The 57,671-nt window shown below is 66.0% G+C and carries 44 protein-coding genes, 1 tRNA gene and 1 pseudogene (1 of these 46 running past the window's edge); 21 read left to right on the top strand and 25 right to left on the bottom strand.

What is annotated here, in order from left to right; genetic code table 11:
• The 3 genes and pseudogenes from ACZY1I_RS14450 to ACZY1I_RS14460 all read left to right on the top strand — a co-directional run.
• Positions 1-4,137: pseudogene (locus ACZY1I_RS14450) on the top strand (PE family protein); the annotation flags it as partial.
• Between the two features lie 18 nt (positions 4,138-4,155).
• The gene (locus tag ACZY1I_RS14455) at positions 4,156-4,695 is read left to right on the top strand and encodes an FAS1-like dehydratase domain-containing protein (protein WP_463755142.1); all 540 of its coding nucleotides are present in this window, start codon (positions 4,156-4,158) and stop codon (positions 4,693-4,695) included.
• A complete protein-coding gene (locus ACZY1I_RS14460) occupies positions 4,685-5,131 on the top strand; it encodes a MaoC/PaaZ C-terminal domain-containing protein (RefSeq protein ID WP_463755143.1) in 447 nt (148 codons plus the stop codon). Before ACZY1I_RS14455 ends, ACZY1I_RS14460 begins: the two co-directional genes overlap by 11 nt.
• Here ACZY1I_RS14460 and ACZY1I_RS14465 read toward each other — a convergent pair.
• On the bottom strand, positions 5,128-6,594 hold the full coding sequence (locus ACZY1I_RS14465) for an aldehyde dehydrogenase (protein ID WP_463755144.1): 1,467 nt from the start codon (positions 6,592-6,594) through the stop codon (positions 5,128-5,130). The genes ACZY1I_RS14460 and ACZY1I_RS14465 overlap by 4 nt on opposite strands.
• Before the next feature lie 117 nt (positions 6,595-6,711).
• On the opposite strand from ACZY1I_RS14465, the gene ACZY1I_RS14470 reads away from it, so the two are divergent.
• Positions 6,712-8,094, top strand: a complete 1,383-nt coding sequence (locus ACZY1I_RS14470; protein WP_463755145.1) for a lipocalin-like domain-containing protein — start codon at positions 6,712-6,714, stop codon at positions 8,092-8,094.
• 6 nt (positions 8,095-8,100) lie between these two features.
• Here the strand turns inward: ACZY1I_RS14470 and ACZY1I_RS14475 are convergent, their stop codons facing one another.
• Positions 8,101-9,252: an aromatic ring-hydroxylating oxygenase subunit alpha gene (locus tag ACZY1I_RS14475; protein WP_463755146.1), complete on the bottom strand. Its 1,152-nt coding sequence runs from the start codon at positions 9,250-9,252 to the stop codon at positions 8,101-8,103.
• 80 nt (positions 9,253-9,332) lie between these two features.
• Between ACZY1I_RS14475 and ACZY1I_RS14480 the strand changes: the two genes are divergently transcribed.
• From ACZY1I_RS14480 to acpS, 4 genes are all read left to right on the top strand, one after another.
• Positions 9,333-10,214 (top strand): MerR family transcriptional regulator, encoded by an 882-nt coding sequence (locus ACZY1I_RS14480; protein ID WP_463755147.1) that lies wholly within the window; start codon positions 9,333-9,335, stop codon positions 10,212-10,214.
• Between the two features lie 60 nt (positions 10,215-10,274).
• On the top strand, positions 10,275-10,991 hold the full coding sequence (locus tag ACZY1I_RS14485; RefSeq protein WP_463755148.1) for a DUF1906 domain-containing protein: 717 nt from the start codon (positions 10,275-10,277) through the stop codon (positions 10,989-10,991).
• A 547-nt stretch (positions 10,992-11,538) separates the two neighbouring features.
• Positions 11,539-20,748, top strand: coding sequence for a fatty acid synthase subunit beta domain-containing protein (locus ACZY1I_RS14490; protein WP_463755149.1), 9,210 nt, complete (start codon positions 11,539-11,541; stop codon positions 20,746-20,748).
• 98 nt (positions 20,749-20,846) lie between these two features.
• Entirely contained in the window at positions 20,847-21,239 is a 393-nt protein-coding gene (acpS, locus tag ACZY1I_RS14495) for a holo-ACP synthase AcpS (RefSeq protein WP_463755150.1), read from the top strand.
• A 62-nt stretch (positions 21,240-21,301) separates the two neighbouring features.
• Here the strand turns inward: acpS and qcrB are convergent, their stop codons facing one another.
• The 5 genes from qcrB to ACZY1I_RS14520 form a co-directional block, all read right to left on the bottom strand.
• Positions 21,302-22,897: a cytochrome bc1 complex cytochrome b subunit gene (gene qcrB, locus ACZY1I_RS14500; RefSeq protein ID WP_463755151.1), complete on the bottom strand. Its 1,596-nt coding sequence runs from the start codon at positions 22,895-22,897 to the stop codon at positions 21,302-21,304.
• Positions 22,898-23,045: 148 nt separating this feature from the next.
• Positions 23,046-24,983, bottom strand: coding sequence for a DUF2339 domain-containing protein (locus tag ACZY1I_RS14505; protein WP_463755152.1), 1,938 nt, complete (start codon positions 24,981-24,983; stop codon positions 23,046-23,048).
• A 59-nt stretch (positions 24,984-25,042) separates the two neighbouring features.
• Positions 25,043-25,699, bottom strand: coding sequence for a response regulator (locus tag ACZY1I_RS14510; protein ID WP_463755153.1), 657 nt, complete (start codon positions 25,697-25,699; stop codon positions 25,043-25,045).
• The gene (gene macS / locus ACZY1I_RS14515; protein ID WP_463755154.1) at positions 25,692-26,846 is read right to left on the bottom strand and encodes a MacS family sensor histidine kinase; all 1,155 of its coding nucleotides are present in this window, start codon (positions 26,844-26,846) and stop codon (positions 25,692-25,694) included. Before macS ends, ACZY1I_RS14510 begins: the two co-directional genes overlap by 8 nt.
• Before the next feature lie 256 nt (positions 26,847-27,102).
• On the bottom strand, positions 27,103-27,237 hold the full coding sequence (locus ACZY1I_RS14520) for a hypothetical protein (protein ID WP_463755155.1): 135 nt from the start codon (positions 27,235-27,237) through the stop codon (positions 27,103-27,105).
• Positions 27,238-27,285: 48 nt separating this feature from the next.
• On the opposite strand from ACZY1I_RS14520, the gene ACZY1I_RS14525 reads away from it, so the two are divergent.
• Both ACZY1I_RS14525 and ACZY1I_RS14530 read left to right on the top strand, forming a co-directional pair.
• Complete coding sequence (locus ACZY1I_RS14525; RefSeq protein ID WP_463755156.1) at positions 27,286-27,936, top strand: hypothetical protein; 651 nt, start codon at positions 27,286-27,288, stop codon at positions 27,934-27,936.
• A gap of 81 nt (positions 27,937-28,017) precedes the next feature.
• On the top strand, positions 28,018-29,364 hold the full coding sequence (locus tag ACZY1I_RS14530) for a M20/M25/M40 family metallo-hydrolase (RefSeq protein WP_463755157.1): 1,347 nt from the start codon (positions 28,018-28,020) through the stop codon (positions 29,362-29,364).
• 7 nt (positions 29,365-29,371) lie between these two features.
• Here ACZY1I_RS14530 and ACZY1I_RS14535 read toward each other — a convergent pair whose 3' ends face one another.
• From ACZY1I_RS14535 to bcp, 3 genes are all read right to left on the bottom strand, one after another.
• Entirely contained in the window at positions 29,372-30,325 is a 954-nt protein-coding gene (locus ACZY1I_RS14535; RefSeq protein ID WP_463755158.1) for a PE family protein, read from the bottom strand.
• Positions 30,326-30,457: 132 nt separating this feature from the next.
• Positions 30,458-30,829: a nuclear transport factor 2 family protein gene (locus ACZY1I_RS14540; RefSeq protein ID WP_463755159.1), complete on the bottom strand. Its 372-nt coding sequence runs from the start codon at positions 30,827-30,829 to the stop codon at positions 30,458-30,460.
• Between the two features lie 64 nt (positions 30,830-30,893).
• Positions 30,894-31,367 (bottom strand): thioredoxin-dependent thiol peroxidase, encoded by a 474-nt coding sequence (gene bcp / locus ACZY1I_RS14545; protein ID WP_463755160.1) that lies wholly within the window; start codon positions 31,365-31,367, stop codon positions 30,894-30,896.
• Positions 31,368-31,464: 97 nt separating this feature from the next.
• On the opposite strand from bcp, the gene ACZY1I_RS14550 reads away from it, so the two are divergent.
• Positions 31,465-31,692, top strand: a complete 228-nt coding sequence (locus tag ACZY1I_RS14550) for a DUF3618 domain-containing protein (protein WP_463755161.1) — start codon at positions 31,465-31,467, stop codon at positions 31,690-31,692.
• 31 nt (positions 31,693-31,723) lie between these two features.
• Here ACZY1I_RS14550 and ACZY1I_RS14555 read toward each other — a convergent pair whose 3' ends face one another.
• A complete protein-coding gene (locus ACZY1I_RS14555; protein WP_463755162.1) occupies positions 31,724-32,512 on the bottom strand; it encodes an SDR family NAD(P)-dependent oxidoreductase in 789 nt (262 codons plus the stop codon).
• Complete coding sequence (locus ACZY1I_RS14560; RefSeq protein WP_463755163.1) at positions 32,509-34,248, bottom strand: DUF3556 domain-containing protein; 1,740 nt, start codon at positions 34,246-34,248, stop codon at positions 32,509-32,511. Before ACZY1I_RS14560 ends, ACZY1I_RS14555 begins: the two co-directional genes overlap by 4 nt.
• 460 nt (positions 34,249-34,708) lie before the next feature.
• Here ACZY1I_RS14560 and ACZY1I_RS14565 point away from each other — a divergent pair, with 460 nt between their 5' ends.
• From ACZY1I_RS14565 to ACZY1I_RS14590, 6 genes are all read left to right on the top strand, one after another.
• Positions 34,709-35,428, top strand: a complete 720-nt coding sequence (locus ACZY1I_RS14565) for an ABC transporter ATP-binding protein (protein WP_463755164.1) — start codon at positions 34,709-34,711, stop codon at positions 35,426-35,428.
• Entirely contained in the window at positions 35,425-36,591 is a 1,167-nt protein-coding gene (locus ACZY1I_RS14570) for an ABC transporter substrate-binding protein (protein ID WP_463755165.1), read from the top strand. Before ACZY1I_RS14565 ends, ACZY1I_RS14570 begins: the two co-directional genes overlap by 4 nt.
• Positions 36,588-37,430 carry an ABC transporter permease gene (locus ACZY1I_RS14575; protein WP_463755166.1) on the top strand — a complete coding sequence of 281 codons (843 nt, stop codon included), beginning with the start codon at positions 36,588-36,590 and terminating at the stop codon, positions 37,428-37,430. Before ACZY1I_RS14570 ends, ACZY1I_RS14575 begins: the two co-directional genes overlap by 4 nt.
• A 106-nt stretch (positions 37,431-37,536) precedes the next feature.
• A complete protein-coding gene (locus tag ACZY1I_RS14580) occupies positions 37,537-37,827 on the top strand; it encodes a hypothetical protein (protein ID WP_463755168.1) in 291 nt (96 codons plus the stop codon).
• 202 nt (positions 37,828-38,029) lie between these two features.
• Positions 38,030-40,654 carry a helix-turn-helix transcriptional regulator gene (locus tag ACZY1I_RS14585; RefSeq protein WP_463755169.1) on the top strand — a complete coding sequence of 875 codons (2,625 nt, stop codon included), beginning with the start codon at positions 38,030-38,032 and terminating at the stop codon, positions 40,652-40,654.
• A gap of 109 nt (positions 40,655-40,763) precedes the next feature.
• A complete protein-coding gene (locus ACZY1I_RS14590; protein WP_463755170.1) occupies positions 40,764-41,999 on the top strand; it encodes a cytochrome P450 in 1,236 nt (411 codons plus the stop codon).
• 13 nt (positions 42,000-42,012) lie between these two features.
• Here ACZY1I_RS14590 and ACZY1I_RS14595 read toward each other — a convergent pair whose 3' ends face one another.
• Positions 42,013-42,903, bottom strand: a complete 891-nt coding sequence (locus ACZY1I_RS14595; protein ID WP_463755171.1) for a lysophospholipid acyltransferase family protein — start codon at positions 42,901-42,903, stop codon at positions 42,013-42,015.
• 47 nt (positions 42,904-42,950) lie between these two features.
• Between ACZY1I_RS14595 and ACZY1I_RS14600 the strand changes: the two genes are divergently transcribed.
• Entirely contained in the window at positions 42,951-43,526 is a 576-nt protein-coding gene (locus tag ACZY1I_RS14600; protein WP_463755172.1) for a TetR/AcrR family transcriptional regulator, read from the top strand.
• A gap of 40 nt (positions 43,527-43,566) precedes the next feature.
• Here the strand turns inward: ACZY1I_RS14600 and ACZY1I_RS14605 are convergent.
• Positions 43,567-43,639: transfer RNA gene (locus ACZY1I_RS14605), tRNA-Lys, on the bottom strand.
• A gap of 220 nt (positions 43,640-43,859) precedes the next feature.
• Here ACZY1I_RS14605 and ACZY1I_RS14610 point away from each other — a divergent pair.
• Positions 43,860-45,065, top strand: a complete 1,206-nt coding sequence (locus tag ACZY1I_RS14610; RefSeq protein ID WP_463755174.1) for a L,D-transpeptidase — start codon at positions 43,860-43,862, stop codon at positions 45,063-45,065.
• 220 nt (positions 45,066-45,285) lie between these two features.
• On the opposite strand, the gene ACZY1I_RS14615 is transcribed toward ACZY1I_RS14610, so the two are convergent.
• The 10 genes from ACZY1I_RS14615 to ACZY1I_RS14660 are packed head-to-tail and all read right to left on the bottom strand — an operon-like array spanning position 45,286 to position 55,856.
• Entirely contained in the window at positions 45,286-46,065 is a 780-nt protein-coding gene (locus ACZY1I_RS14615) for a mannan-binding family protein (protein ID WP_463755175.1), read from the bottom strand.
• Between the two features lie 17 nt (positions 46,066-46,082).
• Positions 46,083-46,817, bottom strand: a complete 735-nt coding sequence (locus ACZY1I_RS14620; protein ID WP_463755176.1) for a DUF3329 domain-containing protein — start codon at positions 46,815-46,817, stop codon at positions 46,083-46,085.
• Between the two features lie 30 nt (positions 46,818-46,847).
• A complete protein-coding gene (locus ACZY1I_RS14625) occupies positions 46,848-48,098 on the bottom strand; it encodes an MlaD family protein (protein ID WP_463755177.1) in 1,251 nt (416 codons plus the stop codon).
• Entirely contained in the window at positions 48,095-49,339 is a 1,245-nt protein-coding gene (locus ACZY1I_RS14630) for an MlaD family protein (protein ID WP_463755178.1), read from the bottom strand. Before ACZY1I_RS14630 ends, ACZY1I_RS14625 begins: the two co-directional genes overlap by 4 nt.
• A complete protein-coding gene (locus ACZY1I_RS14635) occupies positions 49,336-50,439 on the bottom strand; it encodes an MCE family protein (RefSeq protein ID WP_463755179.1) in 1,104 nt (367 codons plus the stop codon). Before ACZY1I_RS14635 ends, ACZY1I_RS14630 begins: the two co-directional genes overlap by 4 nt.
• Entirely contained in the window at positions 50,436-51,491 is a 1,056-nt protein-coding gene (locus ACZY1I_RS14640) for an MCE family protein (protein ID WP_463755180.1), read from the bottom strand. Before ACZY1I_RS14640 ends, ACZY1I_RS14635 begins: the two co-directional genes overlap by 4 nt.
• Before the next feature lie 5 nt (positions 51,492-51,496).
• A complete protein-coding gene (locus tag ACZY1I_RS14645; RefSeq protein WP_463755182.1) occupies positions 51,497-52,552 on the bottom strand; it encodes an MCE family protein in 1,056 nt (351 codons plus the stop codon).
• Positions 52,549-54,120, bottom strand: a complete 1,572-nt coding sequence (locus ACZY1I_RS14650; protein WP_463755183.1) for an MlaD family protein — start codon at positions 54,118-54,120, stop codon at positions 52,549-52,551. The genes ACZY1I_RS14645 and ACZY1I_RS14650 overlap by 4 nt, the downstream gene beginning before the upstream one ends.
• Position 54,121: 1 nt before the next feature.
• Entirely contained in the window at positions 54,122-54,985 is an 864-nt protein-coding gene (locus ACZY1I_RS14655; protein WP_463755184.1) for an ABC transporter permease, read from the bottom strand.
• 1 nt (position 54,986) lies between these two features.
• Positions 54,987-55,856 carry an MlaE family ABC transporter permease gene (locus ACZY1I_RS14660; protein WP_463755185.1) on the bottom strand — a complete coding sequence of 290 codons (870 nt, stop codon included), beginning with the start codon at positions 55,854-55,856 and terminating at the stop codon, positions 54,987-54,989.
• Positions 55,857-56,161: 305 nt separating this feature from the next.
• Here ACZY1I_RS14660 and ACZY1I_RS14665 point away from each other — a divergent pair, with 305 nt between their 5' ends.
• A complete protein-coding gene (locus tag ACZY1I_RS14665; protein WP_463755186.1) occupies positions 56,162-56,764 on the top strand; it encodes a TetR/AcrR family transcriptional regulator in 603 nt (200 codons plus the stop codon).
• 35 nt (positions 56,765-56,799) lie between these two features.
• On the opposite strand, the gene ACZY1I_RS14670 is transcribed toward ACZY1I_RS14665, so the two are convergent.
• Positions 56,800-57,144, bottom strand: coding sequence for a hypothetical protein (locus ACZY1I_RS14670; protein ID WP_463755187.1), 345 nt, complete (start codon positions 57,142-57,144; stop codon positions 56,800-56,802).
• Positions 57,145-57,252: 108 nt separating this feature from the next.
• On the opposite strand from ACZY1I_RS14670, the gene ACZY1I_RS14675 reads away from it, so the two are divergent.
• Positions 57,253-57,671 carry the 5' portion of a C39 family peptidase gene (locus ACZY1I_RS14675; RefSeq protein WP_463755188.1) on the top strand. 304 nt of this gene lie beyond the right edge of the window, so only the first 419 of its 723 coding nucleotides appear in the window; it begins with the start codon at positions 57,253-57,255; the stop codon falls past the right edge of the window.

A 57,671-nucleotide genomic window follows, 5' to 3' on the forward strand; every position in this document is an offset into this window, starting at 1 on the left:
GGTGGTGATGGCGGCAATGCGGGTGCGGTCGGGTTCGGTGGTGCCGGTGGCGATAGCGGCGACGGGACCAGCGGTGCGACCGGTGCCAAGGGTCAGCTTCCGGCCGGGACGTCCGGTAACGGGGGTGTCGGCGGTAAGGGCGGCAATGCGACCGCTGCGGCGCCGGGGGATCTGCCCGGCACGGGCGGGGCTGGTGGTGTCGGCGGTGACGGCGGCAACCTGGGCAAGGGCGGTACCGGTGGCGCCGGCGGCAATGGCGCGACGGGTGCGGCCGGTGCTGACGGGGTCAACCCGGGTGACCCGGGCGGCAGCGGTGAGACTGGCGGTGCTGGTGGTGCCGGTGGTGCTGGCGGCCTCGGCGGGTCGGTGCGTGGTGACGGCGGTACCGGTGGGCTCGGTGGTACCGGCGGTGGCGGTGGGACCGGCGGCGCCGGTGTCAACGGAGCGGACGCGCAAACTGCCGGCGAAGCAGGGCAGAACGGTGGTACCGGCGGCGATGGCGGCACCGGCGGCCAGGGTGGCGCCGGCGGCAACGCCGGGGGCGTCGCTAAGGGTGGTTCGGGCAGCGCAGGGGTCAATGGCACCGGCGGCACCGGCGGCACTGGCGGCACAACCGGCAAAGCCGGGGACGGCAGTGCCGGCGCAGCCGGCGTGACCGGCAACCCCGACGGCGGCCGCGGCGGCGACGGCGGTAGCGACGGCACCGTCGGTGCCGGCGGCAAAGGCGGCGCAGTCGGTACCGGCGGGACCGGCGGCAGCGACGGCGCTACCGGCAAAGCCGGTGCCATAGCCACCAGCGGCGGCAACGGCGGCAAGGGCGGCCAAGGCGCTGCCGGTGTCCAGGGCGTCCTCGGCGGACAAGGCGGCAAGGGTGGCGCGGGCGGCAACGGCGGATCAGTCGGCAACGGCGGGCAGGGCGGGGCCGGCGGCAACGGCGTCGCCGGTGTTACTGGCGGACCCGGTTCCGGTGGCGACGAGAGCGCCGGCGGCGCCGGCGGCGCCGGGACCGCTGGCGGCAGCGGCGGTGACGGCGGGGCCGGTGGCTTGGGTGGTGCGATCTCGGGTAACGGCGGGGCCGGCGGAGTGGGCGGGACCGGCGGTAGCGGTGGCAATGGCGGCACGGGCGGCGACGGCAGCGACGCCGTCCTCATAGGACAGTCCGGTTTCACCGGCGGGGCCGGCGGAGCTGGCGCCGCCGCCGGTAACGGCGGCGCTGGGGGCGCTGGCGGCGTGGCTCTGGGGTCAGGTAACGGCGGTGCCGGTGGTGCCGGTGGTGCCGCCGGTCGGGGCGGGTTCGGCGGCGACGGTGGTTTGGGCGGCGACGGCGACACCTTCGCCTTCGGTGGCTCCGGCGGGACCGGTGGTGCCGGTGGTAACGGCGGTAACAGCGGCTACGGCGGTGCCGGCGGTGCCGGCGGTGCCGCCAACGGCTCCGGTGTCGGCGGGTCCGGCGGTGCCGGCGGTGCTTCGGCGGACGCTGGGTTCGGTGGCTATGGGGGCGGCGGCGGGAACGACACAAGCGGCACAGGTGACGGCGGCGCCGGTGGCGCCGGCGGCAATGGCGGCATCGGAAGAGACGGCGGCAGTGGTGGCAGCGGCGGCGACTCCGCGGCTGGCGCCGCCGGTAACGGTGGTAGCGGTGGCCACGCAGGGTCCAGCGGAGCGCGCGGCGAAGGTGGGTTCGGCGGCGCGGGTGGTGCGATCTCGGGTAATGACGGCCCCGAAGGGGCCGCGGGTAAGGCCGCTGCCGGTGGTACCGGAGGGGCCGGCGGCGCCGGCGGCAACGGTAAGGCAGTGGCCGTTCCATCCGGCAACGGCGGTAACGGCGGCGGCGGTGGCAATGGCTTCGGTGGTGGTGACGGCGGTGCCGGCGGTAACGCCGGGACGGTCGGTAACGGCGGTCACGGCGGAAACGCCGGCGCCGGCAACCTCGGAGGCGACGGCGGCACCGGCGGCAATGGCGGCTCGGGCGGTGCGATCTCCGGTAACGGCGGCGGTGGCGGCAACGGCGGTGCCGCCGGTGGCGGCAATGGCCTCGGTAACGGCGGCGATGGTGGTGCTGGTGGAAACGTAGGGTCGGTCGGCAACGGCGGTTCAGGCGGGGCCGGTGGCAACACTTCGGGTGGCGTTGGCGGCGGCGGCGGCAATGGCGGCTCGGGCGGCTCAACCTCTGGTAACGGCGGCGATGGCGGTGCCGGCGGTGATGGCATCGTCGGAGGTGGCCATGGCGGGCTTGGCGGTGACGCGGCCGGGGCGGTCGGCAACGGCGGCAACGGGGGCGACGGAGGCTCCGGGACGACCGGCGCCACCGGTATCCACGGCACCGACGGTGCTGGCCAAGCCGGCGGATCCGGTACCGCGGGTGGCTACGGCGGTAACGGCGGCGCCGGCGGCACGGGCGGAGCGATCTCTGGCACCAGCGGCAACGGCGGCAACGGCGGCGCCGGTGGCGCCGGCGGCGTCGGTGGCGGCGGCGGCAGCGGCGAAAATAACTCCACCGATACCGGTGGCACCGGCGGTGGCGGCGGGACCGGCGGTAAAGGTGGAGTTGGCGGTATCGGCGGTGCTGGCGGCGCGGCCCAGGGGTCACGCGACGGCGGGGCTGGCGGTCTCGGCGGGTCTGCTGGCGCAGGCGGGGTCGGTGGGCTCGGCGGCAGCGGCGGGACCTCCGTTTTCGGCCCCGGCGGTACCGCGGGCACCGGTGGCATCGGCGGAGGGGGCGGTACCGGCGGCCTCGGCGGAGCCGGCGGCGCGGCCCTCGGGTCAGGCACCGGCGGTGCTGGCGGCAACGCCGGCTCCGCGGGAGCAGCCGGTGTAGGCGGCAAGGGCGGTGCCGGTGGGCATTCCGACCTTTCAGCCAACGGTGCCGGCGGTGTCGGCGGTGCTGGTGGTGCCGGAGGTCTCGGCGGTCAGGGCGGGAACGGCGGCAACTCCGCCTCCGGCCTCGCCGGTAATGGCGGTACCGGCGCCGACGGCACCGCAGGTGCAATTGGCGGCGTCGGCGGCGTGGGTGGCGAAACCAACAATCCCGTTCAAGCGGCCTCTGGTGCCGATGGTGCCGGGGGTGGCGGCGGTGCCGGCGGCAACGGCGGCGACGGTGCCGCGGCGGCCGGCCCGTCCGGTAACGGCGGCAACGGTGGTGCTGGTAGTGACGGTGCCGGCGGCGGCGCGGGCGCCGGCGGGGCCGGCGGTAATGGCGGGGTGGTCGGCAACGGCGGCGATGGCGGTGCTGGCGGTAACGGCAAGGCCGGTAGGTCCGGCTCAATCGGCACCAACGGGGTTGACGGAGACCCCGGCGGCGCCGGTGGAGGCGGCTCCAGTGGCTTTGCCGGCGGCAATGGCGGGGCTGGCGGTGCCGGCGGTTCGATTTCGGGTGATGGCGGCGTTGGCGGTGCCGGCGGCACCGGAGGCGGCGGCGGCAACGGCGGGAACGGCGGCACCAGCTTCGGCCTTACCATTGGCGCCGGCCCGCACACCGGCGTCGGCGGCGACGGCGGTGCCGGCGGCAAGGGTGGTGCCGGCGGCATTGGCGGCGCCGGCGGCCAGGCACTGGGGTCAGGCGACGGAGGTGCCGGCGGGCTTGGCGGTAACGCCGGCGACGCAGGCAATGGTGGCACCGGCGGCCACGGTGGCAGCACTCCCCAGCAGTACGCCGAAGACGGTGCGCGCGGTGGCAATGGTGGCGTCGGCGGAGTTGGCGGCACCGGTGGTCTCGGCGGTTCCGGCGGCGCGGCCAACGGGCCGGGCAGTGGCGGCGTCGGTGCGTCGGGCGGCGCCGCCGGCCAAGGTGGCGTCGGAGGCAACGCCGGTGATGGTGGCAACGGTGTTCAAGGCGATGACCGTAGCCATGGCGCTGACGGCGGCACCGGTGGTAACGGCGGCACCGGCGGACGCGGGGGTGGTGGCGGCGACGGCGGCAATAGCCTTTCCGGCCCCGGCGGCAGCGGCGGTAAGGGCGCCGACGGTGCCGACGGTGCACAGTTCGGTGCAGGCGGCAAGGGCGGCACCGGCTGGACCGACGGGAACAACGGGGCGCCCGGTCAGTACGGCGCCGGTGGCGCCGGTGGCTCCGGTTCCGTCGGTGGCTCCGGCGTCCCCGCCGGTGCTCCCGGCGCCCCCGGCAACGACGGCACGTAAAAGTTATTCTGACGGTCGATGGCTGACGACATCAGTTACAAGTACGCGTTCGGGACCTACGAGGACGCGCTGAAAATGGTGGGCTTTCGCACCGAGGCCAGGGTGGCGGGAACTGTGGTCAGCGGAGCGCGGATTCAGCATTTCGCCGCCCTCGTGCGCGACGGCAACCCGGCGTATTGGGACTCCGATTTCGCGACCCGGACGTGGGGCGGGCTGGTCGGTCCGCCCGGAATGTTGATGGGCTGGCTGATTCCGCAGCCGTGGTCCGCCAACGGTGAGCGGCCGGCGGCGGGACTGGTGATCCGGGTTCCCTTGCCGGGCAAAACCTTTGTCAACGCGTCCAATGAAGCCGAGTTCCTGATTCCGGTGGTGGAGGGCGATCGGCTCTCGATCGTCGAGGAAGTCGCATCTGTGTCGCCGGAGAAAACCACCAAACTCGGTGTTGGACACTTTGTTCAGACACTCGACACCTTCTATCGCGACGACGGAGCGGCAGTGGCGTTGAACCGCAATACCCTGTTCCGCTTCAATCCGCGGGCGGCTGCGGATGGCAGATGAGCGCCGGTTCGACTGGCACGGTTTGACCGTCCCCGCCGAGTTGCCTGAGGTTGTCGACGAGATCAGCTACGAACGGGTGGTGATGAACGCCAGCGCCACCTGGGACTTCTTCCCCGGGCATTTCGACCCGGAATATGCCAAGCGCCAAGGTCATCCGACGATCTTCGTCAACACCATGCACCTCGCCGGTTTCGTCGACCGGGTAGCGACGGACTGGGCCGGTCCCTATAGCCGAGTCCTGCGGCGCAAGATCGCGCTGGCGGGTTCGATCTACGCGGGTGACACCATGATCGGTCGGGCGAAGGCTATCGCCAAGCGATGCAACACTTCTGGGCCAAAGCCGCAATACCTCGTCGAGCTTGAGGTCGGGGTCTACAACCAGCGCGACGAACTCTGCTGTCCCGCCGAGGTCACCCTTGAAGTGCTGGAGCCCTAGCTGTCCAGCGGCGGCAGCTTTCCGTTGCACGCCACCGACTGCAACTCGACGTATTCGTCGATCCCTTCGGGCCCGAATTCGCGTCCGATACCTGACTGCTTGAAGCCACCGAACGGGTTGCTGATGTCGAGCATGTACATGTTGATGCCGTAGGTACCGGTGCGCACCCGGGAGGCGATCTCCAGGCCGCGGGCGGTGTCGGCGGTCCATACCGAACCGGCCAGACCGTAATTGCTGTCGTTGGCGATGCGGATCGCGTCGTCTTCGTCGGCATAGGTGAGGACGGTCAGGACCGGACCGAAAATCTCCTCGCGGGCAATGCGCATGTCGTTGGTCGCGTCGGTGAACAGCGTGGGTTGCACGTACCACCCGCGCGCCGCGGGACTGCTGTCGCCGCCGACCACGACCCGGGCGCCTTCTTGCTGACCGGAGCGGATGTAATCCTGCACCCGCTGCTGTTGCCGTTGCGCGACAAGGGGACCGACGTCTGTCTTCTCGTCGGTGGGATCGCCCACAGTCAGCGCCGCCATCATGTCGGCCAGTGCCTCGACGACCTCATCGTGACGGCGCTGACTGACCAGGATGCGGGTCTGGGCGACGCAGGCTTGTCCGTTGTTCATCAGGCCGGCCATCTTCAGTCCGGCGACGGTCTTGGGGATATCGGCATCGTCGAGAACGATCGCCGCCGATTTGCCGCCGAGTTCCAGACTCACCCGCTTCAGTTGCTCGCCGCACAGGGTGGCGATGCGGCGACCGATGGCACTGGAACCGGTGAAGGAGATCTTGTCCACCCCTGGATGCCTGACCAAGGCTTCACCGACATCGGGGCCACCGGTGACCACGGAGACCACGCCCTCGGGCAGTTCGATCTGCTCGATCATCTCGGCCAACCACAATGCGTCCAAAGGGGTTTCGGGCGCAGGCTTGATGACGACCGTGCAGCCGGCCAGCAGAGCGGGGATCAGCTTGGGCATGATCAGGCATTGCGGCACGTTCCACGGCACGATCGCCCCGACCACGCCAACGGGAGCCCGGCGTAGGTGCGCCTCGCCCAGTACGCCTCGACGGCGCTCCACCCAAGGGAATTCGCGGGCAGCGGCCACCGTCAGGTGGATCATCGACGCGGCGCCGGCAGCCTGACCCAGACGGCTGAAACTGCGCGGCGAACCCATCTGGGCGGTGATCAGGTCGGACATATCTTCGATGTGACGCCCGTAGATGGCCGCCAGTTCTTCGATCTTGCGCATCCGCTCCTGGGGTGCCAGCCGTGGCCACGGGCCGTGGTCGAAGGCATGCCGGGCGGATGCCACCGCCGCATCGACATCCTCGGCGCAGGCCGACGGAACCTCGGCGATCGGCTCCTGGGAGTGCGGCGAAATGACTGTGAGCCGTTGTGGCGCAGCGGGTTTACGCCAGCCACCGCCGATGAACAGTTCGTCGTACGAACGGGGATTCGCCGTCATTGCAGCATCACCTCAAGGCAGGCGGCGGTAATTTCGCTATTGATGCTAACATAGCAAAAAAGCGCGATTTTGCGGTGGCCGGGTTGTGCACCCGAGGTTCCTCGAGACAGGCGTGACATGACCAGTGATTGGCGAAGCTACCCATTCCAGTTGGTGCCCGGCGATAGCGCGCTGGATTTCCCCGCCGCCGAAGGCGGTCACCCTGACCAGGAGTCCGACACCTGGTTCATCGCCGGCGAACTCGCCGCGGCCGAGACGGGTCGATCGTTCGCATTCCTGACCATCTTCAACAAGAACCGCCCGGGTGGTTCGATCGTCGCCGATTTCTACACACTCGCGTTGTTCGATCTCGACACCGGCGAATACGGCACCTACACCGAATACGACATGCCACCGGCCAGCATGGAACCGGGCGCAAAACCCAAACTGAACTGCGTCGTAGGCCACCTCGGCCTGACTTACGAGACCGAAGCGGGCGTCGCGCGATGGGCGACGACTCGCGACGCCGACGGGGAGTTGCTGCCCTACACCTACGACATCGGCCTGGTGGGCACCGACCAGGCGGGTCAGTCGATGCAACTTGACCTGACCGCGGCGCCGACGCGCCCGCCGACACCGTTGGGAGCATCGACCTACAACGGCGAGATCGCCTGCTTCGGCCAAGGCAACACGTACTCCTACTTCCAGACCGGCATGGTCATGAACGGGACCTTGCGCTGGGGTGATCGGGAAGAGCGGGTCAGCGGCACTGCGGGACACGTTGATCGCCAATGGTTTCCGAGGTATGCGGGCGGGGGGACCGGCGAGCCGCCACGCACCAGGTCGCACGAATGGCGCACGATCAATTTTGACAACGGTGTCGACATGAGCATCTGGCGTCAGTTCCTGCGTACCGAAGGCAATGCGCTGCAACCGTTTACCGGCATCACGACGAGCTATCCGGACGCGTCCCGGCCGCCCGAGTGCGTCGAGGACTTCGACGTCAGCATCGACAGTTATGTGCGATGGCCGGATGCGATGAGGCCCCTGATCCGCCCGCCGGTGAAGGCCAGGTACATGCCCGACCGTCATCGAATTACTTGTGCAGCACTGCAATTGGACATTGTCGGGGAACCGTTGGTGGCCGCACCGGCGCACGGTCTGCCGATCGAATACATGGAGGGGCCGTATCGATATCGCGGCACGCTGGCGGGTCGGCCGGTGACCGCATTCGCCTTCAATGAGCGTTCGCTGGCGATGTACCGGGACTGGGAGTTGGTGCAGGTGCTGTCGGCCACCGTCGCGAACGCCGAATCGGCCGATCCGGAATTGCAGGCGGCGGTGGATCAACTTGCACCGCTGCTGGCGTCCGGGAAACGTGACGAGGCACTGGCTTTGGCGACGCAACTGCGACCCGGTCGGGACGGTATGACAGCCGCCGTCCTTGACGATCTGGTCGCCGCTTTGTCAGCGGATATTGGTGGCGACCCGCTGCGCCCGGCCAAAGGACGGCCGCGCTAGCGATCGTCACGGGACTGACGGCGGACCTGCCAACGCACGTTCCCACTCGATGTGGCGGTGCTGAAGTCCGGGCTCGTTACGCCCGAACAGAAGTTGTTCGCGGACACCGGATTCGAGGTTAGCCTGCAACCCCGCCACCAGTCGGTAGTCCTCGTCGCGCACGGTCGCGTGCGCGTACTCGAAGACAGCTTGCGCCCCGGCGGCGATGGATTCGTCGGAGGTGTCCAGCGGCGTCGAGTTCTGATGGACCGTGATGGATCGGTCCGGGCGGTCGCCTGGGTAGACGCGGAACAACTCGCCGTTGGCCATCGTCACCGAGATCACGATGTTGGGGAACAGCGCGTAGATGACGACCAGGTTGTGGAACGGAACCCACTGGTCCTCGGGTTTGTCGTCGAGATACAGGATTGTGTTGAGCGGGAAGATCAACCGGTGGTGCGGGCCGTACGAATCGAAAACCGTGCAGTTGCTGCGCGCGATGGTCGCGAAGGTCCGCTCGTGCACGGTGGCGAAGTGGTAGTTCTCGGCGAAGGTGTCGATCGCCAGCTTCCAATTGATGGGAGAGTCGAGCACCTTCTCGCCCAGGGGTGACCACCGGCCGATGCCCCACGAGTCGAGTTCCTCGGCCAACGGCCCCAAATGCGCCGCGACGTCCAGAGTCGCGCCGGGATCGAGTGCGATCCAGAGGAATCCGGCGAATTCAGTGGCCGGCAGTTCGGTCAGCCCATCGGACTTCACCGTCGTCTCGGGGAAGCCCTCGCGGCCGGGCAACGCGACCAGTCGGCCGGTGTTGTCATACGTCCACGCGTGATAGGGGCAGGTGAACCGTTTCGCGACGCCGCATCCGGAGGCAACCTGCGACTGCCGGTGCAGGCAGACATTGTTGAAGGCTTTCACCGTGCCGTCGGACGTTCGGGTCAACAGGATGGAACGGCCCATCACCGTTTTGGTGCAGTACGCGCCAGGCCGTGGCAACTCCGACACGTACCCCACCAGTTGCGGGCTGGCCATCACCATTTCCCAGTCGCGGTTGTGCCGCTCGCGCGAGGTGTACTCCCGCGCATTGACCCGATGCGGGGCCGCAGCGAGGTCGGTGGTCTTGTCGCGCGCCAGTTTCAGGGCACGGCGGGTGAGGTCGATGAGCTGGTCGTGATCCATCGGAAGACTCCTGCGGTAGTCCAGTACAGCCGGTGTTCTTGCTTCCAGTAGAGACCTTACGACCGTTGTAAGGTCAAGAAGTGGCTGAGCGATTCCTGATCGGCGACGTCACGGCCCTGACCGGCATCGCATCGGGTCGCATCCGGCACTACGAGAAAATTGGGTTGCTGCGCGCCGAGCATCTGAGCAACGGATACCGGGTGTTCGATGTCGAGCAGGTACTCGACCTGCTGCGCATCGACCTGATGAGAAGCCTTGGCGTCGGCATCAACGACATCGCGCGTTTGCTCGATGACGGGCAGACGACACTGGCCTCGCTGCTCGACGAACACCGAACGGCGCTGGTGCTCCAGCGCGACCGGTTGGATCAGCTGATCACCGCGATAGATGCCGCCACCGAGGCCGGGGCCGGCGACGTCAACGAACGCATCCTGCACAGATTGGCGACCACGCACCGAGACAGCATCGGCGTCATGGGCCGACTTTCGGCGCCGCTGTCTGCACCCGTGGCCGCGATGTACGCCCAACTTTTCGACGAGTGGCAGCTACCGGTTCCGGCATTGTTCGGACAGATGCTGCTGCCGCCCGCGGCCAGCACCCTGATGACCGAACTCTCCGAAACCCCGGGCGGCCGGGTGCTATTTGATCGATTGCGCAAACTTGCCGACGATGTAGTCGGGTTGGGTGAAAACACAGCGGCTGCAGCCGACCTCGCACGTTCCTGGATCGACGAGCAGGTGGCCGACCCATGGCCCGACGATGTGGTTACGGCGCTGCGCGGGGTGCAACCGGTGCTGGAGAACGACCCGGTGATGGTGCAGGGATTTCGCGCGTGGGCACGCTCGATCAACGCGGCGGCGCCGCTGTTCATCGACGAAATCGGCCGCCAGACCGCGGTTCGCGGACTGGAGGCGATCGTGGTCATCGTGCTGCCGGCATCGGAGCCCGCCCAACAAATGTGATACAGCTGTGATTGCTGTGGCTAACGTGTCTGATGGGATTCTTGTCGTACCCTGTGCCGTATGTCCGTGTCTCGACGTGACGTGCTCAAACTCGCGGCGGCAACTCCCGGCCTGCTTGGCCTTGGTGCCGCGGCGTCCTGGGGCGCGTCACCGGCATCGGCTTCGCTCGGCACCCTGCTCGACTACGCGGCGGGCGTCATTCCCGCGAGTGAAATCAAGGCCGCTGGCGCGGTCGGATCGATCCGGTACGTGTCCGACCGGCGGCCCGACGGCGCCTGGATGCTCGGCAAGCCGATCCAACTCGCCGAGGCCCGTGACCTGCACGGGGGCGGGCTCAAGATCGTCTCCTGCTATCAATTCGGCAAGGGCAGCACCTCCGATTGGCTTGGCGGCGCCGCCGCCGGAATGCAGCACGCCAAGCGCGGTGCCGAACTGCACGCCGCAGCCGGGGGCCCGGCCGGCGCCCCTATCTACGCATCCATCGACGACGATCCGTCGCTGGATCAGTACAAAAACCAGATCGCGCCGTACCTGCGATCCTGGGAATCGGTGATCGGGCACCAGCGCACCGGCGTGTACGCCAACTCGAAAACGATCGACTGGGCCGTGCACGACGGCCTGGGTGCGTACTTTTGGCAGCACAACTGGGGCTCGCCTAAGGGCTACACCCATCCCGCCGCCAATCTGCACCAGGTGGAGATCGACAAGAGAAAAGTCGGCGGCGTCGGCGTCGATGTCAACGAGATCCTCAAGCCTCAGTTCGGTCAGTGGGCTTGAGCTAACTATTCCTAAGACTCCGAGACGGATTCCAGCAAACACTCGTTCGCTCACTTCGCGCAGTCGCGTACACCGCCGGATCCGCGCCGCCCCGACGCGCGTCAAATCGCGCGTGCGTCGTACTCCAAATTTTTGAGATAACGATTTGGTAACAATACTGCTTTGATCAGCGCAGTTATAGCTACTCGACCGTAACCACCTTCATGCAGGACGTTTGTCGGTGCGGCCCCCGCCGACGGTTTAGGCCGGTGTTACCCGTGACACTGTTACCCGTGCGTAGTACTCGCCAGTAACCAATCGGCGTAAAGGGGATGCGTAATTCCTTATGACACCCTTATTAGGACCGACGCCGCGCTCGGAACCGCTCCATCCAGGAGCCGGACCACCTGACAACGCACCGCTCAGACGACTATTGGCTTGCGATTCGATGCTGAATCGCCTGGGTTGAATGGCCCCGGGGGACAGGGCCCGCCCCTCGGAGCCGGCCGAACGAACCGATACGTAACCGATGTAGACGCGAACAAAGACGCATATAGGGAGATATAAGGTGACGATCCACGAGCACGACAGGCTGTCCGCAGACCGCGACGGCAGTGGACCGCACAGCGCCCATGCTCTGGTGGATCGCCTGACTGCCGGCGAGCCGTACGCGGTGGCGTTCGGCGGCCAGGGCAGTGCCTGGCTGGAGACCCTCGAAGAGCTGGTGTCCGGCGCCGGGATCGAATCGGAGTTGACCGCGCTGGTCGGGGAGGTTGAGCTGCTGCTCGAGCCGGTCGCCAGGGAATTGGTGGTGGTGCGTCCGATCGGCTTCGAGCCCCTGCATTGGGTACGGGCGCTGGCAGCCGAGGATCCAGTCCCGTCAGACAAGCACCTGACGTCGGCCGCAGTGTCGCTACCAGGCGTGCTGCTGACCCAGATCGCCGCCATTCGTGCGCTGGCGCGCCAGGGCATGGACCTGATCGAAACCCCGCCGGTAGCTGTGGCGGGACACTCGCAGGGCGTGCTGGCGGTCGAGGCGCTCAAGGCGGGCGGCGCTCGCGACGTCGAGTTATTGGCGATGGGCCAGCTGATCGGAGCCGCCGGCACGCTGGTGGCCCGCCGCCGCGGGATCTCGGTCCTCGGTGACCGTCCGCCGATGGTGTCGGTCACCAATGCCGACCCCGAGCGCATTCAGAGCCTGCTCGAAGAGTTCGCCCAGGACGTCCGCACAGTGCTCCCGCCGGTGTTGTCCATCCGCAACGGCCGGCGCTCGGTCGTCATCACCGGGACCCCCGAGCAGCTGTCCCGGTTCGAGTTGTACTGCCAGCAGATTTCGGAGAAGGAAGAGGCCGACCGCAAGAACAAGATCCGCGGCGGTGACGTCTTCGCGCCGGTCTTCGACCCGGTCAAGGTCGAGGTGGGTTTCCACACTCCGCGGCTGGCCGACGGAATCGACATCGTCGGAGGCTGGGCCGAGAAGGTGGGCCTCGACGTCGCCTTCGCTCGCGCACTGGCCGAGTCAATCCTGGTCGACAAGGTCGACTGGGTCGAAGAGATCACCCGCGTGCACGACGCCGGCGCGCGCTGGATTCTGGACCTGGGTCCCGGCGACATCCTGACCAGGTTGACCGCGCCGGTGATCCGCGGGCTGGGTATCGGCATCGTGCCGTCGGCCACCCGCGGCGGTCAGCGCAACCTGTTCACCGTCGGCGCCATCCCCGAGGTGGCCCGGGCCTGGTCGAGCTACGCCCCGACGGTGGTTCGCCTGCCCGACGGCAGGGCGAAGCTGTCGACCAAATTCACCCGCTTGACCGGCCGCTCGCCGATCTTGCTGGCGGGGATGACGCCGACCACCGTCGACGCCAAGATCGTGGCCGCGGCCGCCAACGCCGGGCACTGGGCTGAGCTGGCCGGTGGCGGGCAGGTAACCGAGGAGATCTTCGCCGACCGCGTCGCGGAGCTGTCCGGCCTGCTGGATCCGGGTCGCACCTATCAGTTCAACGCGCTCTTCCTCGACCCCTACCTGTGGAAGCTGCAACTGGGCGGCAAGCGACTGGTGCAAAAGGCGCGCCAGTCGGGCGCGGCAATCGACGGTGTGGTCGTCAGCGCCGGCATTCCGGACCTCGAGGAAGCCGTCGAGCTCATCGAGGAGCTCAACGACGTCGGCATCAGCCACGTTGTGTTCAAGCCCGGAACCATCGAGCAGATCCGCTCGGTGATCCGCATCGCCACCGAGGTGCCCACCAAGCCGGTGATCATGCACGTCGAGGGCGGCCGCGCCGGCGGCCACCATTCCTGGGAAGATCTGGACGACCTGCTGCTGGCGACGTACTCGGAGCTGCGCTCGCGGGCCAACATCACCGTCTGCGTCGGCGGCGGCATCGGTACCCCGGAGCAGGCGGCCGACTACCTGTCCGGACGCTGGGCACAGCAGTACGGCTTCCCGCTGATGCCAATCGACGGCATCCTGGTCGGCACCGCCGCGATGGCGACGCTGGAATCGACCACCTCACCCTCGGTCAAGAAGATGCTGGTCGAGACCGGCGGCACCGACCAGTGGATCAGTGCCGGAAAAGCGCAGGGCGGGATGGCTTCCAGCCGTAGCCAACTGGGCGCCGACATCCACGAGATCGACAACAGCGCCTCCAGGTGCGGACAATTGCTCGACGAGGTGGCCGGCGACGCAGACGCGGTCGCCGAGCGTCGTGACGAGATCATCGCCGCCATGGCCAAGACCGCCAAGCCGTACTTCGGCGACCTCGGCGAGATGACTTACCTGCAGTGGCTGCAGCGCTACGTCGAACTTGCCATCGGCGAAGGCAATTCGACCGCAGACACGTCCGCACCGGGCAGCCCCTGGCTGGCCGAAACCTGGCGCGACCGATTCGAAGAGATGCTCAAGCGCGCCGAGGCCCGTTTGCACACAAACGATTTCGGCCCGATCGATACCCAGTTCGGCGACGCCACACTGCTGGAGAATCCCGAGCAGGCGATCGCCACCCTGCTTGCGAACTACCCGGACGCCGAGACCGTTCACCTGCACCCCGTCGACATCCCGTTCTTCATCACCTTGTGCAAGACCCTCGGCAAGCCGGTGAACTTCGTGCCGGTGATCGACAAGGACGTCCGGCGTTGGTGGCGCAGCGACTCGCTGTGGCAGGCGCACGACGCCCGCTACGACGCCGACGAGGTGTGCATCATCCCCGGTCCCGCGGCGGTTGCCGGCATCACCCGACTGGACGAGCCGGTCGGTGAATTACTGGACCGCTTTGAGCAGGCCGCGATCGACGAGGTGCTCGACAGCGGCGCGAGCATTGCCGACGTCACGTCACGCCGATTGGGCCGCGCCGACGTGCGTGGGCCGTTGGCCGTCGTGATCGACGCGGCCGACGTGCTGTGGGCCGGACGGACTGCTACCAACCCGGTGCACCGGATCGCTGAGCCCAGCGACTGGCAGGTACACGAAAACCGCACCGCGACACACACATCCACCGGGGCCCGGCTGCAGGTCAAGCCGGACGGCAAGAGTGTGGTGCTCAGCGTGCCGGTATCGGGCACCTGGATCGACATCCCGTTCACCCTGCCCGCCAACACCGTTGACGGCGGCATACCAGTGGTGTCGACCGAGGACGCCACCACCGCAATGCGCTCGGTGCTGGCGATCGCGGCCGGGGTCGATGGACCTGAGTCGCTGCCCGCGGTCAGCAACAATACGGCCACGCTGACGGTGGACTGGGATGCCGAACGGGTCGCCGACCACACCGGCGTCACCGCCACCTTCGGTGAACCGCTGGCGCCCAGCCTGACCACCGTGCCCGACGCTCTCGTCGGCCATTGCTGGCCCGCGGTCTTCGCGGCGATCGGCTCAGCGGCGACCGACGCCGGCGTGGGCGTGGTGGAGGGTCTGCTCAGCCTGGTGCATCTGGACCACGCGGTGAGCTTGCCCGGGCAGCTGCCCACGATTCCGGCCCAATTGGCAGTCACTGCAACAGCTTCCACTGCTATCGACACCGACATGGGCCGCGTGGTGCCCGTCTCGGTGACAGTTTCGGGAAGTGACGGCGCGGTCATCGCGACCATGGAGGAGCGGTTCGCGATTCTGGGCCGCACCGGCACCGCCGAACTGACCGACCCGGCCCGGGCCGGGGGCGCGATATCAGCGAACGCCACCGACACCCCGCGCCGCCGCCGCCGCGACGTCACCATCGACGCGCCCGTCGACATGCGGCCGTTCGCGGTGGTGTCCGGGGACCACAACCCCATCCACACCGACAAGGCCGCGGCCCTACTGGCCGGCCTGGAATCGCCGATCGTGCACGGCATGTGGCTCTCGGCCGCGGCCCAGCATGCGGCAACCGCCACCGACGGACAGGCCCGGCCGCCGGCACGACTGGTCGGTTGGACGGCGCGTTTCCTGGGCATGGTGCGTCCCGGCGACGACGTGGAGTTCCGCGTCGAACGCGTCGGAATCGACCAGGGCGCAGAGGTTTTAGAGGTCGCGGCACGCATCGGGTCGGACCTGGTGATGTCGGCTACCGCGCGACTGTCCGCACCGAAGACGGTCTATGCCTTTCCGGGGCAGGGCATTCAGTACAAAGGCATGGGCATGGATGTCCGGGCCCGGTCCAAGGCGGCCCGCAAGGTGTGGGACGAGGCGGACAAATTCACCCGTGGCACGCTGGGATTCTCGGTGCTGCACGTGGTTCGGGACAACCCGACCAGCATCATCGCCAGCGGCGTGCACTACCACCACCCCGACGGCGTGCTGTTCCTGACACAGTTCACCCAGGTGGCGATGGCGACGGTCGCGGCCGCGCAGGTTGCCGAGATGCGTGAGCAAGGTGCCTTCGTCGACGATGCCATCGCGTGCGGCCACTCGGTGGGTGAGTACACCGCACTGGCCTGCGTCAGCGGCGTTTTCGAACTGCCGGCGCTGCTGGAGGCGGTGTTCCACCGCGGATCGAAGATGCACGACATCGTGCCGCGGGATGAGCTGGGCCGTTCCAACTACCGGTTGGCGGCAATCCGGCCGTCGCAGATCGACCTGCCCGATGACGAAGTCAGCGAGTTCGTCGCCGGGATCGCCGCCCGTACAGGCGAATTCCTGGAAATCGTCAATTTCAACCTGCGCGGTTCGCAGTACGCGATCGCCGGCACGGTACGTGGCCTGGAAGCGCTGGAAGCCGAAGTGGAGCGCCGCCGCGAAATCTCCGGTGGCAAACGCTCTTTCATTCTGGTGCCGGGCATCGACGTGCCTTTCCACTCGCGGGTGTTGCGGGTAGGCGTCGCCGAATTCCGCCGGTCGCTGGAGCGGCTGCTGCCGCGCGGCCAGGATCCCAACCTGATCGTCGGGCGTTACATCCCCAACCTGGTGCCGCGCCTGTTCAATCTGGAGCGCGACTACATCCAGGAGATTCGCGATTTGGTGCCGGCGGAGCCTCTCGACGAGGTCCTGGCCAACTACGACTCGTGGCGTGAGCGGCCCGCCGACCTGGCGCGGGTGGTGCTGATCGAGCTGTTGGCATGGCAGTTCGCCAGCCCGGTGCGCTGGATCGAGACGCAGGACCTGCTGTTCATCGAAGAGGCCGCCGGTGGCCTGGGTGTGGAGCGGTTCGTCGAGATCGGCGTGAAGACGGCACCGACCGTCGCGGGCCTGGCCACCAACACCCTCAAGCTGCCCGAATATGCCCACAGCACAGTGGAAGTGCTCAACGCTGAGCGCGACGCCGCGGTGCTGTTCGCCACCGATACGGACCCCGAGCCGGACGACGAACCGGAAGAATCCACCGCGACAGAGTCGGCCGCGCCGGAGTCCGCCGCGGCGGCACCGGCGGCCGCACCGGCCGCGCCGTCAGGAGGCCCGCGCCCAGACGACATCGGATTCGATGCGGCTGACGCCACTTTGGCGCTGATCGCCATATCGGCCAAGATGCGGATCGACCAGATCGAAGTACTGGATTCCATCGAGTCCATCACCGACGGTGCGTCGTCACGACGTAACCAGCTGCTCGTCGACCTGGGTTCTGAGCTGAACCTCGGTGCCATCGACGGTGCCGCCGAGGCCGACCTGGCCGGGCTGCGGGCGCAGGTCACCAAGCTGGCCCGTACTTACAAGCCCTTCGGCCCGGTGCTGTCGGACGCGATCAACGACCAGTTGCGCACCGTGCTCGGGCCCTCGGGTAAGCGGCCCGCCGCGATTGCCGAGCGGGTCAAGAAGACTTGGGAACTCGGCGATGGTTGGGCCAAGCACGTCACCGTCGAGGTGGCGCTGGGCACTCGGGAAGGGACCAGTGTTCGTGGCGGAGCCATGGGCCACCTGCATGAAGGCGCCCTGGCCGATGCCGCATCCGTCGATAAGGTCATCGACGGCGCGGTGGCCGCGGTGGGCGCACGCCTGGGGGTAGCCGTCTCGCTACCGTCCGCGGGTGGTGGCGGTGGGGCGACCGTCGACGCCGCCGCACTCAGTGAATTCACCGACCAGATCACCGGTCGCGATGGCGTGCTGGCCTCGGCGGCCCGGCTGGTGCTGGGTCAGCTCGGGTTGAACGACCCGGTCACCGCCGCGCCGACGACCACCGACGCCGAACTGATCGACCTGGTCACCGCCGAATTGGGAGCGGACTGGCCGCGTTTGGTGGCGCCGACCTTCGACGCCAAGAAGGCGATCGTCTTCGACGACCGTTGGGCCAGCGCCCGTGAGGATCTGGTCAAGCTGTGGCTGACCGACGAGGGTGACATCGACGCCGACTGGTTGCGGCTCTCCGAGCGCTTCGAGGGCGCCGGCCATGTGGTCGCGACGCAGGCCACCTGGTGGCAGGGCAAGTCGCTGGCTGTGGGTCGCCAGATCCACGCCTCGCTGTACGGCAGGATCGCCGCCGGCGCCGAAAACCCCGACCCCGGTCCGCACAGCCGCGAAATCGCCGTCGTGACAGGTGCTTCCAAGGGCTCCATCGCGGCGTCGGTGGCAGCACGGCTGCTCGGCGGCGGCGCCACCGTCATCGCCACCACCTCCAAGCTCAACGACGAGCGGCTGGCGTTCTACCGGACCCTCTACCGCGACCACGCCCGATTCGGTGCTGCGCTGTGGGTGGTGCCGGCCAACATGGCGTCCTATTCCGACATCGACGCGCTGGTCGACTGGATCGGCAACGAGCAGGTCGAAAGCCTTGGGCCGCAGTCGATTCACATCAAGGACGCGCAGACCCCCACGTTGCTGTTCCCGTTCGCGGCACCGCGCGTCGTCGGCGATCTGTCCGAGGTCGGTGCGCGTGCCGAGATGGAAATGAAGGTGCTGTTGTGGGCCGTGCAGCGGCTCATCGGCGGTCTGTCCAAGATCGGCTCCGAGCGCGACATCGCGTCGCGGCTGCACGTGGTGCTGCCGGGCTCGCCCAACCGCGGAATGTTCGGTGGCGACGGTGCTTACGGCGAAGCCAAGTCGGCATTGGACGCTGTGGTGACTCGCTGGCACGCCGAGACCTCGTGGGCCGAACGGGTCAGCCTGGCACACGCGCTGATCGGTTGGACCCGGGGTACCGGGCTGATGGGGCACAACGACGCGATCGTCACCGCGGTCGAAGAGGCAGGTGTCACCACTTACTCGACCGATGAGATGGCGGCAATGCTGCTCGGCCTGTGCGACGTGGAATCACAAGTGGCCGCATCGAGTTCGCCGATCAAGGCAGACTTCACCGGCGGTCTCGCCGAGGCCGATCTCGACATGGCCGAGCTGGCGGCCAAGGCGCGTGAGGAGGCGTCGGCCGGAGGGACCGCCCAACTGGCCGACGACGACACCGCTACCGAAGGCACCATCGCGGCGCTGCCGTCGCCGCCGCGTGGCTACACCCCGGCGCCGGCGCCAGAATGGGACGACCTCGACGTCGACCCGGCCGACCTCGTCGTCATCGTCGGTGGCGCCGAGATCGGGCCGTACGGTTCGTCGCGTACCCGGTTCGAGATGGAGGTCGAGAACGAACTCTCGGCAGCCGGTGTGCTCGAACTTGCCTGGACCACCGGATTGATCCGCTGGGAGGATGATCCCCAACCGGGTTGGTACGACACGCAATCCGGCGATCTGGTCGACGAGGCCGAGTTGTTCGAGCGTTACCACGAAGCCGTGCTGGAACGCACGGGAATCCGCGAGTTCGTGGGCGACGGGGCGATCGAATCCGACCTTGCCTCACCGTTGTTGGTATCGGTCTTCCTCGACAAGGACTTCAGCTTCGTTGTGTCCTCGGAGGCCGACGCCCGCGCGTTCGTCGACTTCGACCCCGAGCACACGCTGATCCGGCCGGTGCCCGACTCGAGCGACTGGCAAGTGACCCGGAAGGCGGGCACCGAGATTCGGGTGCCACGCAAGACCAAGCTCACGCGGACCGTCGGGGCCCAGATTCCGACCGGGTTCGACCCGACCGTGTGGGGAATCAGCGCCGACATGGCCAACTCGATCGACCGGGTGGCGTTGTGGAATATCGTTGCGACCGTTGACGCATTCCTGTCGGCGGGGTTCAGCCCGGCTGAACTGATGCGTTATGTGCATCCCGGCCTGGTCGCCAGCACGCAGGGCACCGGCATGGGCGGCATGACATCAATGCAGACCATGTATCACGGTAATCTGTTGGGCCGCAACAAACCTAACGACATCCTGCAGGAGGTTCTGCCGAATGTTGTTGCGGCGCACGTAGTTCAGTCCTACATCGGCAGCTACGGCTCGATGATCCACCCCGTTGCGGCGTGCGCGACCGCAGCGGTGTCGGTCGAGGAGGGTGTCGACAAGATCCGGCTGGGCAAAGCCGAACTGGTGGTTGCCGGTGGGCTGGACGACATGACGCTCGAGGCTGTCACCGGATTCGGTGACATGGCCGCCACCGCCGACACCTCGGTGATGCGCGGCCGGGGCATCGATGACTCAAGGTTCTCCCGGCCCAACGACCGGCGTCGCCTCGGCTTCGTCGAGGCGCAGGGTGGTGGCACGATTCTGCTGGCCCGCGGCGACCTGGCGCTCAAGATGGGGCTGCCGGTACTCGCGGTGGTGGCCTACGCGCAGTCGTTCGGTGACGGGGTGCACACCTCCATCCCGGCCCCGGGTCTGGGCGCGCTCGGTGCAGGCCGTGGCGGCAAGGATTCGGCGCTGGCGCGGGCACTTGCCAAGTTGGGTGTGACCGCCGACGACATCGCGGTGATCTCCAAGCACGACACGTCGACACTTGCCAACGACCCCAACGAGACGGAGTTGCACGAGCGACTCGCGGACTCGATGGGCCGCTCCGCCGGTGCACCGTTGTTCGTGGTGTCGCAGAAGAGCCTGACCGGTCACGCCAAGGGCGGAGCGGCGGTGTTCCAGATGAACGGGCTGTGCCAGATCCTGCGAGACGGGGTGGTCCCGCCCAACCGCAGCCTGGATTGCGTCGACGACGAGCTTTCCGGCTCGGCGCACTTCGTCTGGGTGCGCGACACACTGCGCCTGGGCGGCAAGTTCCCGATCAAGGCCGGGATGCTGACCAGCCTCGGATTCGGCCACGTGTCGGGTCTCGTCGCGCTGGTGCACCCGCAGGCGTTCATCGCGACGCTGGAGCCCGGGCAGCGCTCGGACTACCAGCGGCGTGCCGACGCCCGCCTGGTTGCCGGTCAGCGTCGTCTGATCTCGGCGATCGCCGGCGGCGAGCCGATGTACCAGCGGCCGCCGGACCGTCGCTTTGACCACGACGGGCCGGAGAAGCCGCAGGAGGCCTCGATGCTGCTGAATCCTGACGCCAGGCTGGGTGCGGACGACGAGTACTAGCCACATGGTCGCGACCCGCTGCGCCCGACTCCGTCGCGCTTGCGATCGCTGACTAGGCCGCTGCGGCATGCATGGACTGATCCGTTAACCTGCGATCCATGGGCATCGTCGGAGTAGGGATTGACCTTGTCTCCATTCCGGACTTCGCGGAGCAGGTGGATCAGCCGGGGACGGTCTTTGCGTCGACCTTCACCCCGGGTGAGCGCCGTGACGCCTCCGACAAGAGTTCGTCGGCGGCGCGCCACCTGGCTGCGCGCTGGGCCGCGAAGGAAGCGGTGATCAAGGCGTGGTCCGTGTCTCGGTTCGCGCAGCGGCCGGTGTTGCCGGAGGACATTCACCGCGATATCGAGGTCGTCACCGACATGTGGGGGCGGCCCCGGGTGCGGTTGAGCGGCGAGGTCGCCAAGCATCTCGCCAACGTGACTATCCACGTGTCGTTGACTCACGAGGGGGACACCGCTGCCGCGGTCGCCATCCTCGAAACTGTCTAGCGCGATCGCAAGCGCGGCGTAGCCGGGCGCAGCGGGTCGCGATCATCGGGTCGAGCGCTGGATTACCGTCGCAGGGTGCTGATGGCGCGTTGTTCGCGGGCGTGCTCAGCCTCAGCGAGGGCCGCGTCCTCGGATGCGGGGTCAGCCACGAACAGGCTGCCCGACCCGGGCCGACCACCCGCGCCGAGTTTGTTCATCCGCTTGGGCAGCGGTGCTCCTCGGTATTCCAATGCAGTGGCGTGACCTTCGGCGTCAACGGTGCCCAGCGGCTGGTGGATCTCGATGTACGCGCCGTGCGGTAGGCGCCGCAGAATGCCGGTTTCGACGCCGTGTTCCAGGACGGATCGGTCGCTGCGCTGCAACCCGATGCACCAGCGATAGGTGATGAAGAAGACCAGGGGCGGCAGGAGCACCATCGCCAAGCGGCCGATCCAGGTGGTCGCGTTCAGCGAGATGTGGAACTTCAGCGAGATGATGTCGTTCATGGCTGCCAGCGTGAGCACCAGATAGAAGCTGATTGCCATGGCGCCGATCGCCGTGCGCACCGGGACATCACGGGGACGCTGCAGCAAGTTGTGGTGCGCGTAGTCGCCGGTGAAGCGCTTCTCCAGGAATGGGTAGGCGATCAGCAGGATAAACACGAGCCCCATGATCAGCGCCACCGCGACAGTGGCAGGCACCGTGTGGTGGCCGACATACAGCTCCCACGCCGGCCACAGCCGTTGCAAGCCGTCCGGCCACATCATGTAGAAGTCGGGCTGAGAACCGGCCGACACCTGAGATGGCTTGTAAGGGCCCAGGTTCCAGATCGGGTTGATTTGCAGCAACCCACCCATCAGACCCAGGATGCCGACGATGCAAGCGAAGTAGGCGCCGGATTTGACTGCGAACGTCGGCATGACGCGCACTCCGACCACGTTGTGTTCGGTGCGCCGCGGCCCGGGGAGCTGGGTGTGCTTCTGGAACCACACCAGCGCGAGGTGCACCCCGATCAACCCGAGGATGACGCCCGGCAACACCAATACGTGCAGTGCATAGAGTCGGGGAATCAGTACGGTGCCGGGGAAATCCCCGCCGAATAGTGCCCAGTGCAGCCAGGTTCCGACCACCGGCAGGCCCAGGGTGATCGAAGACAGCGCGGCACGCAGGCCAATGCCCGAGAGCAGGTCGTCGGGCAGTGAGTAGCCGAAGTAGCCCTCGAACATGGCCAGGATCAGTAACAGTGATCCGACTACCCAGTTCGCTTCGCGGGGGCGGCGGAACGCTCCGGTGAAGAAGACGCGGGCCAGATGAACCATGATCGCCGCAGCGAACATCAGCGCGGCCCAGTGGTGGATCTGTCGCACGAACAAACCACCGCGAACTTCGAAGGAAATATTGAGGGCCGACTCGTAGGCGCGCGACATTTCCACGCCGCGCAACGGTTGGTAGACCCCGTGGTAGGTGACTTCGGCCATCGAGGGATCAAAGAACAGGGTGAGATAGACGCCGGTGATCAGCAACACGATGAAGCTGTACAGCGCGATCTCGCCGAGCAAGAACGACCAGTGGGTCGGGAAGACCTTGTTCATTTGGCGCCGTAGTGCCGCGGAGGGGTGATATCGCGAGTCAATGCTGTGCGCCTGCTGGGCTGCGCGATCCGACTTCTCGAGGTCCACGGCGACCGTCTCCTTGCCACCGAGTCGCGTCGTTGCGCATCGGCTCTAGATCTACTACTTACCGTAGTACCACAATGCGTAGTATTAGGAAAGGGCGCCCGAAATCACTGATTTCGGGCGCCCTTTACGTCTTGTCGCGAGACTGGCGCTACTTCGCCGAAGCCAGGCTGCGAGCGTAGCCGGCGCCCATGCTCAGCAGCACCAGGCCCACGATGATGAAGGCTGCCACCCGGAAGATGCCGTCCAGCGTGGCCAGGTCGAACAGGAACAGCTTGGCGGTGGCCGCGCCCGTCAGCGTGAGACCGGCGGTGATCGACTGGGTGCGCCGGTCTTCACCAGCCCGTCGGAGCGCGTAGACGAATAGTGTTGCAGCCATGCCGATCCAGCAGATGGTGGCAGCCATGTGTCCGGCCAGGAACCCGCCTCCGGTGCCGCCGACGAGGACACCGGCGGTGACCGTGAATGCGGTGACGGCGTAGATCACCAGCGCGCCAGCCGCCGCGAACAGCAGCAGCACGTTCTCGGAATTATGCTGCCCGACAAACATTTCCATTGATATGAACATGCGCACCAGCACGATGGCGAGCGCAATGACCAGCAAGCTGGCCGCCAGCGTGGACACCGCGACTGGCGTCGGCAACGCGGTGGCCCGCACCAGCACGGGTAGCGGCACGTAATGGTAGGAAATCGCGGTGCCGATGAAGCCGAATCCGGCTGCGGCCCAACGCGCTACGACGTCGTGGCGACCGGCGATGGCGATGATGACGGCCATGGCCAGCAGGACGGGACCTTCGACATAGCCGGCGAACGCGACGGTGAGTGATACCAGTGCCGAGATCGCCGACCACGCCGACCAGATCTGGGTGACGACGCGGGGGTGATCACCGATCAGTGCGATGGCCAGCATGGCCGCCGCCAACATGGCTGTCAGAAGCGCGGCGAGCACCCGGTCCACGGCGACCGCACAGACCAGTACGGGCACCGTGCCCGTCGCCGTCAGCAACGCCAACCCGGCCGCATTGCTGGTGGAAGGCAACAGGATCAAGCCGCCGGCGATGGCAAGGATTGCCGCGACGCCGCACGCGCCGCCAACCAGCCACGCGTTGTCGTGCCGGCTGATCGCAGCCAGCGCCAGCAGTAATGGCAGTGTCGTGGCTGCGATCCGGGCGGCATGCATCCAGATCCAGTCCTTGCCGATCTGCACCGGCAACGCCGCGGCCGAGAGCGCCAGCATGAAGCTGACCAACAGCAGGTCGACACCATCGGTAATCACCGGTGCCAGGCCGATGAGGGGCACCAGTACCAGCAGCGCCAGGTGTTCGGAGTCCCAGCGTCGCGCCAGGGCCAGTCCCGCACCGCCCACGATGGCGGCGAGTATCAGCCCGACGGGTGCCGGTACCCACTTGTAGATGGTGACGATCGCGATGACATCCAAATACGCGGTGGCAATCCCGGTGGAGGCCAACGCAATCGCACCGATACGGCCGCCGGGCCGCCCCCGCAGCCGGGCCGCGATCGCGACCAGTGCCGTTGCCAGCGCGCCGCCACCGGCCACCCGGATCTCCGGTCGAAGAAGGCCGGCTTGGGCGGCCAGCACGAGCAACAACACCACGCCGATCAGCGTCACGGCGACGCCGGCGACCGCGAGTAGCTTGCCGATCCAGCCCGACTCGGCCTTCTCCGCCGACCTGGTTGGCATCGCCTCAGGGCGCACCTTTGGCGCGCGCGGCGGGGGAGTGGGGGCAGGTTGTGGGGGCCTGGGCCGGGGTGCTTGCTGGCGCGGTGGCTGTGGGGCGCGCGGCGCCGCAGACGCGGGTGCCCAATATTGCCAATACGCCTGCCAGTACGGGTCCTGCTGCTGCGGCGGGATGTGCTGGGCAACGGGTTGCGGAGCGACGGGCGCCGGAGGGGCCGGGGCCGGGGCGGGTGCACTGGCCGAGGGTGATGCCGCCGGCGCGGAGGCGGAGAACAAGCGGTCCAGTTGGCCCAGCTCGCCGGACACTTTCGACATCTGACGGGCCAGGGCGTCGAATTCGTGGGAAAGCCGACTCAGGACATCACGGTCGGCCTGTTGCGATTCGGTCATGGTGACCCACCCTGCCCGCATGCGCCGGGCATCGGATGAGTAGGACTACCCAAATACCGTCATTGGTCGAGTCCGTGTTCGATGGCGTAGCGCGTCAACTCCACCCGGTTGGCGACCTGCAGCTTGCGAAACGTCGCTTGAACGTGGTTTTCCACGGTGCGGTGGCTCAACGAGAGTTTCTCGGCAATCTGCTTGGCGGACAGCCCTTTTGCGACGAACCGCAGCACCTCGGTCTCCCGCTCGGTGAGGCTGGGAGTAGCGGGCCCCGAACTCGGGTTCTGCGCGATGCGCCGGTATTCGCCCAGCACCAGACCGGCCAGACTGGGCGTGAACACGGCGCGACCGGCCGCGGTGGCCCGCACCGCTTCGGCCAGTTCGGATTTCGACGCGCTCTTGACCAGGTATCCGGTTGCTCCGGCCTTGACGGCCTCGAGGACGTCTTCGCGCTCGTCGGAGGCCGAGAGCACCAAGACACGGGTTGACGGCGAGACCTCGAGAACTTCCGTTGTCGCCTGAACGCCGTTACCATCTGACAGGCGCATATCCATCACCACGACGTCCGGTTTGACCACCGCCGCCCGGCGGCGGGCGGCGGCCACCCCTTCGGCGGTGGCGACGACGTTGAATCCGTCGTCGGCGAGGTCGCGGGCGACGGCATCGCGCCAGATCGGGTGGTCGTCGACGACCATGACGGTCGGTTCGGTCTGCTCAGTCATGGCGTCCCTCCTGACGCGGCATACTCAGCTCCCATTCGGTGCCTTCGCCTTCTTTGGTGGTCAATTCAGCGCTGCCGCCCAACGACACCAACCGTCCCACGATCGACTTGGAAATTCCGACGTGTCCCTGAGTGACTGCTTGGTCCAGTCGCCCTTGCTCGATACCCACACCGTCGTCGCGGATGCTGATCGCGATGGAATCGCCCAGATCCTCCAGGAGGACGAAGGCGCGCGCGGTTGGACCGGCGTGCGACTTCACGTTGTCGAGTGCGTTGCCCACCGCCGCATCCAACTCGCCGGCGACACCACTTTCCAACGGAACCGGTGTTCCCGGCAGGCTCATCGACACGCGGTCGGACTCGCGACGGCGCAGTAGTGCGCGCAGGTCGACCGTCGCATCGTGCTCGTCGGTCTCCATGTCGGTCGAAGTGACCCAACTTCGCAGCGCGCGTTCCTGCTCACCGGCCAGCTTCGCGAGCTCTGATGCGGCACCGCCTATTTCGTGGCCACGTTTGGCGACCAGCGCAAGCACCTGGATGACCCCGTCATGGACCTGACGGGACAGCCGTTCGCGTTCTTCGAGAGCCGCGGATAGCCGGGCAGCGCGCTGCAATTCGTCGTGAGCCCGTCGCGCAGTCCGGGCGGCCAGCCCCACCGCCAACCCGACCGCCAGCTCGACGATGACGGTGGCGTTGCGTCCGAGGTTGACGTTGAGGTAGCCCTTCACGAATTCGCTGGTGGCCGTGACCGCCACCCCGGTCAGCATGCCGCCGGTGGGGCCGAACTGCAGTGCCGCGGAGATGGTGGCGTTGCTGGCCCACAACGTCGTTGGCCAGGTCTGGTTGTCGTGCGCCCACTGCCCGGTCGCGACCACCTGAGTGGACAGCATCAGCAGCAGCACTACCACCAGTTCGGCGATCACCCAGGCCGGCCGACGGCCGAACCCTCGCAGGTAGGCGACCGCGCACGCGGTGCTCCAACCGATCAGCACGGTGAATAGCGCCCAGGCGAGTCCAGGGTGACGCAGGTCCGAATTGACGGCGATGTGGAACCCCAGTGCGTACAGACAGCTCAGCAGCCGGAACAGTTGCGCCGCGCGCCACAGGGGGGTCGTCGGATCGGGGGCCTGATCAGTACGGCTGGCCAACATCAATGTGTCGGCTTTGTGAGTCGCATCTGTGCCCTTCCGGCGGATCCAGGTATAGCCGACGATATCGCGGACTCTGCGGCACGGGCGGGATCTCTGGGCTTGCCGCCGGTGGGCAGGGTGGCGCCAACGGGCAGTAACGCTTGATTCGGTTGCCGTACAGACTAATACAGTCCGCATGCGCTGCGAGATCGGCTAAGCAGCGATCGATCCTAAAGTCATCGCGCGCATCGGGATTCGCCGCCTTCCGAGCGACTCAGGAAACGGTCTTCAGGGTGGTCAAGGTGGTGCCGCCGGCGCGGGCGGCCAGGGTGGTGCAGCCTCGATCGGAGGGGTTACCGGAAACGGTGGTGCGGGCGGAACGGGTGGCCTGGGGGGCGATGGAGGCCAAGGCGGTGACTGCCTCGGTGCCACCAGTACTGGTGCTACGGGCGGCGCCATGGGGGCCCAGGGTGGTCAGGGCGGAACGGGGGGCGCTGCGGGTGCCGGTAGCGCTGCCGGCGTCGGCGGTACTGGCGGCGAGGGCGGCGCCGGGACAGCCGGCGCCATTTCCTCGGGGACACCTAATAACGGGTTGCAGGGCGGCCAGGGCGGTACTGGGGGTACCGGCGGTGCGGGCGGTGCCGGCATCGGCGGGGTCGGCAACGGCGCCGGTGGCAAGGGCGGAGTCGATGGTGGCGGCGGTGCGGGCGGTCTCGGCGGCGACCTCACCGGCGTTGTTAGTACGGCTGGCACCGGCGGGCAGGGCGGTGTGCTCAGCTCCGGCATCGCCCTTGGCGGCGGTGGGGGTGGCGTCGTTGGTGGCGGCGGCGGCGACGGGGGTCAGGTTTCCGTCAACGGTGTAACCACCGGCGGCGGCGCCGGTGGCGCGGGAGGTCAGGTGATCGGCGGCGGTGGTGGCGGTGGCAGCTCGAGCAGCGGAATCGTGGGTGGGGATGGTAGCGACGGTGCCGCCGGTGGAGCTGGCGGCACGGGAGCCAACGCCAGCATCTCTATCGGTGGTCAGGGCGGCAACAACACCGGCGGCGTTGGGGGCGGTCCGGGCGTGTCCGGTTTCACCAACGGTGGCGGCACCGGAATGTCCGCCTGACGGGGCTGCTGGGAGTTGGGCGGGGTTTGCCAGTCGCACATGCTCTCGTAGGCACTCGGCACCGACAGTTACTCTCGGGGCGTGACTGATCTGGTTGAGCGTGTGCGCGAACTGTTGCCTTCGGTGCGGCGGGATCTCGAGGGCCTGGTGCGCATCGAGTCCGTGTGGGCCGACCCGGACCGCCGCGACGAGGTGCACCGCAGCGCGCAGGCAGTGGCGGACTTGTTGTCGCAGGCCGGTTTTGATGACATCAAGATCGTCAGTGAGGGAGGCGCCCCGGCCGTCATCGCGCACCATCCCGCGCCGCCGGGCGCGCCTACGGTGCTGCTGTACGCCCACCACGACGTGCAGCCCGAAGGTGACCGCACGCAATGGCTTTCGGCGCCTTTCGAGCCGACCGAGCGGGATGGCCGGCTGTACGGACGCGGTACTGCCGACGACAAAGCCGGTATTGCAACGCATTTGGCGGCCTTCCGGGCGCACGACGGCAACCCGCCGGTGGGGGTGACGGTCTTCGTTGAAGGTGAGGAGGAGTCGGGTTCGCCGTCGCTGGGTCGGTTGCTGGAGGCCCACAGGGACGCGCTGGCCGCCGACGTGATTGTGATTGCGGATTCAGACAATTGGAGCACCGAGATTCCCGCGCTCACGGTGTCGCTGCGCGGATTGGCTGACTGCGTCGTGGAGGTCGCCACCCTGGACCACGGGTTGCACTCGGGGCTGTGGGGCGGCGTGCTGCCCGACGCCCTGAGCGTGCTGGTACGACTGCTGGCCAGCCTGCACGACGACGACGGCAATGTCGCGATCGCGGGTCTGCACGAGTTGAACACCGACGGACTCAACTACCCCGACTACCCGCCAGAGCGGATTCGCCAGGACTCCGGTGTGCTGGATGGGGTCAGTGAGATCGGTTGCGGGACTGTGCCACAACGGTTGTGGGCTAAGCCGTCGGTCACCGTGATCGGGATCGACACCACATCCGTTGCGGCAGCGTCGAATACGCTCATTCCGCGGGCGCGCGCCAAGATCAGCCTACGGGTGGCGCCCGGCGGCGACGCGGCAGCGCACCTGGACGCGCTCGAGGCGCACCTACACGAACACGCTCCGTGGGGTGCCCGGGTGAACGTCATCCGCGGCGAACTCGGCCAGCCCTACGCCATCGAAGCGAGCGGCCCGGTCTACGACGCCGCGCGGGCGGCATTCCGGCAGGCCTGGGCTGCCGATCCCATCGACATGGGGATGGGTGGCTCGATCCCATTCATCGCCGAGTTCGCCGAGGCGTTTCCTGAGGCGAAGATCCTGGTCACCGGGGTCGAGGACCCTGGGACGCAGGCACACAGCATCAACGAGAGCTTGCATTTGGGGGTGTTGGAGCGCGCCGCGATCGCTGAAGCGCTGCTATTGGCGAACCTTGGCGCGAACGCGAAGTAATCCTGGTCTAAGAACCGTTCTTGCCCGGCAGGCCTATCAAGCCACCCTTGCCGCCGGGTCCGGGCACACCGGCCCCGTTGGCGTTGCCGCCGTTGCCGCCGTTGCCAAGCAGCACTCCGTTGCCGCCGGCGCCGCCATTGCCGCCGGCGCTGCCGCCGTCGCCTCCGTTGCCGCCGAAGCCGATCAGGCCGGCCTGGCCGCCCGTCCCGCCATCGCTGGAGGAGCCTCCGACGCCGCCGTTACCGCCGGTGCCAATCAAAATTCCGCCGGCGCCGCCGTTTCCGGCGGGTCCGAAGGACAACGTGCCGCCGCCGGAACCGCCGATGCCGATCAGTCCGGCGTTGCCGCCGTCACCGCCGCCGCCGAATGCAAATCCGCCGTTGCCGCCGATGCCGAACAGTGTCCCGCCGGCGCCGCCGGCCCCGCCGCGACTGCCGCCGCCGTTGCCGCCGTTGCCGCCGGCCCCGCCGATACCGAACAACCCCGCATTTCCGCCATTGCCGCCGACCCCGCCCAGGCCGGTGTTCGACCCGCCGGCGCCGCCATTACCGATGATGATTCCGCCGTCGCCGCCCCTTTGCCCGGGCGCACCAGTTGCGCCATCGCCGATGAAGGGACGGCCGAACAGCGCGTAGCCAGGCGCGTTGATGATGTCGAGGAGCGGTTGCAACGGGTTGGCGGCCGCCGCCTCGGCGGCGGCGTACGCGCCCGCGCCGCCAGATAGGGTTTGCACAAACTGCTGGTGAAATGCGGTGGCCTGCGCGCTGAGGGCTTGATAGCCCAGGGCGTGCTCACCGAAGACTGCCGCGATCGCGGTCGAGACTTCGTCGGAGGCCGCAGCTGCCAAGCCGGTCGTCTGCGCCGCCGCCGCTGAGTTGGCCTCGGTAAGCGTCGAACCGATCCGGGCCAGATTTCCGGCCGCCTGGGAGACGAAATCGGTGTTGGTGACGACAAATGACATTGGGACTCCCCTATGAGCAGCGGCAACACACGGTTCTTCGACAGATTAGATCGCAATAGCTCACTGTTGTCTGCTGTTTGCTCGGGCGAATATTTGGATTCAATTTGAGGCGCACTCAAGGGCGAGCGGAAGCTACGCCAACTTCGGATTCAGGTAGACGTACAACGTGGCGATCTTGTCGTCCCGCACCACGATCACGTCGAGCCCGGTGTAGGCGGGCGGTTCCCCTTGCGGGCCCGAGCCCCAGGCGACGATGCCGCCGTCGTGCAGGGCCTGCGGTTGGCCGCGGTGGGTGTAGACGAACTGTGGATGGGTGGCCCGTAGTTCTCCGGCGAAGGTGTCCACCGCGTCGCGGCCCATGAGGACCGCGTCCGGAACGTAAAGCACGCAGTCGTCGGTGTAGAGCTCTTCGATCGCGGCGCGTCGGCGTGCCGGATCCCCTTCTCCGAAGACGTCGTGAAGATTGCGCTGCAGAAGGTCGATGGTCCGCTCGGTGGTAGGCATGTTCTGATTAAAGCGGACTATGGTCCGTTTTATTTCCCCGCCTCACCGGAGCGGCCAAAGACGGCTAGACGGACAGGTCGCGACGCAGCTTGGCGACGTGGCCGGTGGCCTTGACGTTGTACTGCGCGACTGCGATCTTGCCCTTCTCGTCGACGACGAACGTGGACCGGATCACGCCGGTGACCTTCTTGCCGTACATCGTCTTCTCACCGAACGCGCCGTAGGCGGTGAGCACCTTGCGCTCGGGATCCGACAACAGCGGGAATGTGAGTCCCTCGGCGTCGCGGAACCTCGCCAGTTTCTCCGGCTTGTCGGGAGAGATGCCGACGACGTCGAGGCCGGCTTCGTTGAGCTCGCTGAGGCTGTCCCGGAAATCGCAGGCCTGTTTGGTGCAGCCGGGTGTCGAGGCGGCCGGGTAGAAGTAGATGACGACGCGGCGTCCCTTGAAGTCGGCCAGCGACACCTTGTTGCCGTCGGCGTCGGGCAGGCTGAACGCGGGCGCTTTGTCACCGGGCGCCAGGCGGGCTGTCTCGCTCAAGGTTGAAAGTCCTTTCTGTTCACCGGAGCGCGGGGACCAGCACCGGCTGCTCTAGGGTAGTTCGTCAGTGCACCAGCCTGACTTGGAGGACAGACACGTGGCGGACCGCGATCCCGACACCATCAAGCAGGAGATCGACCTTGCCCGCGAACAGCTGGCGGCGACCGTCGACTCGCTTGCTGTGCGTGCCAACCCGCGCCGCCTGGCCGACGATGTCAAGGCCCGGGTGATCGAGTTCCTGAACAAGCCGATCGTGACGGTGTCTCTGACCGGGGCCGGCGTCGTCGCGGTCGTGGTGGTCATTCACAAGATCCGCAACCGCTGACCCGGCCGATTTCTCGCCAGCGGACGCGATGTCAGCGGCGCGCCACGAAATAGCCGGAGATCACGGCTTTCAGCCTTCTTGAGGGCGACAGCGGCGCCACCACCCGCATGACTTTGTTGCCGAGCCCGGGCATGACCATGACCCGGCCGGACCGCATCGCCGCATACCCGGCCGCCGCCGTCGGCGCGGCGTCCATGATGAAGCGATCCAGCCGTGACCAATCCCCGACGCCGGCGGTTTCGGCGAACTCGGTGCGCGTCGGACCCGCTGCGAGATGGGTGCAGGTGACGCCGGTGCCGTGCAGGTCGGCGGCCACTGCCTCTGAAAAGCTCCGGACGTAGGCCTTGCTGGCGGAGTAGCCCGCCTCCAGTCCGTGTGGGATGACGTAAGCGGCGATCGAGCTGACGTTGAGGATGGCGCCGCGGCCCGCCTTGACCATTCGCGTGGCGTACAGCGTGGTCAGGTCGGTCAAGGTGACGACGTTGAGCTGAATCATCTTCGAGATCGCAACGGGGTCGGACTCTTGGATCTTCAGGCCGAGAATCCCCACCCCGGCATTGTTTACCAGGTAGTCGACCTCGACGCCGAGTTCGTCGACGCGGGCGACGAGTTCGGGTCCGGCGCCCGGCCGGGCCAGGTCCATCGTGACGGTGTCGACGCGAACCTTGTGCCGAGATCGCAGATCGTCGGCCAGTGCGGCCAGTTGTACGGTGCTCCGCTCGCTCGACACCACCACCAGGTCGATGCCGTCGGCGGCGAACAGGCCTGCCAGTTCGCGTCCGAGTCCGGTCGACGCCCCGGTAACGAGGGCGGTCGTCACGCGTTCAGGCCCGCATCGCTGGTGACGTGGATCGGAATGTCATCGGCCCAGGGCTGGGCGGTGGCCATGTCGGCGACATGGACATAGCCGCGCTCGAATTCGCCCGTTGCGGCGTCGACCAACTGGTATTCCTGCCGCTGCGTCTGGATGGGCTGGGCGTCCAGGATCACCACTCTGACCTCGCCCGGTTCGAACCCGCACCGCTCCTGCAGCGCCGCGATCAGAGATTCGTTGTGCATGTGCCCGTCGCCGAAGTTCCAGCCGACTGCCATGGCGCACAGCATCTCGCCCTCACACAGGTTGTAGTCGTCCTCGTCATAGCCGGCCATCGCCCGGTGCGCGAGGGTGAACAGCGCGCGGCCGTGGGTGTTCATCCCGCGGAATGCGTACGCGAGATGAATGGGGACCAGGGTGTCCTCTTTGCTCTTGTATAACCGCTCGAGTTGCAGGTGCTGCATCGGACCGAGGGCGCGCGCACCGATCCGGATCTTCTCGTCGGCCGACGGCTTCACGCACCACAGGGTGGTGTCCCAGTTGCCCGCGTAGTAACGCATTCCGGGCAGGAAGGAAACCTTGCGCGGGAACAGGTTTCCCGCGACGACAGTCCCGGCGACGACCGCGAACAGGACGGCCAACGGCAGTGGGTGGGTGACGTCCGAGAGACCCAGCTGTGCGTGCCCGACGAAGAGCCACAGCACCCCGAAGATCATGAAAACGTTCCACTCGAGAGGCACGCCCATCGGGAAGGCCAGCAGGATGTTCAGGTGAAACACGATCATCACGAATGCGGCAATGGCGGTGGGCCAGCCACCATGGGAGAAGAACAGCGCCAGCGGCACCAATCCCTCCACTGCGGTGGAGAAGTGCGCGATGAAACCCGCTAATGCGCTGGGCCGCAGGTCATCTGGATACTTCTTGAACATCGACCGCTTGAGCGCGCCGGACGGGATGAACGGGTTGTTCGCCAGCATCGTCGAGATCACGAACGGGAAGTGCTTGTTGAGCTTCGATGTGGCCGCGCCCAGCCAGATCACCATGAAAACCACTTTTGCGCCGACCACGATGTCGACGCCGGAGAACAGGAACACCAGCGTCAGCGGCGTGTACACCTCGCCGCGCGCAGCCAAGAAGATGATCTTGTCGCGCAGGCTCAAGACGGCCAGAACCGAAAGAATGGCGGCCGGCTGCCACCAGGGCAGCACGCCAATCCTGGTCCCCAGGGCGGGAATTGGGCCGGAGCCGTCGGACACCAGCGCGATGACGAGCAGTGCCAGCAGGGCAGCGTAAAGCAAGGCGTCGAAGGGGCTACGGGTATTACCTCGAGTCAGCGGAACCCTGGTGGGCCAGGGTGGCAGTCGGATGGTGCCGGGCCGCAGCCAGTAGAGGATCGAGCCCATCACGGGGAAGTACCGCCCGGCCAGCGGGCCGAAGCAGCAGCCAAGACCGATGACCTCGAAGAGCATGGTGTAGAGCACGGCCTTTTGGAACACGATCGGTTCGGTCCACCAGCTGCCCACATTGGTGAAGCCGTCCACACCCCGGGTGGCCAAGGCGAACAGCCACGCGCCCAGGATGTACAGCACTATTTTGACGCCGTACATCACGTGCATGATCAGTGGCGTGCCGAAGCCGTTCTCGGCGATGTGGCGCGCCATTGGCACAATCCGCTCGGCGCGAGTCCGCTTACCCCATTCGGCCGCCTCGACGACCGGCAGGTTCGGCTGGATGAACCCCATGGCAGCTCCAGTCCTGGCAATAGTTGGTGAGAAAAAAGTACCTGCGGACACGTCCGGGCAACAGATCCGAGTCGACTCAGTGGGACGGAACCCGGCCGCCGGGCGCACGGTTGCGATCAGCGCGATCACATCTGGCCGGTCGGTTGCCCACTGGCGTGGTAAGCCGCCCGCCGTGCCCGGTCCCTCGTCATCAATCAGCGGGGGCGCCGGTCCGGTGTCCTCGCTAAAGGCCAGACAGCGCAACATGTTCCGGGCTTCGCACCGATCCGGTTCGCAAGGTGGCGTTAGTTGGGCTCATACCTCGGATCTGTTGGTCGGTGCCGCACCCGTCGATCGCATTGCACCGGCGATATCGGGTTGGTCCGCTTGGACAATCCGTTCCGCCCGATGGCACCGTGATGCCTGTGGCGTGTCCCGGGAGGGACAGTGCATCAACGACCCATCGGGAAGGAAGTCAATCGTGGGAACTGCCACTGTACGAATAGTCGGTGGCCACAAACGGTTTGACGCGGACAGTCACGTCCTCAGTGACATCGATCTGACCATTGACGACGGCGACTTCCTGGCGATTCTCGGGCGCAGCGGCAGCGGCAAATCCACTCTGCTGCGGGTTATCGCCGGGCTGGAGGAGCTCACATCGGGAACCGTCGAGTGGCCTGACCGCATCGGTGGTAGCGGTTCGGCGCGGCCACACACCGGCGTGGTGTTCCAACAGGCCCTGCTGTTCCCGTGGTTGACGGCGGGTGAGAATGTGGTGATCGCCGGTCGGTTCGCCGCGCACAAAGAGTCGTTCGAGCGGGAGTACGCACAGGAACTCCTGCGTCGTTTCGATCTGGAACGAGTAGCGGATCGCTACCCGGACCAGTTGTCCGGCGGCCAGGCGCAGCGCGTGGCGATCATCCGTGCGGTAGCCACCCGGCCGCGGCTGTTGCTGCTCGACGAGCCGTTCAGCGCCCTGGATCCCGCCATCCGCGCCGACCTGCAGAGCTGGCTTGCCAAACTCGCGGCTGAGCTGGGGATCACCGTCGTCCTGGTCACCCATGACGTGGACGAAGCCCTGCTGCTGGCCAGTCGTGTGGTGCTGCTCGGTCCTGACGGGCGGATCCAACGCGAGTGGCAGCCGGGCGAGGCGCAACTTCGGCAAGAGATCCTCGACAACTATCGCCTGGTCGAGCAGTGACACTCGTTTCGCGGCGGTCGTTACTGGTGGGCACGACCGCGCTGGCCGCAGCGGGTGGTCTGGCCGGGGTGGCCGACCTCGCACATGCCGCGAGCATCGACCGGACCAACACCAGCGGACAACTCCGTATCGGGTATCTACCCATCACCGACGCGGCGCCACTGCTCATCGCGCATGCGGCGGGCCTTTACCAACGGGGTGTGGTCAGCGCGGCCAAACCGGTGCTGTTCCGCAGCTGGGCCTCGCTGGCCGAAGCATTTGTCACCCGTCAGGTCGATGCGGTGCACATGCTGATGCCCACCGCCATCCAACTGCGCTTCCTGCTAAAGAGCCCGGTTCGGGTGCTGAGCTGGAACCACACCAACGGTTCGGCGTTGACCGTCGCGCCCGACATCACCGATTTCGGGCAACTTGCCGGAACTCAAGTGGCGATACCGTTTTGGTGGTCGATCCACAACATCATCCTGCAACAGCTGCTGCGTGCCCACGACCTGGTGCCGGTGGTGCGCCGCAGCGCGTCACGTGCCGCTCGGACCGTGGAACTCATCGTGATGAGCCCGTCGGACATGGTTCCGGCCCTGGCCAACCGCTCGATCAGCGGCTACGTGGTGGCCGATCCGTTCAACGCGATGGCTCAGGTGCGCAAGATCGGCCGCATCCACACATTCCTCGGCGATGTGTGGCGCGATCACGCCTGCTGCGTGGTGCTGGCCCACGACGACCTCATCGAACATCGCCCGCAGGCGGCCGCCTCCCTTATCGATTCGATCGTGGCCGCCCAGCAGCGCATCAACACTGACCGCGCGGCCGCCGCTGCCGCGTTGTCGACCGGTTCCTACCTGCCGCAACCGCTGCCGGCGATCAAGACCGCGCTGACCTACCGACCGCAGGACTATCGATTTCTGCACCCCGACTGGCAGCCGCAGCGGCTGGGTTTCCAACCCTTTCCGTTCCCCAGCTTCACCCGTCGACTCGTCGAGGCCATGCACGAGACGGTCGTTGACGGTGACCGGGCTTTCCTGGAGCGGCTGGATCCCTCGACGGCGCACGCCGAACTGGTCAACGACACGTTCGTGCGGTCGGCGCTGGCCTCACACGGCGGGCCCGAAGCTTTTGGCATTCCCTCCGATTGGACCCGAACTGAACAGGTACAGCCGCGATGACGACTAATCGGGAAACCTCCCTGTACTCACCCGTTACTTCGGCGCCGCCCCGGGATGCCGAGGGCCCGACCGGGCCGCGGCGGGTCCTACAGCGGTGGTGGCCGCCCGCACTGGCGATCGGTATCGCAATAGCGTTGTGGTGGTTGGCGACCGCCGTCCTTGCCCCGCCGCAATCACTGTTGCGTGAGACGACACCGGCGCGGGTGGTCAAATCACTCGTCGACTTGTACAACCGTGGCGTCCTGCTGCCCGACGCCGGAGTCAGCCTGTGGCGACTGCTGATTGGGCTGCTGGTCGGCGCCGTCATCGGAGTGCCCGTCGGGTTGCTGATCGGTTTGAACGACACCGCCGATCGAGCCACCCGTCCGGTGGTCCAGTTTCTGCGGATGATCTCGCCGTTGTCGTGGGCGCCAATATCGGTGGCACTGTTCGGGATCGGCAACGAGCCGGTGATCTTCCTGATCGCCGCCGCGTCGGTCTGGCCGATCCTGATCAATACCGCAGCCGGCGTGCACGCCATCGATCCCGGCTATCTGCAGGTGGCCAGATCGTTCGGTGCCACCCGGTTCGAACAGCTCACCGTCGTGGTTCTGCCGGCAATTCGCGGCCACCTGCAAACCGGTCTGCGGGTTGCCCTTGGCATCGCGTGGGTGGTGTTGGTGCCCGCCGAAATGCTCGGTGTGCGTTCGGGTCTGGGGTACCAGATACTCAACGCCAGGGACCAGTTGGCCTACGGTCAGGTAGTCGCGGTGATCGTGGTCATCGGCGTCATCGGGTACGTCCTGGATCTCGCCGCGCGGCGCGCGCTGTCTGGGGCGCGCACCGACCGCAAGCGCTAGGCCGCGTAGCGGTGATCAGAAAATGGCGTAGTCCACTACGCGGTTAATTTTGCTCTGCGCGGGCCAGGCTGATTGCAGCTGATCCAAACTCCTCAAGGAGGCCGAAATGACCGCACCAGCAGAAGCCCAGGCTCAGGCAGCACCCGCTGTCGAAGCCCACCCCGAGGTTGTAGCGCCCGTACTGATCACCTTGCAGGAGGTGGCCTTCAGCACGGCGGCGGCGATGCCTGTGCACCCGACGCGGCGGTGGGCCGCGACGCCGTCGGCTTTCCTCGCGGCAATGCGGAAGATGCTTCAGGCATCAACATCCCAGCTGCGCGAACCTCGCCGCGACCAACCGCGGCGCTATTCCTACTTGGAGTACGCTTGCATGTCGCGCGAGATGAACCGGCTCTAATCATGAATACCGTTGTGCTAGTACTGCTTTTGATCGGCTTGCCCACCTTTGCGGTGGGCGTCAGCCGTCTGCAGGCGTCCTTGGAGCGCTGGGATTATCGGCGCACTGCACAAGACTGATGCGCCCGCGCGGCAGGCAAAACACTTGTAAATAGTCGAGAAATGGTCTCGTGAAGTGAGTAGCACACGGTTATAGTCGCCGTGTGATCAGCGGAGATCCGTTGACAGGGCGTGATGACGAATTGGCCGCCATTCACCGCGCACTGGGCGGAGCAGGCAGGTACTCCGGCGTCGCAATCGTCGGAGCCGCGGGCGTGGGCAAGACCGCACTCGCGCGTGAAGTCCTTCGGCGCGCCGAAAAATCCGGCGAGCGGACCAACTGGATCGTCGGCACGGAATCGGCGCGCGCGTTGCCGCTGGGCGCGTTCATCGGGTCGCTCCGCGACGGGATGGCCGACCCGCTGACCAACGTCCGTCGCGTCACCAATTCGTTTGTTGCCCAACAGGGGCGGGGACGCGTGCTGGTGGGGGTCGATGACGCGCACCTACTCGACGAATTGTCCGCACTTGTCGTGCAGCAACTGGCGCAGTCGCGCGGGACTCGGCTGGTCGTGACGGCGCGCACGGGCGGTGCTGAGCCCGACGCGGTGACCGCACTGTGGAAAGACGGACTGCTGGCCCGCCTGGATCTCGCGACGCTCTCGGATGAGTCCACCCGCGGGCTGATCGAGACCACGCTCGGCGGACCGGTGGATTCTCGCAGCGCGCACCGGATGTGGAAGCTGACCGCAGGAAACGCGTTGTTCCTGCGACAGCTGTTGAATGCTCAGGTCGCGGCGGGCCGGATGCGCCAAGTCGCCGGGGTGTGGATGTGGGACGACGACGTGGCGGTTGTGCCGAGCCTGCACGACGCGGTCGGGCGGCGCCTCAGTTGCCTCACCCCGCAATTGGCGTTGGTCGTCGACACGCTGTCGCAGTGCGAGCCCCTTGCCGTCGACGTGCTGTGCGACCTGGTGGGCCGCGACGAGCTGGAAACAGCCGAGCAGATGCAATTGGTGAGTGTGGAGCGCACTGGCGCGACGCTGGTCGCGCGCCTGGCTCATCCGCTGTTTGGTGAACTCCGCCGTGCCACCGCCGGCGAGATGTATCTGTCCAGAATTCGGGGCAGGTTGGCTCAGCGACTGGCGAAGGACGCCGACGCCGATATGCGAGCCACCGTGCGACGAGGCCTGCTCACCCTCGAGTCCGACCTCGCCCCCAACCCCGAGCTGTACCTGGAATCGGCGCGGCATGCCATGACGCTGCTCGATCTCGTCCTGGCTGATCGATTCGCAACCGCCGCCGCCGAAGCGGGGCTGGCCGAGGCGGCAGGGGTTCGCGCGATGAACCTGGTGCTTCTCGGTCGCGGCGAGCAGGCCGAGGCGGCCCTCAGCGATATCGGTGCCGGCTGGGATAGCTGTGGCGAGGCCCGCCACTGGGCGACGGTGCGGGCGGCCAACCTGGTCTGGATGCTCGGCCGGCCGAAGGACGCCGCAGCGATCCTCGATGGCCTGGCGTGTCTCGAGGAGACGCAGGCGCAGCGCGCGGAGCGTATCGCGGTCGAAGCCTGTGTCGATGCGGTGTCGGCGCGTTGCGAAATGGCAGCGCAAAAGGCCAGAGCCGCACTGGGTTCTGCGGACTTACCGGGTTTTCACGCCATGATGGCATCGCTTGCGTTGATCATGGCAATGGGCGCCCTCGGTGACGTCGATGACCTCAAGGCGATCGCTGAGCAGGCGCTACGGCGCGCCACTACGTCTTTCCAGGCATCCCATATGCGGTTCTGGTTCGGCGCGGTGTACGGCCGAGCCTGCAGGCTGACCGGCCGCATCGACGAATTCATCGCTACTGCAAAGCAACTCGCCGATTCGGCACGCGATGTTCCCGGCCTTGCTTATGCGAACCTGGCATTTCTGCTGGGTCAGATCGAACTGGTGCGCGGCGCCGCCGGCGACGCGGTGAAACTGCTGCACGAAGCGCAGGCGGGGGTGCAAAGGCACGGCGTCACAACGGGTCTGCACCCGGCCAGTTGCTTCGCGTTGGCCGAAGCGCACGCCAAGCTCGGCGATGCAGAGGAAGCCAATGAAGCGGCGGCCAACGCCCGAGCGTGCGTGCCGGCCGACTACCTGTTCATGCACACCGGGTTGGCGCTGGCGACAGGTTGGGCGCAGGCCACCAGCGGTTGCCTGACCGACGCTGTCGAGACCGCGCGGGCCGCGGCCGAGCAGGCGCGCGAACGCACCCAGCCGACCCACGAGCTGGCCTGCATTCAGGCGGCGGCCCAGTGGGGTGAATCCTGCGGCGCGGAACGTGCGCGCGAACTCGCCGACGCGTTGTCCTTACCGGTAGCCAATGCTGTTGCCCAGCATGCGGAATCGCTGCGCGCCAACGATGGCGATGGGCTGCTGGCGGCGGCTTCGCAGTATCGGGCCATCGGTGATCGGGCGGCGGCCGCTGACGCCGCGGCGCAGGCGGCCGCCATGTTCACCCGCAGCGATCGAGGCAAGCGCAGCCTGTTTGCGGCGGCGCTGGCCCGGGAATTGGCCGACGAATGTGGTGGGCTGAACACGCCGGCGTTGCGCAGCCGGGTGGGCATCCCGCTATCCGGACGCCAGCGTGGCGTCGTCGAACTCGTGGTGGCGGGCCTTTCCAACCGCGAGATCGCCGAACGTCTGGTGATGTCGGTGCGCACCGTCGAGGGCCACGTGTACCGGGCCTGCCAGCGGGTGGGAGCCCAATCCCGCGAGGAGTTGGCATCCATCCTGAGCGCCGGCCGCGGCGCACGCTGAGCCCACGCAGCGGGCGCTGCCCGCGAATTGCGTAGTCAACTACGCTATCCGGCTTCTCCGCCCGCCGCGAGCATGGAAGCAATAACGCTTCCAGCCCGAGGAGTTCATCGTGAGTGTCGCCGCCATCGGTCTGAAAGCCCCGAGCGTGTTCGAAGCCGACCTTCCTTGTGTCGCATACGAAGAGGCCTCGAGTCCCGAGGAAGCGCATCGGAATCTCCGAAAAGCGCTCGAGCAGAGCCCGATCGCGATGGGGTCGCACGGCCCAGAGATTCTGAGTTACGACCTGGTGCACGCCACACTGCGCGACCATCGTTTCGCCCCGCCCCCGGGACTCGGCCTCGAAACACAGGGCATCACCGACGGCCCGCTGTGGTTTCGGACGAGCACCAGCCTGCTGGCCATCAACGGTGCCGATCACAACAGGCTGCGCAGACTCGTATCGAAGGCGTTCACGCCGCGGTCGGTAGCCCGACTCGACTCCACCATCTCGCGCATCATCAACGATCTGATCGACCCGCTCGTCGGCACCGGGCGCTGCGAGATCGTGGCCGACATCGCCCGGCCCTACCCGGTTCCGGTTATCAGCGCGTTGCTGGGTGCTCCTCGCAAGGACTGGCAGCGTTTCTCCGCGTGGGCCGACGACTTCTTCAAGCTGTTCACTTGGAACGTCGCGGCATACGAGCGCGAAATCCTCACGGCTTGGGCAGAACTCGACTCCTACATCGACGACATGGTTGCCGATCGACGCCACTCGCTCACCGATGATCTGATTTCCGAACTGATCCGTGCCGAGGACGACGGTGACCGACTGAGCATCGAAGAACTGCGGATGCTTGCGGCAGGCATCTTGATGGCCGGTACCGACACCACTCGTAACCAAGTGGCCGCCGCGGTCGACGCTTTCTGCGACTATCCCGAGCAGTGGGACCTCCTCGCGGAGCGTCCCGAGCTGGCGATGAGAGCCGTCGAAGAGGTGATGCGTTACACACCAGTGGCTTTCGGCGTGATGCGACTCGCGGGTGAGGACGTCGAGATAGGCGGCGTCAAGATACCGGCAGGCACTTTCGTCATATGTAACACGGCCGCCGCCAACCGCGACCCGAGCGTCTTCGACGAGCCGGATCGGCTCGACATCACGCGCGAAGGTGCCGCGCCGATGCAGACTTTCGGCGCGGGTGCGCATTACTGCCTAGGCGCGAACCTGGCCAGGCGCGAGGTCGCCGAGGCGCTGCGGGTGATGGCCGCCCGGATGCGGAATCTGCGTCACGCCGGTCCGTCGGTATGGAAGCCGATGATCGGAATCACCGGCCCGGCAGCGCTTTCCGTTCGATTCGACGCCGCCTAGTCTGCCCGCGAACTCAGCTCGCCGCCACTGCGGAGGACCACGCCAGCGGGTTGAGTTCGCGGAACGGATCGTCGGCACGGACGGATAGCAGGTGAGCCAGAATCTTCTCGAGTGACTGCTGGGTGTTCGCCCTGACGGTCTCGACCCACTTCTCGGTCGATGTCTCGGTGGGCTTCTTGGTGTCGATCGGTTCGCCGAAGTGCAGGTACATCCGCTGCGGCCGCGGGATGAAGGTGGGCCCGAGTCCGCGCATCAACGGCATCGCCATATCAGGTTCGCCGCTGAGCCTGGTGCTGACCGCCGTGCTGAGCCGACCCAGCGTGCTGTCGCGAGTGACCAGACTCTTGTAAACGTCGTCGCCGCCCACCAGGCCGACGGGCACGATCGGGTAGTCGTTCTCGGCGGCGATGCGCGCGAAGCCTGAGCGGCCACGCCAATTCAACTGGTATTCCTCACCTTTGAACTTAGCGATCTCGCGACCGCCGCCGGGGAACACAAGAATGGTCTCGTTGTGCCGCATCAATTCTCGAGCGGTCTCGGGTGCACCGACGACGCCGCCGTAAGCAGTCATCACGTCGCGTCCAAACTTGGGTTGTTGGGCGAACCTGCGGTCGGCCAACGGGCGGACCCGGGTGCCGATCGCGCGCCGCACGAAGTGGGGGACCAGCAGCACCTCACCGCCGATGAATTGAGTGTGGTTGCCTACCAACAAGAATCTTCCATCGGTCGGTAGCGTGTCCAGCCCAGTCACGTAGGGCCGGGTGACGTCTATCAGGGGAGCAATGCCGTCGTGAACCCGCTGCAGAACGTTGCGTAGCCGCTGCACTCGGGGCGGGTGGTTCATCACTGCATCGATATCGATGGGTTGGTCGGGGACGTTTCGGGATGGCCGGAAGGGGGGCATGCCGCCACTATACCGAACGAACTAGTTCGTATGGGTATGATCATGCTGTGCGATCGACCAGTGAACTTCGCGACACCATCCTGAGCGCCGCGCGATCGGAATTCGCCCAGTACGGGCTGGCCGGCGCGCGCATCGATCGCATCGCCCGAGTTGCGGAGGCAAGCAAAGAGCGGTTGTACGCACACTTCGGCGACAAGGAGAAACTGTTCCGAAGCGTCGTCGCCGCCGACGGTGCGGAGTTCTTCGCCGCGGTGACATTGCGTGCTGACGCGGTGCCGGAGTTTGTCGGCGATATCTATGACCTGGCCTGCCGGCGCCCCGAGCACCTGCGGATGATGACCTGGGCCAACTTGGAGGGCCTGGACCTGGAACTGCCGCCCGTGGACGATTGGGACTCGGTCCCGGCTCGCGACGTTCGCACCATCGAGGCGGCTCAGGCCGCCGGCGTCGTCGATCAGGCCTGGCAGCCGATGGACCTGCTGGTTCTCCTGTTCAGCGTCGCGTTGGCCTGGGCGCAGTCGCCCCACCCGGAGGCTGTCACCGCCGATCCGGCGGTCATCGCGGCGCGGCGGGCGGCTGCGGTCGAGGCCGCGCGTCGCATCGTGGCGCCTGGCGGCCCATGAAGCGAGCCCTGTCGGGCTCGCTGCAAGGAGAAAAAGACTGTGCGCCGTCAGGGTTTCGAACCCCGGACCCGCTGATTAAGAGTCAGCTGCTCTACCAACTGAGCTAACGGCGCTTACTTCGGCCTCTCGACCGGCTCTCGACAATAACAGGCAACCCGTCCCTGTGTGAAATCCCTGGAACGAGCACCTGCAGACGTGCCATAGTGAGCTTCAGCACGCGGTCCTCAAAATCCCACGAGGATCCGCGGCCTGTCGGGGCGAGGCACTACAATGCTGGAAACAATCTCGGTCAGCGGTGACCAGAAATATCAACAGAATTTGGAAGGTCACTTGATGACGCCTTTGCGCAGACGTAGATCGTGGCTGGCTGTGGCCATGGTCTTGGTTGCTGTGTTCGGTGTTGCCTGCAGCAGCGGTGGCAGCAGTGCACCTGTCGCGGCCAAGGTCATCGAGAACAAGGGCACGCCGTTCGCCGACCTTCTGGTGCCCAAGCTCACCTCGTCGGTTACCGACGGCGCGGTCGGAGTCACCGTGGATGCCCCGGTGACGGTCACCGCTGCCGACGGCGTTCTGGCCGCGGTCAGCCTGGTCAACGACAATGGCCGGCCGATCACCGGTCAGCTGAGCCCGGACGGCCTGCACTGGCAGACCACCGAGCAGCTCGGCTACAACCGGCGCTACACCCTCAATGCCAAGGCCACCGGCCTGGGTGGGGCTGCGACCCGGCAGATGACCTTCCAGACCAGTTCTCCCGCGCACTTGACGATGCCCTACGTGGTGCCCAGTGACGGAGAGGTCGTGGGCGTCGGGCAACCGGTGGCAATCCGCTTCGACGAGAACATCGCCGACCGCCTCGCGGCCGAGAAGGCCATCAAGATCACCACCAACCCGCCCGTCGAGGGTGCCTTCTACTGGCTGAACCGACGCGAAGTGCGCTGGCGCCCAGAGCATTTCTGGAAGTCGGGCACCGCCGTGGATGTGGCCGTCAACACCTACGGCGTCGACCTCGGTGAGGGAATGTTCGGTGAGGACAACGTCAAGATGCACTTCACCATCGGTGATGAGTTCATTGCGACCGCCGACGACAGCACCAAGATCATCACGGTGCGCATCAACGGTGAAGAGGTCAGGACGATCCCGACGTCGATGGGCAAGGACAGCACCCCGACCAACAACGGCGTCTACGAGGTCGGCGCGCGGTTCAAGCACATCATCATGGACTCGTCGACCTATGGCGTACCGGTCAACTCGCCCAACGGATATCGCACCGATGTCGACTGGGCCACGCAGATCTCCTACAGCGGAATCTTCGTGCACTCCGCGCCATGGTCGGTGGGCGCTCAGGGGCACTCCAACACCAGCCACGGATGCCTCAATGTGAGCCCGAGCAACGCCGTGTGGTTCTACGACCACACCAAACGCGGTGACATCGTCGAGGTCATCAACACGGTGGGGAGCATCCTGCCCGGGACCGAGGGCCTCGGCGACTGGAACATCCCCTGGGACCAGTGGCGCGCGGGTAACGCGAACGCTTCGTAGCGCGTTCGGCAACGGCGATAGCGCCGGCGATATTGTATTTTGCGATCGCCTAATGGTCGGCTCGTGGTGACCACTGTGACTGGTGGGATTGTGAGCGGCGTCGACTGGCAGTGGTAGCCGCCGTAGTCACAGGAGCCACACACGTCCCTGTCGGACGACCATAAGACGATTGGCAAATGTGATAGCGCCGGCGATATCGCGGAGATATTCCGATCGACGCTCAAACTCGCAGGACCGAACCCAGCGCCGAGAGCGGGATGTGTGCCTCGACCGTTCCGCCGTCCATGAACCACTGCTGTAGTCCCGGCGAGAAGTTCACCGGCTCGTCGTGACCCACCGGCAGGTCGGGCATGTAGATGATCAACTCATCCGGCGTCATGGCCCACGCTCGGTATCCGCCGGAGTAGACCTTGTCTGGGGTCCAGCGGTCGGCCATGAACGGGTAGGTATTCGGGTCATGCGGTGGCGCAGCCTGATTCAGCGCGGCTTCGATGAATGGCTGAGCCAGCGGCGGGATGGCGCCAAGGGAATTACCGTTGGTCAGATCGGTCAGCTGCACCCGCCGGCCGCCGGCCATGTCGAACGTAAACGTGTGATAGGCGTTGTTCGGCTGCGGCCCGTTGGCGTGGTAGTCCTCATGGAAGACCGCACTGAGCAGGTTGCCGTGCTGGAACACCTGGTAGTTCTCTTCGCCGTAGCTGTCGGCGATCATGTGGGTGCCCGCGTTTCGCCAGTTGCCGACCAGCGTGCGTAGGTAGTCGCGGACAACCGGACCAGCGGTCGGGTTGTCGATGAGGTCGACGGGCACCGCGACCTTGATATCGCGCACGGCGTTGCGTTCGGAGGTCACCGCGGTGTGGCAGTACTGGCCGTCCCAGCCGCCGCCGAGTTCGCCGCAGAACGACTCGGCCGACGCGTGGGCGCCGGGCGCTGCCGAAACGGTTCCCGAAATGGCTCCAGCCGTCACGAATATCGATGCGGCGATGATTCTTTTGATCACAGAACGCTCCAAATCGCTTAGAGCAGCTGGACTTTGCTTGCCCGCCAGCGGCCGTCGACTTTCTCCATGGTCATCTTGATCCGGCTGCGATCGATGCGCGGATCGGGCACGGTCATATTGGCCACGGTCTGGTCGATAAAGACCAGCACCACAACCTTATTCGTGGATTCGGAGGCAATTGCCGAGTCCACCACCACGCCGTGTGCAGACGCTTTGTTGTCGATCAGCAGTTGTCGAAGCTGCACGCTGGACTGCGTGTACATGTCTTTGAACTCGCCGGTGGCGCCGTCGAGCACCTGCCGAAAGTTCTCGTCGACGTTGGTGGAGTCGATACTGGTCAACACCTGGGCGTATTTGATGGCCGCTTGCTGCGCCTCCTGGCCGGCCACCTGAACCTGGTGGTACTCCCACTGCTTCCAGCCGAGAAAACCCGAAACCGCAAGCGAGGCAACGAGTAACAGCGGCATCGCGCCGCGGCGCAGGTAGTAACTCCAGGGGTGGTTGCGCTGGAACCGGCGCTTGGGCTTGTCTTTGTTCTTGGCGCGCTTGCCGAGCAGCGGCCCGTCGTCCTCGGCGTCGTCCTCGACATCGTCGGCATCGTCGTCCTTGGCCGCTTCCTCGGCGGCCGTCGCGTCGCTCTCGTCGTCGTCAGCCTCGGCGGCGTCGACGTCTTCCGCGTCAACCTTTTCGGCGACTTCGTCTATGTCATCGAGCTTTTCAGCATCGAGGTCCTTCTTGGTCATAGCGACCACTGCCGTCTCCTTGGTCTGGACATGTCGGGCTTAGTGCGGCGGTTCGATGGGCAGGGTCGGACCGCCGTAGGGCGTTGGAATGGTGAAGCGGCCTTTCGGCGTCGGGTCCGTCCGCTGTCCAAGGTCTGCTCCCGGTGGTGGGCCGGCGGTGTCATCGCCTGCCGGACGCGGTGCGTTCTTGGCGCCGCGGATCCCGACTCCAGGGTCGTCGTCGCGGCAATAGGTGTACATGAATGGTTCGTAGTAGTCGGCGGACGACGGCGGATGAGACGGCGTTCCGTAGTCGCACACGTAGCGCGGGTAGAGCTCGGCCGTCGCCCACACTGCATGGTCGTGAAACGCGGTGGTCAGCGCCTCCAGCATCGAGCCGCGGTAATCGGGGAACAGTGCATTCATCGCGGGCACACGCAGGTACAGCAGTTGTGACGCAGTGGCCAAGCTGCCCAGCAGTTGCACCATCGTCTCGGAGTTGTCGTCGAACAGGCGGTCAACCGCCGATAGCGTCCGTGGGGACTGTTCGGTCAGATCCCGGTAACCGCCCTGCATTCTGGCCACTCCGGCCAGCGTTCGGCGGAGGCCGACGGTGGCTGCGGCGAGCCCTGCATTCTTGTCTGCCGCCAGCGTCAACACGACCTTGCTGTTTCGGATGAGGCTGGTCGTTTGGGGCAGTACGGAGTCGAGCGTCGAGAGCAGGAAGGTGCCGCCGTCAACGATGGCAGCGAGCTTGGCCGGTCCCTCCTTGCTCATACCCAGTTCTTTTTTGATCAGCTCGATCTTACGGGGATCGATCTGGGCCAACATTCCGTCGGCATCGGCCAGCAGCTCGGCCAAGCTGACCGGAACGGTGGTCCGGTCCAGCGCGATGACGCTGCCGTCGTGCAGGTACGGCCCTCTATCGGAGTCGGCTTCGAAGTTGATGTATTGCTCGCCCGCCGGCGAAAGGGCCGACACGTGCACCGCGGTGTTCGCCGGGATTCTCAAGTTCGAAGTGATGCTCGCGACGGCGTTGACGCCCCGGTCGGTGATCTGCAGCGACTCGACGCGCCCGATCCGCACGCCGCGCAATGCGACATCCTGATTGGGCAGCAGGCCACCGGACTCCGCCAACTGGACGGTGACCCGGTAGGACGTCGCGAACGGCGTCACCCGTAGCGCGCCGGCCAATAAGTACGCCGTTGCGACAACGAGGGTCAGTACCAATCCCGCGACCGATAGCCAGACCTGCCGGCTGTGACATGCCCGAACCGCGCGAACGAGGACGTTGGCGATCGAGTTGATCACGACGTAGGTCCTGGCGACAGGGGACCGGGCAGCCCCGGTGTGGGCGGCGCCGGAGGCTGGCCGGGCGTGGGCCCGACGAGCAGCCCGCCCGGAACGTGCGGGTCCGGTATCACCGGCACCTGCACGGAGTCCGGTCCTCGCCCGACGACCCGTTCCTGCAAACGGAAGAGGGTGTACTTCAGTGAGCCGATGAACTCGTTCCAGGTGAATCGGTTGGGTGCATGGAACCCGGGGTCGCCGGGGAAGCCGATGTCGGGTATGGCTCCAAGAACCAACTGGTCGATGCTGACGTGAACCGAAATTGCATTTCCCGCAGTCGATTTGATCAGTGCGGGCATGAGGCGATTGATCGCGAGCAAGCTGGTATCAGGACTGACCGCGGCGTCATTGGCGACCCCGGCGACGGTGTTCAGATCGCGGATCAGACTTCGGCCGCTGGTGTCGGTGCCGCCCAGCGAGGGGAATCTGGCCAGCAACCGGCTGGTGTCGCCGAGTTGGACGACCAGGTTCGAGAGTTGGGTTGTGTTGGCCGACAGGGCATTTGTCGCGGGGTTGGCCGCTGCCATCAATTCGGTGAGAGTCTGGTTCTTGGCGTCGAGTTGCTCGCTGAGGTGTGACAGATCGGTCATGGCGGTCGAGATCTGCCCGGATCGCGCGTCCATCGTGCCGAGCAGTTGATTGGACTTGCGAATCAGTTCGCCCAACGCGTGGCCCTGATCGCCGGTGGCCTTGCCGAAGCCGTTGATGATGTTGGTGAAGTTACGCACCGCCCCGCCGTTGACCAGAATTGCGGCTGAGCTCAACACCGACTCGACCGTCGCGGCAGCCGCCGTCGATTCCAGTCCGATGGTGTCGCCGTCGGTCAACATCGGCGCATTCGGTGTGGTCTCGGTTGGTGGCTTCACCGATACGAACACATCGCCAAGCGGAGTGGCGGTGCGTAACTCGGCGGTGCTGCCCTTCGGCAGCAGTACGCCATGGCGGATCCGCAATGTGGTGACCGCGGTGTAGTTTCGGGCGACCATTGCCTCGACCTCGCCGACATCGGCGCCCGCGAGTTTGACCTTCGCATTCATCGGCAAGTTCAGCGCGTTGGAGAAGACAGCGGTCAGCTGGTAGCCGCCGCCGCTCATCCCCGGTGCCGGCAGCGGCAAGCTGGCCAGGCCGTCGGTGGCGCAGCCGGAACTGAGGATCGCGACCGCCGCGATCGCGATCCCGGTCTTGAAGCGCTTGCCGATCATCGCTGGCCCATCGCTGCCATACCGTCCAAGACATAGGTCAGCCCGAAGTCGGGCCCGAAGTCCTGCAAGGTGCCGGTGCTGCAGCCGAGTTGCCGAAGGCCCATCAGATTGCAGACCTCTTTGGTGAACTGGCTATCAAAGATCATCCGGTCGGTGAGGAAGTGGGCACGCACCGCGCCGTTCTCCCGGTCGACCATGTTGTACGCGTTATCGGCCAACATCGGTGCTAGGTCGAGAGTTTCGGCGAGATCGCGCCGGTGGTCGACCAGGGTCCTTGCCAACGTGTTGCCGTTGAGCAGGCCCTGCCTGACGATGTCGCGGTTGGCGTCGAGCAGCTCGCCGGACCGCTGAATCAGTTGGTCGAGTTTCCTACCCGTGCTGCCGCTGCCGATGTCCTCGTCGGCCAGAATCTCGCTGAGCTGGTGGATGGTCGAACCGAAATCGCGCAGTTTGCCGTCGTTGTTGGCCGCAGCCTCGAACAGCGAGCTCAGATTCTTGATGATGGTGGTGATCTGCTCGCGGCTCTGCGCACCGCCGTCGCTGCTCAGCCGCAACGCTGTGGACAGCTCGTCGAGCGCGTGTTTGATCTTGCCCCCGTTGCCGTCGATCACGGCGGTGCCGGAGTTGAGCACGTCGGCCAGTGGTCCGCCTCCGTGGCCGTCACCTTTCAGCGACTTGGTGGTCCGGTCGAGAACAGACAGCACGCGGCTGAATTCGATGGGGGTTTTGGTGCGGGTCAGGCCAATTGTGTCGTGGCTCTGCAAAAGTGGGCCACCGTGATAGGGCGGGGTCAGCTCGATCTGCCGGTCGGTGAGAATCGAGGTGGAAACGGTGACTGCCTGCGCGTCCGCGGGAACCTTGACATTGCGGTCGACGGTGAACGCGACCTCCACATAGTTTCCTCTGGCAACGATCTTGGTGATCTTGCCGACGGGCATACCCAGAACGGCAACCACGTTGCCCTCGTACAAGCCTGCGGCGCTGTCGAATTGGGCCGTCACCGTTATTGGTTCCTTGCCGCCCGCCAATAGCCACTTGCCGATGCCGATCGCCGCGATCAGCGATGCCACAACGGCGACGGCTGCGATGACCTTCTTCATTTGCAGTCCTTGTAATACGGGATCATCCCAAACTGCTGGGCGCGACCGCTGATGGCGCACATCCACGAATCGAAGAGCAGGGAACTGGGCAGGTTGAAGCTCACCGCATTGGCATCACCGGTCAGGTTGGCCGCCTCACGCAAGAAGAGCGGAGTGGTCTGAAGCAGGTTGCCGAACAGGTCATCGTGTTTAGCCATCAGTCCGGTCAGATCGCGCATGTCGTTGAGGATCGCCTGCAATTCCTGTCGGTCGTTGACGACGATCTCGTTCATCGTGCCCACCAGGCTGGTGAGTGATCGCATCATCGAGTGGAATACGGCGCGCCGGGCCACGAACTGGCTCAGCAGGTCCTGCGCCTGGTTGACCACATTGCCGATGCTGGCCTGCTGACGTCGCAACGTGTTGGTGACTTGTTCGGTGCTCTTGAGCAGTTGGCCGAGTTGGTCGCGACGCTGCGCAATGATCGACGACAGCGAATCGATGTTGGCCATCGCCTGCGGCACTACCGCCGGCAGGCCCTGCAGTTGCTTGCCGAGTACGCTCAGCGACTGCGCAAATCTGTCTGAGTCGACCTGCTCGAAAGTTGTTGTGGCGTCTTTCAACGCGGCCTGCAGGTCATAGGGAACCGAGGTGTGGGCCAGATCGAAGGTGTCGTGCGGAAGGGCCCCGGGGCCTCCGGGCTCCAGCGCGAGGTATCGCGATCCCAGGATGGTGGTGACTTTGATGGAGGCTTTCGAGTCACGGCCCAGCGCAACGTCATTGCGGATCTTCAGGCCAGCTTCCACATGGTCACCGTCGAGCTTGGTGCTGGTGACCTCGCCAACGGGTATGCCCGCCACCGTAATCGGATTGCCTGGCTGCAGCGATGCCGCCTGCAGGAATTCGGCCGTGTAGTGCCGATAGCCCGCGCCGATCAAGTGGACTACCAGCATCGCCCCGATCAGCACCGCGACGACCGCGACGGCGGCAAACCCGAGCCACAACGTGTTGTAGCTCTCCAAGGGCAGGCCCCTCAGCCGCTGAAGTCGAGACCACCGTTTTGAGTCAGCCATCTGAATCACTCATCGCCTACATTGCGGCATCTGGGGGTGTGCATGGCCTTGTTTCCGGGTGTTGCCGCATTGACGATGATCGGCACGACGTCGTTGAGGCCTGGAAAGAATCCGAAGATGTTGACGTCGCACACGTATGCGTTGCCGTAGGCGCCCTGGTTGCCGACGCGGATCAGGCCTTTCAACAACAGCGGAACGTTGTCACCGAAAAACGCCAGTTGCGATTCGTTTTCGAGCAGGTGCCGGGTGACGCCTGGCTTGCGGTCGATCATTTGACGCAGCGCCGGATAGTCCTCTGCGACGATGGATGACAGTTGGTTGACCACTCTCGACAAGGACCCCATCGAGGACACCAACTCGGGCCGGCGCTGGTCGAGGGTCCCGACTACGTCGCGGGTTTGGGTGATGACGTTTTCCAGATCACTGTTCTGCGCCGCAAGACTCACGACCACCTTGTTGAGGTTGGTGATCACATTGCCCAGGGCCTGATCGCGGCCGGCGAAAGTCTCAGTGAGCGTGGATGTCTGGGTGATGAGCGTGGCCAGCGACGAGGTGTCGCCTTGCAGCGACTCGATGACACCCTTGGTGAGGTTGTCGGCGTCTTGGGGGTTCAGCAGGCTGAAGAAGGGCTCGTAACCGTTGAGCAGCGCCGTCACGTCGAAGGAGGGCTCGGTGCGGTCGAGTGGGATCACGCTGCCCGGCGGCAGTTGTGCTTGGCTGCCTTCTTTCCCAAGACTCAGGCCGAGGTAACGCTGCCCGACGATGTTCTGATACGTCACCGAGGCAATGGTGTTGCCGTACACGCGCTGCTCCTGCTGCACGACAAACGACACTTTCGCGAGTTTGCCGTTCAGCTCGACTTTTTCGACCCGGCCTACCCGGACCCCGGCCATCCGGACGTCGTCGCCGTCGCGAAGCCCGAAGACGTCGGTGAACATCGCCGTGTAGGGCACCGTCTTCCCGGCGACGTCACGCCGCAGGCTCACATAAATCAGCCAGGTCAATGCCACCGCTACGACCATGAAGAGGGACAGGCCGATGAGGGAGCCACGAGTCTTCATTTGGAACTCCCTTCCAGCGCCGACTTGGCGATCGACACCGTTGTGCCGCGGGCAACCGGGCCCAAGAGTAGTTCGGTGGCGGCGGTCGCGGGCTTGCCGGTGATGATGCCCAACATGGTTCGCTCATAGTCGCTGCCAATCGGTCCGACGTTGCCCCCGAACGACGACGGCGTCACCGACCCGGGCGCTGGAGGCCCAAGCAGCGGCGGCGGGGCCACCGGTCCGTGCGCCGGTGGTGGCGAGTTATCCGGGGTATCCGGCCCGGCGCCCGTGCGGATTGGTGGCGACGGTGCGATGAACGGCGGCAGCGGGGGATTGGGGTCGACCAGGCTGGGGTTCGGGTTGATCAAAGGCGGGCCCACGGCCACCAGGTTGCCGTCGGGACCGATAATCGTTCCCGCCGGCGGCGCGAGATCCGCCGGCGGGTGATAGTTCTGTGGGAGAAGGACATCTGGCAGATCGGGCTTGTTCGGAACCAGCGGTGCGGTAAAGCAACTCGGCCCCTTCAGCTCGCCGTAATGCGGGCAATCGGCACGCGAATAGGCAAACGTCTGGGTGAATGAAAGCCTGGCGCGCATGTTCCCGACGCCGAGTTCGGGCATCCAGACTTCCTCCATGAACTTGCTCGCCAGGTTGTCCAGCCTGGTGACCACGGGCACGAAGTTGTTCGACCGCAACGCCAGCACTCCCAATACGGGCGTGATGTCCTTGGAGATGGTGATCAACTGATCCATGTGGTTGTCGAACGATTGGCGCGTGTTGCCGATCGTGTAGTCGGCCCCGCCCAGTAGTGAGGTCAACTGCCCGCGCGTTTCGGCGAAGGTCCGCATCGGCTCCACGGCCTGGTGCAACGCGTCGAGCAGGTCGGGCGCTGTCTGTTGCAGTCCCTGCGTGGCGTCGATGAGCGCCGAGACTGTCGACGGGCCGGCGTCGGTGCTGACAATCGAATTGAGTTGATCGATAAGGTGATTCAACTGTCCCGCGCTGTTCAGCAGGTTTTGCCGGCGGTTCTCGGTTGCGGCGCCGAGCGCCGCCAGGATGCCCACCGACCTGTCGTCACGCCCGCGACCGGCGGCCGCGAGCAGGTCTCGCAACTTGCTGACGGTGGTTTGGAAAAGCACTGTCGGCAACGCGGTGTCTTCGCGAATGTGCTCACCCGCGCGAATCGCCGCGCCGGGGCCGTTACCCACCAGCTGAACCGACGACACCGCGAACACGTTGCTGGGTACCACCCGGGCGGTCACCGCGGCCGGAATCGACGTGGCGTATTCGGGTCGCAGATCGATGTGGACGTAGTTGGGTTTGCCGTTGGAGGCAGGCACAACGTCGTCGACCGCTCCCACCAGCAGACCGTGATACTTGACATCGGACTTCTGCGGGAGTCCGTCACCCACATTGACGAGATCGGCGACCACGCGCACGTAATCATCAAGCCGGCCAGTCGATTTGAACAACAGTCCGGTGGTGATCAGAACCGCCGCGACGACGACCAATGCCCCGTAGCCCAGCAGTTGCTGGTCCGACGGTCCCCGTCCGTCGGTGTCATAGGAATTGGCCTTTCGCGCCAACCTAACCACCGAACCTTGCGCCGGAGTCGACTCCCCACAGCGCCATGGTGAGCAGCATGTTCGCCATGATCACGACGGTGATGCTGGCCCGCATGCCATGCCCGGCAGCGACACCCACGCCTTCTGGGCCGCCGCTCGCGTAGAAGCCGTAGTAGCACTGAATCGTCGATGCGATCCATACGAAGATGACGGCTTTGATCATCGAGTACACGATGTCCTTGCCGGCCAGCATCAGTGAAAAATAGTGCAGATAGGAACCGGTGGAGCCGCCGCTACTGAACCCCACCACCAGCTGAGTGCTCAGGTAGCCGACCGCCAGGCACGCCGCGTAGAGGGGGATGATCGCGGTCACCGAGGCAAGCAGCCGAGTGGTCACCAGGTACGGAATCGGCCGGATCGCAATCGATTCCATCGCGTCGATCTCTTCGGCGATGCGCATTGACCCCAGCTGGGCGGTGAATCGGCAGCCGCCCTGCATGGCAAACGACAGCGACGCCATCAGGGGCGCCAACTCGCGGGTGTTGATCAGTGATGACACGAACCCGGTGGCGGGGCCGAGACCGAGCAGGTCCAGAAAGTTGTAGCCCTCGATGCCGACGAGCGCACCGACCGTCATACCGAGAACGACAGCGACACCCGCAGTACCCCCGCCGACCACGATCGAGCCGTTACCCCAGGTGATGTTGGACAGCAGCCGCAGGTACTCGACGCGGTAGTGGCGTAATACCAGCGGCACGCCTGCTGCTGCCCGGACGAAGAAGACGAGCATGTGGCCGAGCCGGCGGATCGGGCCGGCCAGCTTGTGCAGGGACCGGATCAGTGGCTCGGTGATCGGCGCCAGGGGATGGTAGGTAGAGGCCGCCACGTCACAACCCCGTTCTGGGGGTGAGCATGACGTAGAGCTGGCTGATAGCGACGTTGACGATCATCAGCACCAGAATCGCTTCGACGACGGCCGCATTCACCGAATTCGCCACGCCTGTCGGCCCACCCTTGGTGGACAGACCTTTCTGGGCCGACACCACGGCCACGATGGCGCCGAAAATCGCGGCCTTCAACAGCGCCAGGATCATGTCGTCGGTGGTCGCGAACGATGCGAACGTCGAGACGAAGCTGCCCGGTGCGCCGTCCTGGAAGTACACGTTGAACATGTAGCTGGCAAAAAATCCGACGAAGCAGACGACTCCGGTGAGCGCGACGCCGATCATGATCGCTGCTGCGAAGCGGGGTACCACCAGGCGGCGGATCACCGACACACCCATGACTTCCATCGCGTCGGTTTCCTCGCGCATGGTTCGCGACCCCAGGTCGGCTGTGATGGCCGAGCCGACGGCCGATGCCATCAGGATGGCGGCGACCAGCGACGCGCCCTGCCGAATGACAGCGAGTCCGCTGGCCGCGCCCGCCAGCGAGGTGGCACCCACCTGACCGGCAAGCAATGCGAACTGAATCGACAGGGTGACACCGATCGGCAGTGACACCAGGACCGTCGGCAACACGGCGGTGCCGGCCATGAAAGCGCCCTGCCGGATGAATTCCTGCCATTGAAATCGACCGGTGAACAAGTCGACAAAGAAGTACTGAATGGTGCGCACGCCGAGAATGAATTGCTCACCGACCGTTCGCAGCGAGGCCAGTGGGTGGCGATCGACGTAACCGATCGCCCAGTCCTGAACGGCTTTGACGCCGTCCTCTGAACTTTCCTTGTGCAGAACTGGTTCTTTCTGCGTGGTCATCTCAACGTGACCGACGGATGTGTGAGCAAACCAAAATTGCCGTCATTGCGTGCTCGAAATCGACTGCAACGGCGCTCTCCCCACCCGTGAACTCATGAGCGCCGAGCAAGAGCGGGCCGGCGCCGTCGAGTGCGCCCTGCCTTGCATGGGTGCCCGCGATCCCGCAACTCTGCAGCTCAATCCGATTTTGCGGTATCACGCTAGCCTAGTTGATAGGCACTTTCAATAGTGTAGAGTCACTCACCTACGACTGTCCTGAGATCGTACAAATTGAGTTGGAATGTCAGGCGCGCGAAGGTGATGGCATGTCCTCAGCAAACACCCATTCGCTACGAGACCGGCGACGCGCTGAGTTACTCTCGCAGATCCAGCACACCGCGCACGAGCTATTCGCCGAGCGCGGATTCGACGCGGTAACTACCGAGGACATTGCCGCGGCCGCCGGAATCTCGATCAGCACTTACTATCGGCACGCCCCTACCAAAGAAGGTTTGCTGGTTGATCCCGTCCGCGAGGCGGTCAGCGAAATGCTCGATTCCTACAGTGCAAGGCCCGCAGACGAATCCGCGGTCGAGGTGTTGATCCGACTCTTCGTCACCCACACCAGGGACGCCAGCGAGCTCAACCACCTCGACACCTGGCAGCGTGCGATTTCGACCGCCCCGCATCTGTTGACCAAGTCCACGCTGGTTCGTGATGAGGATCAGCTCAAGTTCGTCGAACTCGTGGCTTCGCGGATGGGAGTCGACGGGTCAGTAGACATTCGGCCCGCGCTGTTGGTCTACACGAGTCTGGCCACCGTCAAATTCGTCATCGATCGCTGGCTGACCGCGGACACGGTACCGACGGAGCCGCTTCATGTGGAGATGGAACGGGCACTGCGAATCACACTGGCCGGGTTCGGCTAACACGCGCCGCTCGACATCTCCGACGTGCCTTCGGCTCAGTTCTCCGGAGCCGGCTGGAAATCCCACCCTGGATCGGCATTCCAGCCCGGATCCGGCTGCGATTGATTGTTCACCGGCGGCGGGGTGTAGCCGGGGTCCGGTGGGACGTAGGGCGGTGTATAGCCCGGATCCGATGGGTCGTCGATGGCGAAACCGCCATTGCCGACGCTGTAAGCCGGCCCCGACGCGGCAACGGCTTCACCGGACCGCGCAGCGCCGACCAGCGCGAGCGTTGCGACGGTTGCGGCACCGGCAAAAGCGACCTGCAGCAAGCGGACCCGGCGACGCCTTGCGTCGACTGGATGGACGACCTGTTCTGTTTGGCTGGCTGTTGCGTTCATTCTTCATGTTTGCGACGCGCTACTAGCTGCACGCTGAGCGCTTGTTATCGATGTGCTGTGAGACTGGAAAGTGCTAATTTTTAGGCCCGTCGATTCTTTGCGAGAACAATGTCCAGCTCCAGGTTCGCGACCACGGTACGCACCGCTCTGGTGGCCGTTTGCATTGGTACAAGCAACATTTCGTTACTGGCGGCCTGTGGCCTGGCGCCGCCATCGGCGGGTGCGCCGAGCACGTCATCAAGCACCGCCACCGCCGGCGGTGTCTACGGCGACCCGCACGCTGCCGCCAAGTATTGGCAGCAGCAGTCGCTCGAGGACAACTGCGGGCTGGCGTCGGTGGCCGACGTGGTCGGTGAGATCACCGGCAGCTCGCCGACCGAGAACCAGATCATCAAGCTCGCGCAGAGCACGCCATCGTCGATCCGCAATGGTCCGATCTATCTGCCCACCGGCGACCCGGGCCACGAAGGCGACAACGGCGGCATCGACATGGCGGACACGGTCGTGCTGCTCAAGCACTACGGCGT

The sequence above is a fragment of the Mycobacterium sp. IDUB_37 genome, from assembly GCF_055419245.1.

Excerpts from the sequence above, each read along its gene's own strand:
- ACZY1I_RS14665 (WP_463755186.1), top strand. The coding sequence starts at position 56,162 with ATGTCCTCAGCAAACACCCATTCGCTACGAGACCGGCGACGCGCTGAG.
- ACZY1I_RS14485 (WP_463755148.1), top strand. The coding sequence starts at position 10,275 with ATGTCCGTGTCTCGACGTGACGTGCTCAAACTCGCGGCGGCAACTCCC.
- ACZY1I_RS14610 (WP_463755174.1), top strand. The coding sequence starts at position 43,860 with ATGACGCCTTTGCGCAGACGTAGATCGTGGCTGGCTGTGGCCATGGTC.
- ACZY1I_RS14670 (WP_463755187.1), bottom strand. The coding sequence starts at position 57,144 with ATGAACGCAACAGCCAGCCAAACAGAACAGGTCGTCCATCCAGTCGAC.
- ACZY1I_RS14535 (WP_463755158.1), bottom strand. The coding sequence starts at position 30,325 with ATGTCATTTGTCGTCACCAACACCGATTTCGTCTCCCAGGCGGCCGGA.
- ACZY1I_RS14580 (WP_463755168.1), top strand. The coding sequence starts at position 37,537 with ATGACCGCACCAGCAGAAGCCCAGGCTCAGGCAGCACCCGCTGTCGAA.
- ACZY1I_RS14575 (WP_463755166.1), top strand. The coding sequence starts at position 36,588 with ATGACGACTAATCGGGAAACCTCCCTGTACTCACCCGTTACTTCGGCG.
- ACZY1I_RS14460 (WP_463755143.1), top strand. The coding sequence starts at position 4,685 with ATGGCAGATGAGCGCCGGTTCGACTGGCACGGTTTGACCGTCCCCGCC.
- ACZY1I_RS14630 (WP_463755178.1), bottom strand. The coding sequence starts at position 49,339 with ATGATCGGCAAGCGCTTCAAGACCGGGATCGCGATCGCGGCGGTCGCG.
- ACZY1I_RS14465 (WP_463755144.1), bottom strand. The coding sequence starts at position 6,594 with ATGACGGCGAATCCCCGTTCGTACGACGAACTGTTCATCGGCGGTGGC.
- ACZY1I_RS14475 (WP_463755146.1), bottom strand. The coding sequence starts at position 9,252 with ATGGATCACGACCAGCTCATCGACCTCACCCGCCGTGCCCTGAAACTG.
- ACZY1I_RS14560 (WP_463755163.1), bottom strand. The coding sequence starts at position 34,248 with ATGGGGTTCATCCAGCCGAACCTGCCGGTCGTCGAGGCGGCCGAATGG.
- ACZY1I_RS14470 (WP_463755145.1), top strand. The coding sequence starts at position 6,712 with ATGACCAGTGATTGGCGAAGCTACCCATTCCAGTTGGTGCCCGGCGAT.
- ACZY1I_RS14510 (WP_463755153.1), bottom strand. The coding sequence starts at position 25,699 with ATGACTGAGCAGACCGAACCGACCGTCATGGTCGTCGACGACCACCCG.
- ACZY1I_RS14595 (WP_463755171.1), bottom strand. The coding sequence starts at position 42,903 with ATGCCCCCCTTCCGGCCATCCCGAAACGTCCCCGACCAACCCATCGAT.
- acpS (WP_463755150.1), top strand. The coding sequence starts at position 20,847 with ATGGGCATCGTCGGAGTAGGGATTGACCTTGTCTCCATTCCGGACTTC.
- ACZY1I_RS14640 (WP_463755180.1), bottom strand. The coding sequence starts at position 51,491 with ATGGCTGACTCAAAACGGTGGTCTCGACTTCAGCGGCTGAGGGGCCTG.
- ACZY1I_RS14645 (WP_463755182.1), bottom strand. The coding sequence starts at position 52,552 with ATGAAGACTCGTGGCTCCCTCATCGGCCTGTCCCTCTTCATGGTCGTA.
- ACZY1I_RS14635 (WP_463755179.1), bottom strand. The coding sequence starts at position 50,439 with ATGAAGAAGGTCATCGCAGCCGTCGCCGTTGTGGCATCGCTGATCGCG.
- ACZY1I_RS14455 (WP_463755142.1), top strand. The coding sequence starts at position 4,156 with ATGGCTGACGACATCAGTTACAAGTACGCGTTCGGGACCTACGAGGAC.
- ACZY1I_RS14540 (WP_463755159.1), bottom strand. The coding sequence starts at position 30,829 with ATGCCTACCACCGAGCGGACCATCGACCTTCTGCAGCGCAATCTTCAC.
- ACZY1I_RS14505 (WP_463755152.1), bottom strand. The coding sequence starts at position 24,983 with ATGACCGAATCGCAACAGGCCGACCGTGATGTCCTGAGTCGGCTTTCC.
- ACZY1I_RS14660 (WP_463755185.1), bottom strand. The coding sequence starts at position 55,856 with ATGACCACGCAGAAAGAACCAGTTCTGCACAAGGAAAGTTCAGAGGAC.
- ACZY1I_RS14525 (WP_463755156.1), top strand. The coding sequence starts at position 27,286 with ATGGGGGCCCAGGGTGGTCAGGGCGGAACGGGGGGCGCTGCGGGTGCC.